Genomic DNA, 57,671 nt, shown 5'->3' on the forward strand with positions numbered 1-57,671 from the left:
GGGCCGGGGCATGGCGGCCGGAGCCGGGGGACGAACCGTGGCTGCCGGAGCCATGGGCGGGCCGCCGCCATAGCGCAGGCCGCCCGGGGGAGGCGCGCCGAAACGCGGGCCGCCGCCGCCGCCCGGAGGAGGAGCGCCGAAGCGCGGCGCGCCGCCCCCGCCGCCATGTGGAGCGCCACCGCCGAAACCGCCCCCGCCGCCACGTGGCCCACCGCCGCCACGGGCCTCGGCCTCGGGCGCAAACACCCGCGTGAGGGCGAGTATCCCGGGCGCGTCAAAAACCAGGGTGAAGGCCGCCAAAAGGACCAGGACCAGGGACATCTTCTGTTGCCGTTTGTCGTGTCGCATGGTCATTGCCTCACTTGCCTTCCTGGCCGGCGATCATGGGGGCGAATTCAATACGGCGCAGATCCTTGCCGGGCTTGAAGACGAACAGGTCGGCCGGCAGGTGCGGGGAAGTGTCCCATTTACTGAATGTCGCTGCGTATTGCGGCCAGCCCATGCCATTTTTGTCCGTGATGACGACTTTTCGCGGCAGGGGCGACTTGCCCTTGTCCACCCACAGCTGCCAGTCGGCGTTTTTCTGGGTGAAGGCCAGATGGTCGCAGGCCACTCCGCCGGCTGTGTGCACACCCACGCAGTCGCCGGTGCGCACATTGGCCAGCAGTTCCTTGCACGGGTCGGCGTAGAGCAGATCGGACAGCGGCGCGACCAGACCATACTTCTCAGACAACATATCAATGGTAGCGTCGATGGTCGGGGGCGCATCAACCACGGCATAGACGCCCCGGTCGTAGTCGGCCACGGTGACGGTCTTGCCGTCATAGACGAACACCCGGTCGCGCTCGTCGCCGGTAATACGGGAATAGAGCTTGTCGGGCCGCTTGAGGGCCACGTCGATAAAGCGCGTCAACTGGACGGTCTGGCCGTTGGGGTAGACCTGCTCTTCGCTGACCTCGCCGGAAAAGGCCAGGGCTTTGCTGGAGGCCAGGGCCTGACACATGGCCGCCACCGGCGAAGCCGCCTCGGGAGTGATGTCCGGGGTCTGAGTCGGGGCTTTGGCCGGCTCTGGAGCGGCCGTCTGGCTCTGGGCCTGTCCGGCGGCCGGGATGGCCAGACCGGCAAGCAGGACCATGATCCTCAGGATGCGATGCATGGAAACCTCCTCAGGTACCGGCCCGGCCGGGAGTCCCGGACGAACCGTTTTCGCATGCTAGCAACCCTAGAAGGGCACTGGTCAAGTGTCAAGGAGCCGGAAGCCCCAAGCGCCGGGACCTCTGGGCCGCAAGGCCCCGGCGCGCTCTTGCAGGATGGCGGGGGCTGGTTTACTGCACTCTCTGGAGGCGTTATGCTGCGGGAACTCTTCACTTTGTGGCGTAACCGGGGGGCGCGGCTGGCCAGATGTCTTGGCCAGGACCGCGAAGCCGTGTCCATCAACGCCCGCCACCGGCGCTGTGCCGCGGCCTGGGAGCCGCATCTGGCCGCCACCCGGACGCTCATTCTCGACGCCGCTCAGGCCGCCGTCGGACGCGAGACCGCGGTGGTGCTCGGTTCCGGAGCCTGCCTGGACGTGCCGGTGGCCGAACTGGCCGGACTCTTTCGCCAGGTGGTGCTCCTCGACGCCCACCATCCCCGCCCGGCAGGCGTCCTGGCGGCCCGTTTCCCCAACGTGCGGCTGGTCACGGCCGATGCCACGGGCATGGTCCAGGCCGCCCGCACTGCGGCCAAGTCGCGCAGCCCCCTGCCCTGTCCGGTCCCCCGGCCCGATCCCCTGGCCGGGCTTGCTCCGGATTTCACCGCCTCGGTCAACCTCGCCTCCCAGCTCCCCATCCCCTTTTACCGGCTCCTTGGCCGGCGCGCGACCGGGACCGAGGCCGAGGCCTTCTGCCGCGGTCTGGTAACGGCTCATTTCGACTGGCTGGCCAGCCTGCCCGGCACGGCCTGCCTGTGTTGCGACACGGCCTGGGAGCGCGTTGACGGCCCGAAGGTGCTGGAACGCCTCGACGCCCTGGAAGGCGTGGCCCTGCCCGCGCCGGACCGGACCTGGATCTGGTCCATTGCCCCGCGCCCCGAGGAATCCCTGGCCTATGACCGGCAAAACCACGTGGCTGGGTTTCTTGATTTCGCCGCAGCCTGGGGTGCAAAGGGGCTGGATTAATCCACTCTGTTGTGGCATATGGGAAACGCGGCAGCGGGCATGGGCCGCACACCACAACCAACAGCAGAAACGCGCATGAGCGAATCAACCATCGACGGCTACATTCTTATTGCCCCACAAGAATCCACGTTCACCTATCTTATCGACCGCAGCGGTGCGGTCGTTCATACCTGGAAAAGCGACTATAACGCAGGCTTGACGGCCGTATTGACGGAAGATGGCCACTTGGTGCGGGCCGGAAAAGTCGCCAATGATTATTATATCCATGGTTCTGGCGGCGTCATCGAAGAATACGATTGGGACGGCCGCCTCGTCTGGCAATACGTCTATTCCGATACAGACGAATTCCAGCACCATGACTTCATGGTGCTGCCAAACGGCGACATTCTCTTTATTGTCGCCGAGGTCATCACAGCCGAGGAGGCCCTGGCCCTGGGACGCGACCCGACCAAACTCCGCGACGGCTACCTGACGGCCGACAAACTGGTGGAAGTGCGCCCCGAAGGTTTTTCCGGCGGCGAAATCGTCTGGCAGTGGCGGGCCATCGACCACATCGTCCAGGACGTCGCCCCAACCGCCTCCACCTACGGCGTCGTGGCCGACCACCCGGAGCTGATCGATTTCAACTACGAAGGCCGGCCCGCCTTCCCCGACGGCTGGACCCACATCAACAGCGTGGACTACGACGAGGCCACCGATCGCATCCTTATAAGCGCCCGCAACTACAACGAGATATGGATTATCGACCATTCCGCCACCACGGCCGAGGCAGCCGGGCACACCGGCGGCGCATCCGGTTCCGGCGGCGATCTCCTCTATCGCTGGGGCAATCCCGAGGCCTATGACGCCGGGACCAGGGCCGACCGGCAGCTCCACGGCCAACATGACGCCAAATGGATCGACGCGGGGCTGCCCGGGGACGGCGACATTCTCGTCTTTGACAACGGGGCCGACCGCCTGGGCTGTGACTATTCCCGGGTGCTGGAAATCACCGTGCCGACCACGGCCAACGGCGGCTATGCCCTGTCGACCGACGGCAGTTACGGCCCGGCCGCCCCCACCTGGACCTATGTCTCGCCGGGACTGACTGATTTTTATTCCGCCCGCATGAGCGGGGCCCAGCGGCTGCCAAACGGCAACACCCTGGCGACGCTTGGCGACTCCGGAACGCTGCGGGAAGTGACTGCCGAAGGGGCCACTGTCTGGACCTGGGATGCCGAACTGTCCCTGCTGGAGGGCGGCGCTCCGGGCACGGAAACCTCGGTGTTCTATGCCACCTGGTACCCCGAGGACTACGCCGGGTTTGCCGGCAAGGGACTGGTCGCCGAAGACCCGTTCCTGGGAGCCCTGGCCCGCTACGCCACAGTGACCCTGGGGGAAACTCTGGGCCAATCCCGGGCGATCATGACCGCCTCGCCCGCATCCCTGGCCTTCAGCCCGGCCTGACCGGGGCGGCGACGTTGCCCCCAGGCGGTCTTTCCTGCAACGATAGCCGCCAATGGCCGACAGAAAACGCGGCCGCGCCGCCCAGCCCCACAGCCGCAAAAAAGCCCTCTTTGGTGCAAGCACGCACCGAAGAGGGCCTTTGGGGCCGGAGAATTCGCACGCCTATTTGTTTTTGTACTCGCGGCGCTTGACCTCGTAGAGTTCGTCAAGATAATCGGCCTCCACCTTGAGCTTTTCAGCCTTGCGCAGCAGCCGGGCCAACTCGTCGTCGGCCTCCTTGAGGGCAGCATCCGCCGCTCCGGCCGCCTTGCGGGCCAGACGCTCGTTCTCCGCCGCCCGGACCTCTTCCATCACCTTGTGGTACGCAGTTTCGGCCTTGCGCAACTCCTTGGAGAGTTGGTCCGGCATCATGGAGTCGAAATCATCCGCCGCCGCCGCACCCCGGGGGCAGGTCAGCGACAGGACAATCCAAAAACCCAGCACCAAAACAAAACCGGCCACGCGCACCGCGCGTCCCGCCAACGTGTCAATCCGGCCCATGGCATCCCTCGTGTCGTGGTAGTGTGGTAAAAGCCCCCGCCAGACGACGCAGCGGGCGCAACATGGCCGTTGTAGGCCCGACGCTTTAAAAATACAACCGTTTGAAGCCCTCTTCCCACCCTGGACACGCCATTGACCGGCTTGCCGGAAGCGGGGTACACCCCCGACCGAAATTTCGCGTCGCTCCCGAGCCCGGGACGGCCGCCTCAAGGAGCGCTTTCATGGCCAGGTACGAAACGGTCATCGGCGTCGAAGTGCACGCCCAGCTGAAAACCGCCAGCAAGATTTTCTGCGGCTGCTCCACCCGCTTCGGCGTCGATCCCAACGAAAACGTCTGCCCGGTCTGCTCGGGCATGCCCGGCGTCCTGCCGGTCTTAAACGCCACGGTCGTCGAATACGCCGCCAAGATGGGACTGGCCACCGGCTGCACGGTCAACCCGGTGTCGGTCTTTGCCCGCAAGAACTACTTTTATCCCGATCTGCCCAAGGGCTACCAGACCTCCCAGTTCGAGCAGCCCATCTGCGAGCACGGCCACATCGACATCACCGTCGACGGCGCGGCCAAACGCATCGGCATCACCCGCATCCACATGGAAGAGGACGCCGGCAAGAACATCCACTCTGCCGCCGACAACGCCAGTTACGTGGATCTCAACCGGGCCTGCGTGCCGCTTATCGAGATCGTCTCCGAACCGGACATGCGCGGTCCCGAAGAAGTGGTGGCCTATTTAAAGGCCCTGCGCGCCATCCTGGTCTATCTCGACATCTGCGACGGCAACATGGAGGAAGGCTCGTTTCGCTGCGACGCCAACGTGAGCCTGCGTCCGGTCGGTCAGGCCGCCTTCGGCACCCGGGCCGAAATCAAAAACATCAACAGCTTCCGCCATGTCTTGAAAGCCATCGAATACGAAGTGGAACGGCAAGCCGACCGCCTGGACGACGGCCTGCCCGTCATCCAGGAGACGCGCCTCTACGACGCGACCAGAAACATCACCGCCTCCATGCGCGGCAAGGAAGAAGCCCACGACTACCGCTACTTCCCGGACCCAGATCTGGTGCCGGTCGGCTTGGACGCGGCCACGCTGGCCCGCTGGAAAGCCGAGCTGCCCGAGCTGCCCGAGGCCCGGCGCGCCCGGTTTGTCGCCCAATACGGCCTGTCCGACTACGACGCCGAGGTGCTGACCAGCGAGCGCGACCTGGCCGAATACTTCGAGGCTGTCGTCGCCGCCGGGGCCGACTCCAAACAGGCCGCCAACTGGATGCAGGGCGAACTGATGCGCGAGCTCAACCAGGCCGCCATCCCGGCCGCCCGGTCCAAGCTCACGGCCGCCAACCTGGCCGCACTGATCAACCTCATCGACGCCGGAGAAATTTCCGGCAAGATCGCCAAGCAGATTTTTCCGGATCTCTTTGCCGAGGGCCTTGACCCGGCCGCATACGTCCGCCAAAAAGGGCTGTCGCAGATTTCCGACTCCAATGCCCTGGAATCTGCCGTCGACGCGGTCCTGGCCGCCAACCCGGCCGAGGTGGAAGCCTTCAAGGGCGGCAAGACCAAGCTCATGGGTTTTTTTGTGGGCCAGATCATGAAGGCCACCAAAGGACAAGCCAACCCGGGACTGGTCAACGAGTTGTTGCGCCAAAAACTCGGCTAGCGCTGCCTTCTCAAAAAACAGTTCTGTTTTTTGAGGATAAAAAAAGATTACGGTCCATTGTCGCGCCCAAAAGCAACGAGCTGGTTCCCGGGTGTGACGCAAGGACCGCCATAGCCCCGCAATCGTGATGCAAGGACGCCCTGCAAGGGGCCTGCCCCGCCGGCCCGCAACCGGTGCGGGCCGTGTTTTGGACCCCCACCCTGGACTGGAATGACGCCATGAACGACCATATCGCCTTCTCGGCCGACAAGCAGGCTCTGCTGCTCCTCGACCAGCGTTTCCTGCCCGACCGCGAAGAGTGTTTCGTCTGCCGCAACACCGCCGACACGGTCTACGCCCTGCAGACCATGGTGGTGCGCGGCGCACCGGCCATCGGCGTCACCGCTGCCTATGGCTGCTACCTGGCCGCCCGGGAATCGTCCGAAGCCGGCCCGGCCTGGAAAGACCGCCTGCAAACCCTGCTCACCGAACTGGAGCAGGCCCGCCCCACCGCTGTCAACCTGCGCTGGGCGGTTGAGCGGATGCGGGCCAAGTGGGCCGATATGGCCGCCGCCTCCCTGGACGAACTCCTCTCGACCTGGCTTGGGCTGGCCCAGGACATGCACAGCGAGGACATCGAGATATGCAAAGCCATCGGCCGCCACGGCGCGGCTCTGATCGCCGACGGCGACACCGTCCTCACCCACTGCAACGCCGGCGCCCTGGCCACGGCCGGCTACGGCACGGCCCTTGGCGTCATCCGGGCGGCCTTTGAACAGGGCAAGCGCATCCAGGTCATTGCCGACGAGACCCGCCCCTTTCTCCAGGGTGCGCGTCTGACCGCCTACGAACTGGCCAAAGAGGGCATTCCGGTCACTGTCGCCTGCGACAATGCCGTCGGCCACCTCATGAAGCGCGGCATGGTCCAGAAGGTCGTGGTCGGTGCGGATCGCATCGCGGCCAACGGCGACGCGGCCAACAAGATCGGCACCTATACCGTGGCCCTGGCCGCCAAGGCCCATGGCGTGCCGTTTTACGTTGCCGCCCCGGCGTCCACCTTTGACCTGCGCATCGCCACGGGCGACGAGATCCCCATCGAGGACCGCACCCCGCGCGAAGTCACCCACATCGGCGAACACCGCGTCACCCCGGAAAACGTGCCGGTCTACAACTACGCCTTTGACGTGACCCCGGCCGAACTCATCGCCGGCATCGTCACCGAACGCGGCGTGCTGACCGCACCCTATGTCGAATCCATTCGCGCCATTATCGGCGGGAAGTAGTACCAACGTCTCGCAGCCAAGGGGTTCCGATTCATGTCTTTGGATGAACGCATCATCACCCAGGCCATTCTGGAAGAGTATTTCGAGAAGTTCAAATCCAGCCTTGATCTCGACGTGGCCATCATCGGCGGCGGCCCTTCGGGCCTGACTGCGGCCCGGCTGCTGGCCGCCGACGGCCTAAACGTCGCCCTGTTTGAACGCAAGCTGTCCCTTGGCGGCGGCATGTGGGGCGGCGGCATGACCTGGAACGTCATCGTGGTCCAGGAAGAAAGCGTCCACCTGCTCACCGACGTCGGCGTGCCGGTCAAACGCTACAAGGACAACTACTTCACCGCCGACGCCGTGACCGCCACCACCACCCTGGCCTCTGCCGCCTGTCTGGCCGGGGCCAAGGTGTTTAACTGCATGAGCGTCGAGGACGTGGTCCTGCGCGAAGAGGGCGGGGTCAAACGGGTGACGGGCATCGTCATCAACTCCTCCCCGGTGGAGATGGCCGGCCTGCACGTGGACCCGGTGGTGCTCGCCTCGAAATACCTGATCGAAGCCACCGGCCACGCCGTGGAAGTGCTGCACACGCTCGTGCGCAAAAACGACGTGCGCTTAAACACCCCCTCCGGCGGCATCGAGGGCGAACAGTCCATGTGGGCCGAAGTGGCTGAGACCAATACCGTCAAAAACACCCAGGAAATCTTCCCGGGCCTGTACGTAGCCGGCATGGCCGCCAACGCCAGCTACGGCTCCTACCGCATGGGACCGATCTTCGGCGGCATGCTGCTGTCCGGCGAGAAAGTCGCCGCCGACATCGCCGCCAAGCTGCGTGGGTAACGACAAGAGAAGAAAAGAAAAGAATGCCTCCGGCGGCCGGGGGGATGATCCCCCCGGACCCCTGCAAAGGGAGACGTTTTTAAACGGGGCTCTGCTCCTGTTTGATCTCCGGTCAGTTGGGAACCGTGGCCGCCGAGGGTTGCGTTTGACAGGGTTTACCAGTGCTCCAGGGTCCGGGGGGGATCACCCCCGCCCCCCCCCTGGAAGGGGGGTATGAACGCTCTGAACCCAGCGATCTTGTGTCTGCTTTCTTGACCTTTTGCGGGGTCCATTCCATATTAGCAATTGACATGTCCGGCTGGACATGATGAAGGGACAGGTTCGCGTCGGCACGGGCCGTCGCAACCGCCGCGCCCTGGCTCACGCCGGTTGGCGGGCCGGTCGTTGTTTCCCGGTTTCGGGACCGTCGCCGCCCCCAGCCCCGGCGACGCTTTTCCCACCCCGCAAGGAGTCCCCATGCCCCCCATCGTGGCCATCGTCGGCCGGCCAAACGTCGGCAAATCCACGCTTTTCAATCGGTTGGCCAGAGACCACCGGGCCATTACCCATGACCGTCCCGGCATCACCCGCGACCGTCTGGAGGCCACCGCCGATATTGGCGGCCGGTTCGTCACCCTGATCGACACCGGCGGCATGGACTATGAGTCTGAAGAAGAAATCGCCCGCCAGATCGTGGTCCAGGCCGAAGTGGCCCTGAACATGGCCGACGTGGTTCTTTTTATGGTCGACGGCAAGGTCGGGCGCACCGGCCTTGACGACGACATGGCCGAACGCCTGCGCCGCACCGGCAAGTCCGTGGTGGTGGCCGTCAACAAGGTCGACGGCCAGGAACGCTCCGGCGTCATGACCGGCGACTTTCATGCCTGGGGTTTCCCGCTGTTCCCGGTGTCCGCCGCCCACGGCCATGGCGTGGGCGAGGTCCTTGAGGCCCTGGCCGAGCGGCTGCCCGAAGTGGACCCGGAGACCGAGACGTCGCAGCTTCAGACCGTGCTGCGCCTGGCCGTGCTCGGCCGGCCCAATGCCGGCAAGTCGTCGCTTCTAAACGCCCTGCTCGGCGAATCCCGCCTGATCGTCAGCGACATTGCCGGCACCACCCGCGACGCCGTGGACGTGGCCGTCATTCGCGGCGCCAAGCGCTACCAATTCGTGGATACGGCCGGCGTGCGCAAGCGCACCCGCATCACCGACGGCGTGGAACAGTACAGCGTGGGCAAAGCCCTCTCCAGCGCCAAGCGGGCCGACGTGGCCATCGTGGTCATCGACGCCACCGGCGGCATCGGGGTGCAGGACAAACGGCTTATTTCCTTCCTGGACGGCGAGCGCAAGGCCTTCATGATCGCGGTCAACAAGACCGACCTCGTGCCCCAAAAGGACATGCAGGAGCTGCGCAAGGACATTGCAGCGGAACTGCGCATGTGCTCCCACGTGCCGGTGCTTTACATGTCGGCGGCCATGAACAAGGGCGTCGGCAAGGTGCTCCCCCAGGCCGAGGCCCTCTGGGCCGAATGCCAGGTCCGGGTCGGCACGGGCGAACTCAACCGGGCCATGCGAACGGTCATGGACAAGCACCAGCCGCCCCTGGTCAACGGTCGCCGGGCCAAGTTCTACTACCTGACCCAGGCCGCCGAAGCGCCGCCAACCTTCGTCTTTTTCGTCAGCGACCCAGAACGGGTCCGCGACTCCTACGTCAAATACCTGGAAAACAGCCTGCGAAAACTGTTTGGCATCGCTGTCGCCCCGGTCAAGGTCGTGTGCCGGGCCAGCCACAAGCCCAAGGAATAGCCAGCGCATCGAAAAGCCCCCTGCCGCGTCGCGCCAGGGGGCTTTTTCTTGGACTGGACCTAGCCGCAGTCGATGCCGGCGTCGCAGAACCGGCCCACGCCGTATTCCCGGCGGCGGAAGAACTTTTCCGGGTCCGGACCGATGATCTGCATCTCGCGGTGGCGCTGCTGCATGGAAAGCGCGATGCGCATCTCCTTGGTGCAGCCCGTGGAGAAGGTCGCGTCCTTGCCGGCCCAGACCGGCGGCACCTTGCGGCCCAAGAGCTCGAAGCTCTTTTCGATGTCGAAGTGGGTCTGGAACCGCCATACGTCGATCAGGCCGCTGCGCTGCACCTTTTCCCACATAAACATGAGATCGTCGGCATCCATGCCCTCTTCGAAATGCTCGGCCGGGTTAATAATCGAGATGCCGGCCAACTTCTGGCGCAGATGGGCGACAAAGGCCGTGACCAGCTCAATGGCCACCTTGGTCTGGCCGGGGATGGAGCCGATGACCGCGCTGTAAAACATCACCGTGCGTCCGGCGGCCCGGGCCTGACGCATTCCCATGATGATTTCCTCGGCCTTGGCCGTGATGTCGTCCTCGGTAAAGGATCTGGCTCCGGGAGCGCGGGCCTTGAAATCGAAACACAGTCCGCCCTCCGGCAGACGATGGAAGGCGGCTACGTTCCGGGTGAACTGGTGGCTGGTCAGTATGAGCCGGCGGTGGTTGTATTCGCCCTTGGCCACGACCAGATCGGCCTCTTTCCAGGCCCGGGCAAAGGTCACCGAGACGCGGTAAAGGTTGAGGCGCTCCCGGGTGCCGTCGGAAATAACGGTGAGCGGATTCTCCCGAATGGCCTGAAGCAGATCGTTTTTGGACACGCGCGGATCGGTCAGGAAATGCGCCCCGGCCAGGGCTGTTTCCAGGATCGGATCGCCGTCCACGTCCCAGATGGTCGGCACATCGAAATAAAAGCCTTCCTTGAAAACCAGGATCACCCGATGGCCCATGCGCAACAGCGTGCGGATGGCCAGCAGGTCGAACATGATCCCGCCGGCGCTGTCGGCCAAATAGAGAATTTTGAGCTTGCTGCCCCGACGGGGATCAAACAGGGCCTCAAGTTTTTCAAAATCCTTGGGAAAGTTGGCCAGCGCCGTTTCCAGGGCGTCCCCGCCCGGACAGGTCCCGTCGCCCTCCCAGACCTCGGGCATGGCCGACATGGCGAAAAGGCGCTTGAGCTCAAGCACGTCCAGGACATGGCGCAGCTCCGGGATGGACCGGCAGCCCGGCAGGTCCGAGGGACAGGCATGGAGCATGGTCCGGAAGGTTTCGCTCTGGATGAAGGCAAAGGCCCGGCGGTTGGCGGCCCGGCGGCGTTCGCGGTAGGGGTCGTCGAGGCCCGATTGGGTGAGGAAAATGGTATTGAGGCGCTTGCCCAGGCGCGACGGAATAAGCGTCGGCTTGACCAGGGCCTGCCGGTACTTGAGTTCGCACAGGGTGCGAATTTTTCGCCGGGTGTACTCCTCGGCCACAAAGGCGTCGATCAGCCCGTCGATGCGGGCCAGCCGGGCCTTGTACTCGGCCACCACCTCGGGATCGGCCCGCTCGGTCAGCAGATGGCCGAACATGGCGTCGGTGCAGGGAATGTAAATCTGCTCCGGAGTCAGGGACACCATAAAGCGCAGCTGTTCGGGCGAGGCGTTTTTTTCCGGGTCAATGGAATGTTCCAGATTGTTCTCGGTCATGAAGTGCAACAGCCAAGCGTCGAGCACCGGATCGGCGCCGTAACGCGGAGCCTGTCCTGGGACCGGCAACACGGCGGGTATGTCTCGGGTCATGGGCGGTTGATAAATCCCTTCAGTCGCAGGCGTTCAAAATAGCTCTCCCCAGGACGCCGGGCCAGACGCAGGCAACGCTCGGATTTGGTCACCAGCACCACGTCGAGGTCGTCCAGCGGGAAAAGCTCCTGGCCGTCGCAGGTCAGGTACATATTCGTTTCCGGGGCGGACAGGGCCAGTCGCACCGGGGACTCGGCCGGCACCACCACCGGTTTGAAATCGCTGAGAAAGGGGCAGATTGGCACCACGCACAGGACATCGAGGCCAGGGTAAATGAGTGGTCCTCCGGCCGAGACGCAGTAGGCGGTGGAGCCGGTCGGGGTCGAGATCACCACGCCGTCGGCCCGAAGCGTGCAGACGTCGCCGTCGCCCAGGGTCACGTCAAAGGCGGCCAGCCGGGCCATGGCCCCCCGGCTGATGACGGCGTCGTTGACGGAGATGGTGGAAAAGACCGTCTCCTCGCCCCGGATGACGGTCACCTCGATCATAATCCGCCGGGCCTCGGCAAAGCCGTTGGCCAGGATGTCGGCTAAGACGTCCTGCCAGTCGTCGAGGCCGGCCGAGGTCATAAATCCCACCCGGCCAAGATTGACGCCCAGAAGCGGCACCCCGTCCACCAGACGCTTGCGGGCGGCCGAGAGCATGGTGCCGTCGCCGCCAAGGACCAGGGCCAGATCCGGCGGGGCCGTGACCATGGCTCCGGGCGGGATGACGACGTGCGGGGCATCGGGCAGGTTTTCCCGAACCAGGCAGGTGACGCCGCGTTCGGCCAGCCAGTCGGCCACGGTCCAGGCCATGCCTCTGGCCTTGTCGTGATCTGCCTTGTAAATGACAAGAACGGTCTTAATGGTGCGTTGCATACCATGGGTCCGGTTGCACGTTGCCCCGGTCGGGCCGGGGAAGCGTCTTATAAGGCAAAGGCGGTGACGATACAAGGAAGGGCAAAACGGGTACCCTGACGATTAGCCATGGATTTTTTTCGCGCCGCCCTCTAAAGCTCGGACGCAAGCGTCCGATAAGACCCGTGAGAAGGAGCTAAACGCCTTGACCGCGATCCCCTACCAGGTCAGCGCCATGCTGCGCACCTACGGACGGCAGGTGACCACGGCCCGGCGGCTAGCCCGGTACCGCCGGTCCTTGCGCGCCGCCGGCGCCGAAGACGAAGTCCGCATCTCCCGGGAGGCCAAGCGACGGGAGCTGGTCGGACGGGTGGCAGCCGAGATTGTGGAGAACTGCATTGTTGCCGGCTCGGATACCCCGATCGTGGATGAGATCAAGGCCGAGTTGGCCGAGGAGCTCGGGTTCCCCCTCATCTTTGCCTATCCTCCGGAAGATCAGGAGATGCAAATTTTCAGGCATGAGCCGGGGTTTGATCCGCAGCCCATTGACGGCGAGGAGAAGGTTGCCATTATGCGGCGACTGTGGGAATTGGCCCTGGAGAAAGTCGACGAAACCATGCTCTAATCATCGGTCCCCCCGCTGCCGATAAGTACAAAGCGGAATATGCGGGAGGGGGGTCCCCATGGACATCAAAAACGTTTTCGGAATCAATCAGGGCTATGGCCAAAACCGCATCGGGCGCAAAGACTCCGGTGACTCCTCCAGCCTTTCGCGGGGGAAAAGTGCCGATACAAGCAGTTCGTCCGGGTCTTCGGACCGGGTGACGCTCTCGGACGACGCCCGGCTTGTCTCCGTGGCCACGCGCACGGCCCAGGAATCCCCTGAGAGCCGCGCCGACAAGGTGGCCGCCTTAAAGGCCCAGGTCGATGCCGGCACCTACCAGCCTGACTCCAAAAAAATAGCCGAAAAGCTCCTGACTATGGACGCAGAGCTGTTCGGCTAGGCGACAAAACATCGCATAGGACGGCTGACGCCTTCCCGGACCGGATCCGGGGAGGCGTCAGCTTTTTTTGAGGATGGCCATACCCGGCGTATAGTGAGCCGGATAACGCGAATCGGTCTGGGGGATCTGCAGCCCGATACGGGCCTGGGTGTTGATGACGATGGGTCCGCTGAGGTTAAGGGTGGTCCGCTCGGGCATCCCTTGCGGAATGGTCACCGTGACCAGGAGACTGGTCTGCTCCCGGGTCTCGATGCAAAGCAGCTTGCGATCCGCTTCGCCAATGACCACCTCGTACTCCGTCATAAACGAGTACGGGTCGGCCACGAGAAGACCCAGCGAGGGATCGTCGAGGCTTTGCAACACCAGGAAGGGAGAATCCTCCCGGACCTGGATCAAAGTGAATTCCCGATGCCCCATGAAGCCGATAAGCCCCCGGGGAAACTGCAATACCCGATCTTCGGGCAAGACCATGCGCCCAAGGCGCGTGTCCACTACTCGTTCGTCTTTTTTGGCCATAACTTCGCCGCCGCCAGGACATCGGAATCCGTGGCGCATAGAGCTTGCCGATTCTGCTCCAGCACCCGCAGGTAGACCTCTTCCCGATACACCTGCATATCATCAGGCACTTCCAGCCCGATTTTGATCTGCTTGCCCTGGACGCCCAGGACGGTGATCTTGATGTGGTCGCCGAGATGCAGGCTTTCGCCCGGCCTTCGGGTCAAGATGAGCATGAACGCCCACGCCCCCAATTGTGGTTCTGGACACGAAAAATTCCGTCTTCGCGCCCGGTTATGAAACCTTGTAGCCGCGCATCCAGCCTCTTGTCAACGGCTGTTGCGCGCCGGGCTAAATATAGCTGAGCAAAGACAGGTTCATGACCGTGCTCGAGGATTTGAGCACCGCCTGATAGGCCAGTTCCTGCTGGGCCAGTTTGGTGATGAGGGCGCTTAGGTCCGCGTCCTCCACTTTGCTGAGCGTCGAGTTGGAGTTCTCCGCCAGGGTATCCACCATGGTCCCGGCAGCGGTCACCCGGTTTTCCCGGGCGCCCACCGACGCCGCCATCGTCAGGACGTGCTCCTGGGAGGCCGTCAGCTGATCCAAAGCCTCCTGACACCCTTTCTGGTTGTTGGTCTCCAGGTAACCCACGAGTTTGCCCACGGACTCAAACAGGTTGGCCTGGTCCGAACCTTCGAAGGTCGCCACCTGCCCATTGGAGACGCCGCCGAAGATGTCCTTGCCAACGCCGTTGACCACCACGGAATCGGTCGGGGAAATGGCCATCGAGATGTCGGCGGTGCTGGGCTGGATGAAAAACTGATTCCCGGCCGTAAGCGGGGCGCCATTGGAGACGAGGGTCAGGGACCCCCCTGGCACCGGCAGGCTGACCTGAGCGTCCACGGTATCCACGATCCCGGAGGTGTTGCCCGTCACCCAGGACCGGCCGCCATCCGTGCTGTAGGAAAAGGCAAAGGCCGTCGCGGAGGAAAAGTCGCAGTTCTCATCGATGCGCACATTGACGTTGCCGGTAAAATTCCCGGTCGCCGTGCCGGTCACGGCCGTCGCCGGGGACGTGGTGTTGGTCACGGCGATGTCGTCGTTGGTATTGCCGTTATAGACCGCTGTGGGTCGAATCCACATCCAGGTGCCGGCGGTGTCGTTATGGTCGGCGCAGGCGGTCACCGCATCCAGGGCGTTGTTGTCCAGGGTCATGGTCACGCCGCCCAGATTGAGCTGCTGGGTGGTGGCCGAAGGCGCGGGATTGTAACTGCCGGCGGTCCAGGTGGTCCCGCCGTCGGTGGAATAGTCGAAGCCCGGCTGGTGGCCGACAGTGTCCACGCTCGTATACTGCACAAGCACCGTGGTGGCCGAGTCGCCGGAAAGGGTGAACCCGTTGTTGGCGGCAACGGCCGTGTCAAAGGCCGTATCGTTGGAATTCATCCACAAGGACTGGGTGAACGCCTCGGTATCGGTCTTTTGGCCGGCAAAAATCGAATTCTGGTTATAGGTGGTGTTGGACAGGGAGATAAGCTGCTGGAAATACTGGCGCACGGCCGAGGCGATTTCATCGCGGTTTTCCTCGGTGACCGACCCGGTGGCCCCCTGCTCGGCATACCCCTTGATGGTGGAGATGAGCGAACTGACCGAAGACAACGCACTGTCGGACTGGGTCAGCCAGCCGGTGGCGCTGGTGATGTTCCGCTTGTACTGGGTCAGCTGGCTGATGTCGCAGCGCGTCTGCAGCACGCTGACCGCGCCATTGGGATCGTCGGAGGGCGCGTTGATGCGCTTTTGGGTCGACGACTGGAGATTGGTCTCCATGAGATTGCTCAGGGAGGCGTTGTTTTGCCGTATCACCGACCCGTAAATGCTTTGCTGGGTAACGCGCAGGACCATGGGGACCTCCAAAAACTAGTTTTTAAGCCCCAATACCGTTTCAAACAGGGAATCAGCCGTGCTGATGAGTTTGGCGGCGGCCTGATAGGAATGCTGAAATTTGATGAGGTTGGTCAGTTCCTCGTCGAGATTGACGCCCGATACGGCCAACTGCTGCTCGTTGAGCTGGGCGGCCAGGGTGGTCTGGTAGCTGGCCTGATACGAGGCGGTGGCGGTGTCTGAGCCGACCTTGCCGACCAGGGCGGCGTAGTAGTCGCCAAGGGTCTGGGAGGTGGCGGCATTACCGGTGACAAAGAACCCCACCTTGGTGTCTTCCAATGCGGTCATGGCTTTGGCTGTCGTGTTGTCGCCCTTGGCCACCAGCCCGTTTGTGCCCACATGGCCGGCGCAGACTCGGTTGACGTCGTTGCCCACCACGCCGTTGACGGCCAGGTCCGAGGCTGTCGAGCCGGTCAGCAGGGTGTTGACGCCAAGGGCGGCCCACAACCCGGAGGAATCGCTGCCGAACTGAAAGGTGTTGCCGTTTTGGCCGATGATGGACAACTGGTTGTTAACCACCGAGGCGCTGAGCACGCCGGGAAAACCGGCATTGATCTGGGCCACAATGTCATCAAGGCTGTCGCCCGGCGTAAAGGTGACGGCGTTGCTGGCCGTGCATACGCCGGTGCTGTCGTAGGCATACACCATGGATGCGCCGGATTGGAGCCTGTTGCCGTAGGCCAGTCCCGAGGACGGATCAACCAGGCTGTAACTGCTGTCGGCGACGGAATTGGTGCCCTGGACCGCAGCAAAATTGGTCAGGCCCGCACCCTGGGAATGAATCCGGTTGACCTCCCAGACCATGGATTTCGCCATGGCGTCGAGGCTGGCCTGATAGCCGCCGAGTTCCTCGTCGCGGAACTCGAACGCACCGGCCAGGGAGCCGCCGGTCAAACGCCGGGTATTGTCGGTGCCGTCGGCATACTGTTGGGGCGTGATGTTTTCCGCCGTGCCGGCCGTGGTATACCAGTACAGGGCCTTTTTGGGGACCAGGGTGAAGGTGTCGCCGACATTGAGGTTGTCGACCACGGTGGCCTTGGAGTCGGTCGTCGTGCCGAACCAGATGTCGAGATCCCCCACCGCCACTTTGCCGTTTCCGGCTGCGGTGTCGGCGTTGTAGACCGTCGGGGTGCCGTCGTCGTTGGTCAGCCAGGACTTGCCGCCGTCCAGGGACACCTGAAAAGCGGCGCCGCCGTCCACTGCGCCGCCGGTCACCACCTTGAGCGTATATTCCTTGGTATCGGAACCTTCGTAGTAGGCCTGGGCGTCACAGGCGGCGGTCATGGAGGCCGACGACAGCTGGCGCACGGTCTTGCCCTGCTCGAACTTGAACTCGTAGGGCACCACCCCGTCCACGACGGTCTGGCCGGACTGGGTGTTGATGGTGATATCGCCCTTGCCGTTGTCAATGACGTTGACGTCGATCAGGGAGGCCAGTTCGCGCACCTTGCTGTCACGCTGGTCGTAGAGTCCGTTGGGAATGCTTTGCCCATCAATCTGGGTCATGTTGATCTGCCGATTGAGTTCGGCAATATCATTGGCCAGATTGTTTACGGAATCCACGCCGGCAGCGATGCTCTGGTTGGCCTGATCCTCAAGCTGGGTCATGGAATCGGCCGTGGACCGGATGAGACTCAGCATGGTTTCGGTGTCGTCGATCATGGTCTGGCGGACGGCTGCGCTGTCGGGGCTGGTGGTCAGGTCGCCCCAGTCGTCAAAAAACTTGCTCATGGCCTTGCTGGTGCCGCTGGTATTGGATTCGTTGACCAGATTCTGGACGCTGGTAAGGCCATTGTACAGGGTCTGGAAACGGTCGCGGGCCGACAGCTTGCCCAGATACTGGGCCTCGATAAAGGCGTCGTGGGAGCGCACCACTTCCTGGGCCACCACGCCGGAACCGATCTGGCCCGGAACCGTGGTGACATACTGCCCGTCCTTGAGCACAACCGACTGGCGGCTGTACCCTTGGGTATCGACATTGGCGATGTTGTTGCTGGTGACCTGCAAGCTGGCCTGACTGGCCCGCAACGCCGAATTGCCGATATTGAGCATGGAGGAGATGCCGGCCATTTAGAGCCTCCCGTTAATGAGGCCCGGAGCCGGCATGGCCGAGGCGATGCGGCCTCGGGAGCCGTACACGGCCTTTTTGGGGATGAGCAGCTTTTGCAAATTGTCCAGGCTCGACTTGGTCAGGTCGTAGAGTCCAAGGGCCATGGAATAGTTGCGCGCGGCCTGCTTGGCCCCCCGCTGCTCCACCTTGTCGATGGCGGCAACAAAGGCCTGGGCCTGCTCCCGGGACTGCGGGTCAAAATCGTCGACAACGTCGGCCAGCCGCTTGGCCTTGGGGTTGACGGCGGCATACAGGGCGTGGAGGCTCCGCCGCTCGACAGCCAACTGGCGCAGCAATTCCTGAATGGAAAATTCCACCGTGGCCACCGCGCCGGGGTTTCGGGCCGAAAGATGGGAAAATTCTTCCGCCAGGAGGCTCTCCAGCAAGGTGACGGCCCCGTATTGCCGTCGCAGGTTTGACAGTATGCACCCGATCATGACCAGCCTCGATTTATTGCACAATTACATCGTGTTACAGAGATTCCTGAAGGACTCCGGCCTGGGCCAGCAGACTGTGGGGGTCCACGGTCTGGCTGCCCCGACGCATCTCGAAGTGCAGATGCGGCCCGGTGGAACGCCCGGTACTGCCTACCTCTGCAATTTTTCCGCCAGCCGTCACGGTCTCGCCCACCGCGACGTCGTAATTGCGCAAATGCCCGTACACGCTCTTCCAGCCGCCGGCATGTTCGATCTCCACCACATTGCCGTAGCCGCCCTTGGCGCCGGCATAGGTCACGGTGCCGTCCCAGCAGGCGGCCACGGAATCGCCCTCGGCGGCGGCGATGTCCATGCCGGCGTGCCAGGCCTGTTTGCCCTTGAAGGGGTCGGTGCGCCAGCCGTACTCCGAAGTGATGCTGCCGGTGGTCGGCGCGGCCATGGGTTCGGCGGCCTGGATCTCAGCGGTGATGTCGTCAGTATTTTGGCTGCTGCCCGCGGCCGGCTGGTGGGAGGGAGCCAGCAGGCCCGTTCCGGGACGGGCCAGGGCGGCGGTCACGGCCGGGGACAGATTCTGGGGCGGCACCGAATGCGGTCCAGACGGCATGCCCGTTGCCGGCATGGGCACACGATCGGAGGCCACGCCGCTGCCGTTTCTGCCCACCGGCCGGTTGGCCGGTAGCACGTCGCCGGTTCCGGCCGTCTCCCCGCTGCCGGTCACCCGGCTTTTGAGCTGGCGGTACATCATGTCGGCCAGGCCGATGCCGCCGGACTCGGCCATCTTGTCGCACATGGCCTTGTCGAACATGGAATAGTACTGGTCCTCGTACTGCCCGTGGAGAATCCCGTCTTTGGGCACGGTGGCCCGCATCTGGGCAAAGAGCTTGGAAATAAACACCGATTCGAAGCCCTGGCAGGCCTTACGCAGCTTGGCCTCTTTGGCGTCGCCGCCGCCAGCGAGACTTTTTTGCAGGGCGTCGATCTGCAGCTTTTGGGCTACATCGCTCTGCAACGCGCTGTTCGCGGTCAGGTCGGCCATGCCTTCGGGCGCGCTCACGGCTAGTTGACCTCCAGGTCGGCAGACAGGGCCCCGGAGGCTTCCAGGGTGCGCAGGATGCTGATCAGGTCGCGGGGAGTGGCGCCCAGGGCATTTAAGCCTTCGACCAGTTCCTGGAGGGTCGCTCCTTCGATCATCTTGAGTTTGCGGTTCTCCTCGTTGATGGCAATGTTGGTCTGGGGCGTGACCACGGTCTGGCCGTTGGAGAAAGGCAGCGGCTGGGACACGTCGGCCGATTCCTGGACCTGGATCTGGAGATTGCCGTGGGTGACGGCCACCGGGGAAATCTGGACGTTCTGGCCAAGGACGACGGTGCCGGTCTTTTCGTCCACCACCACCCGGGCGCGGTGGTCCGGGGTGACCTCGATGTTCTCGATGGAGGCCATGAGCATGGTCAGGTTGCCCTGGTTCTCAGGCGGCACGGCCAGACGCACGGTGCCGGCGTCGACGGCCGTGGCCATGGCCGAACCCATGGCCTCGTTGACGCGCTTGGCCATGCGGGCGGCCGTGGAAAAGTCAGGCGTGCGCAGCGACAAGGTCAGGTCGGGCTGTTCATTAAAGGAGAACGGCACGGCCCGCTCGATATTGCCGCCGCCGGGCACGATGCCGACGGTGGTGATGTTCTTGGAGACCGACGACCCGGCCCCTGAGGCCGACACGCCGCCGACCAGGAGCGACCCCTGGGCGATGGAATAGATGTTGCCGTCAATGCCCTTCAAGGGCGTGACCAGCAGCACGCCGCCAAGCAGGCTCGTGGAGTCGCCGATGGACGACACGGTGACGTCGATGCGGCTGCCGGGCTTGGCCGAAACCGGCATCTGGGCCGTGACCATGACGGCGGCCACGTTCTTGGGCTTGAGCGTGGCCTTGTCCACCCGGACACCCATCTTGTCGAGCATGTTGTAGATGGACTGGACCGTGAAATCCGAGCCGCGCTGATCGCCCGTGCCCGAAAGGCCGACCACGAGGCCATAGCCCACGAGCTGGTTCTTGCGCATGCCGGAAACCGTGGCAATATCCTTGATGCGGGCGCTGTGGGCGGTGTGGACCAGACCAAGCACCAGGGCCATGAGGACCAGGGCGGCCAGCAGCGGCGCGGCCGGCTTGGGCCGGGCCAGGGCGCAGGCCCGCGTTGCCAACCTAGCGAAGTTGGGGTGCATATCCTTACGCTCCCTGTAAGCGAGGCTTAAAACGGCCACACGTTGTCGAGGATGCGGGTCAGCCAACCGCTCTTTTGCCGGTCGGCCAGATCGCCCTCGCCGTAGTATTCGATCTGGCAATCCGCCAGCTGGGTGGAAGGCACGGTGTTGGCCGGACCGATGTCGATGGGCCGCACCAACCCCCGGACCACGATGATCTGGTTTTCGTTGTTGACCCGGGTCTGGCGCGCCCCTTCGACCTGCATCACCCCGCCGGGCAGGATATTGACGATGCGGCAGCCGATGGCGGCGGTGACGGCGGATTCGCGCTTGGTCTCGCCCTTGCTCTGGAACTTCTCGGCAATAGAGGCCTGGACCATGGGATCAGAGCCGATCAGGCCCTTCATGCCGAAAGCCGGGCCGCCGAGCTGGCCGGAGAGGTTGCCGGCGATTTCCTTGCCGCCGAAATAATTCTGCACCCCGAGGTTGGTGCTGGAGGTCTTGTCGTTTTTGGTCTCGGCCTTGAGGTCGGACTTGGAGGTATCCACGATGTTGACCGTCACGATGTCGCCGATGCGCCTGGCCCTGGTGTCGTCAAACAGAAAGGTGGGCTGGCTCTGGCTGTAGATGGAGCCGGGGTTGTCGGCCGGCGGCGGAGCCTTGGCCACAGGCGGCGTGACCTGCGGGGCCGGGGCGGCCTGCTTGGAGGCCGGGGCGCAGGCGGCCAGGGCGACCGTGGCCAGAGCCAGGGGAAGAAGTTGTTTGCGTATCATGGCACTCAATCCTTTGCGTCACTATCCGTGTGCGCGCCTCGGGCAGACTCGTTTACTGGATCACAACCGTCGTGTTGTCGCGGACAACACCAGTAATTTCCTTGGAATTCTTTGAATTCTTGACGGTTATCTTGCCGCCGGGCGCACCGTCGGTGACGGCCTCGGCCAGCATGGTCAACCGCACTTTCCGACCCTCGTAGATCAACTTGACCTGATCGCCCCGCAAGATCAGCGGCATCTGTTCCATGTCGTCGGCCATGATGATCTGGCCCGGCCCCACGCCCCGGCGCGCCCGCCACTGGCCGTTTGCCGGATCGAACACCCGGCCCTTGATGCCGGCCATGTTGCGGCGCTCGTACACGAAGGCGATCTGTTCCACGGCGGCTCCATCCTTGGGAAGAATGCTCTTGATGGCCACAGGGACCCGGGCGACATGCTCGACCACGGCCTCTGCCGGCACCTGTTGCAAAATCCTTGCCCCGGGTCCGGTCACCACGTAGCGAAAGGCTGTCTTGCCCGGCGTGATCTCGGAAACGTCAATGCCGACGGTGGCCTGGTCATCCACAAAGAGGTGGTCCGGAGCCGTCACCGACACCAGCCGGGCCTCGTCGCCAAGGGCGCTCACCTTGGGCGTCAATGTTTCGACGGCCATGGTCCGAAGGGCTGGAGCCGCCACCACCCGGCCTCCCCGGCCCAGGGTCAGCTGGGTGGGCAGGGAAAATTCCACCGGGGCGTCGCGCAGATAATAGCGCAGGCCTTCCAAGACCTTGGCCGAGGGAATAACCGCCTGCCGCCCCACGGTCTCCGGGGCGTACCACAGCGGCGTGGCCCCGAGTGTGGCCCAGGCATCGGCCGGAAAATCCCCCTGGGGTTCGGCGATTTCGGACAACAGCACCCGTTCGCCGGCAGCCGTGGCCACATCCCTGACCGCCAGCCGCCACAGCCCGGCCCCGGCCGGCAAAGCAGCCAGGACAACGGCGGCGGCAAGGCCCAGACCAGCCAGGATACGAAGCAATGAACGTCCCATAAGCCCTCCTCAGTTCGCCCTGCCGTCTACCGCTTCACGTTGACCGCAGTCTGCAACATGGCGTCAGCGGTGGTGATGGCTTTGGAGTTGGCCTCGTAGGCGCGCTGGCCAACGATCAGGCCGACCATTTCGTCAACAAGCTCCACGTTGGACATTTCCAGAAATCCCTGGGCCAGCGTGCCGGCGTTCTGGTTGCCGGGGGTGACCTCATTGGCCGCGCCCGAGGCCTGGCTTGGCGAATAGAGGTTTCTGCCCTCGGCGGTCATGCCGGCGTTATTGATGAAGGTGTAGAGCGGGATGTCGGTTGCGGCCAGCTCGGCGCTGCTGGAATCCAGACAGGAGAGATGGCCGTTTTCCGTGATGGTGATGGTCTTGGTTTCGGTCGGCACGGAAAAGGTCGGCTGGAGCGGATACCCGTTGGCGGTCACGATGGTGCCGTCCTGGTTGAGCTTGAACGAACCGGCCCGGGTGTAGAGTTCCCGGCCGTTGACGTCGACCTTGAAGAACCCTTCGCCCTGGATGGCCAGATCGAGCTGGTTGCCGGTGTTTTGCATGTCGCCCTGGGTAAAGAACTTGTGCACCGTCGTCGGTTTGACGCCAAGGCCCACCTGCAGGCCGGTGGGCAGGCGGTTGCCGCCCACGGTTTCCGTACCGGCCACTTGCAGGGTCTGGTACATGAGGTCCTCGAACTCGGCCCGGCTCTTTTTGAAGCCCACGGTGTTCACGTTGGCCAGGTTGTTGGACATGGTGTCGATTTGCATCTGCATGGCCACCATGCCGGTGGAAGCCGTCCAAAGGGAGCGCATCATAACGAATTTCCTCCGGGAATTGGGCCTTAGGTCCTGTCGGTGCCGACGCGGATGGCCTTGGTGTCGAGTTCGTTGGAACTGGTCATGACCTTCTGGTAGGCCTCGAAGGTCCGTTGGGTTTCAATCATGCTGACCATCTCCTCCACGACCTCGACGTTGGGTTTTTCCAGAAACCCCTGGGCCACTTCGGTGCGCCCGGCCACGGCCGCGCCTTCCTGGATGGTGGCCCCGGCCTGGGGGGTGTAGAGGTTGGCGCCAAGCTTTTGCAGGGCGTCGGGATTTTGGACGGTGACCACGTCCACCTGCCCCACCTGCGCCCCATCAACATAGACCGAGCCGGAGCCGTCCACCGAGACGCGGCCTTCGGGCAGTTGGATGGGACCGCCGTTGCCAAGCACCGGCTTGTCCTGGTCATTGACCAGCATCCCCTCGGCTGAACGGTGAAACGCCCCGTTTCTGGTGTAGGCCGTGCCTGACGCATCAGCAACCTTGAAAAAGCCCGGCCCCTGGATGGCCATGTCCAGGGGATTGCCCGTGGCAACCAGCCCTCCCTGGCTGAAGTCGGTCTGCTGCATGGCCAGCCGGGGCTTGGCAATGAGGTCGGCCCGGGGAAGCAGCTCTTTTTGCCGGATATCGCCGCGGGGATCGACGTGGTAATCGTGGGCGTAGCGGAAAAACGTGTCCTCGAAGGAGACACGGTCGCGCTTGAAGCCGGTGGTGTTGATGTTCGCCAAATTATTGGCGGAGATATTGAGGCGCGTTTCGGTGGAAAGTGCCCCGAAGACAGCGCTGTACATACTCATTTCCATGGCGGCGATCCTCCTCGGCCAGCCTTGTTGCAACATGCGGGCCACAGGTTGGGAAGGTCGCCGGGCCAAAGACCGGGCCTGGTCGGGCGGGCGGGTTGAGGGGCCGTGTTTTTTTCGGCGCACCGGCCATGCAGCTTGACAAATACGGGTGAAGTGGTATTTCCTTCCATTCGAGCGGGCGTAGCTCAGTTGGTAGAGTACAAGCTTCCCAAGCTTGGTGTCGCGAGTTCGAATCTCGTCGCCCGCTCCAAACCTGAGTCTCCCAACCGAACGGTTGTCGTGACAAGGTGGGCCTGACGATCGGTCCACTTTTTTTTTGCTGACCAAGGAAACCATGCAGCGTACAAGTGTCGTTTCGGAAAAAATCCGGGAGCTTATCACTCCCTTTCTCGCCACCCTGGGCCTGACTGTCTGGGGGGTCGAGCTGGCTGCAGCCGGACACCGGCAGTTGGTGCGCGTGTACCTCGACCTTGCGGCCGAGCCCCCGCGCACACCCGATCGCCAGGGCGTGACCATCGCCGAATGCGCCCGGGTCAGCCGCCACCTCGGCTCGTTGCTTGAGGTCGAGGAATATTTCCACGGCGCCTATGTGCTGGAAGTGTCGTCACCGGGCCTGTCCCGGCGCTTTTTCGAGCCGCAGCAGCTGGCCGCCTACATCGGCCGGGAGATCGAGGCCAAGCTGGCCGTCCCCCAAAACGGGCGCAAGCGTTTCCGGGGCATTCTCACCGCCCAGACCGGGCAGGCCGTGTCCATGACCGCCGATCCGGGTCCCAAATCTTTCCCGATTTCCTTTGATTTTGCCGAGGCGGACAAGGTCCGTCTCATCCACGCATTTGACGCCACACCCGAAGGAGAGGCCGACGGCGACGACTCTCCCTACGGCAGCCCGGAGGCAACCTCATGACTGAACTGAAAAAAGCCATCGATCAAATCAGCAAGGACCGCGGCATCGACCGCGATCTGCTGGTCGATACCCTGGAAGAAGCCGTACGGTCGTCGGTCATCCGCAAATACGGCGAGAACCTCGACGTCGAGGTCAGCTACAACGACGAGCAGGGTGAGATCGAAGTCTACCAGTTCAAGGTTGTGGTGGAAGACGACGACGTGGCCGATCCGGCCGCCGAAATCTGCCTGTCCGACGCCAAGGCCATCGACCCCAACGTCGTCCTCGAAGACGAAATGGGCTTCAAGCTGGCCGTGGAAGACCTCGGCCGCATTGCCGCCCAGTCCGCCAAACAGGTGATTATCCAGCGGATGCGCGACGCCGAGCAGGAAATCATCTACGAGGAATACAAGGACCGCAAGGGCGAGATCATTTCCGGCATCATCCAGCGCCGCGACCGGGCCGGCTGGATCATCAACCTCGGCCGTACCGAGGCCCTGTTGCCCAAGGAAGAACAGATCCCCCGCGAGCGCTACAAGCGCGGCGACCGGGTCCAGGCCTTTATTATCGAAGTCCTGCCGTCCGGACGCGGACCCCAGATCATTGTCTCGCGCACCCACGGCGAGTACATGAAAGCCCTTTTCGCCCGCGAAGTGCCGGAAGTTTCCGACGGCACCGTCAAGATCGTCGGCGTCTCGCGCGATCCCGGCTCCCGGGCCAAGGTGGCCGTGGTGTCCAAGGACCGCGACGTCGATCCGGTGGGCGCCTGCGTCGGCATCCGCGGCTCGCGCATCCAGAACATCGTTCAGGAACTGCGCGGCGAGCGCATCGACATCGTGGTCTGGAACCCGGAAATCGCCACCTACGCCGCCAACGCCCTGTCCCCGGCCCGGGTCACCCGGATCTCCGTGGACGAGGACGAAAAGTCCCTGGAAGTGGTGGTCACCGACGACCAGCTCAATCTGGCCATCGGCCGCAAAGGCCAGAACGTCAAGCTGGCCGCCAAGCTCCTGGGCTGGAAGATCGACATCTTTACCGAATCCCGGTTCCACGAAGTCAATGCCTCCAAGAAATTCCTGGAGCAGCTGGCCAGCGTGGCCGAGATCCATGTGGACAACATCATCTCCGCCGGTTTCGGCAGCATGGAACAGCTGGCCGAAGCTGACGACGCAGCCATCGACGCCATTGCCGGCATGACGCCGGCCAAGCGCGACGACCTGCGCGCGGCGCTCAAACTTATGGGCGCGTTTGCCAAACCCGAGGAGACGACCTCCGATGAGGAGGCCGACACCGGTGCGGCCGACGCCGAGGTCCAGGAGGCGTCTGAAACGGCGCCAACCGATACGGACAGCGCGCCAACCGAGGATGCGCAGAAACCGGACGAGGCCTGATGACACGCGGCAAGTCTGATCGGCCGGATTGGCCGGTGCGCATGTGCGTGATCTGCCGCAGCCGCTTTCCCAAAAGCGAGCTTGGGCGACACGTCGCGGCCGCGGGCGGGGGGACGGGCTTCGTGCCCGATCCCCAGGCCGCCATGCCCGGACGCGGGCACTATCTCTGCGCCAACCCCGAATGCGCCGAGAAATTTTTGAAATACTCCGGTCGGCCCAGGCGACGGAGGGGGGGTCAAGGTGAATAAGATTAGAATCAAGGACATCGCCAAGGATCTGAGCCTGTCCAACAAGGACATGCTGCAAATCCTGCGCGAGCTCGGCATCCAGGTCAAAAGCCAACTAGGCACATTGACCGATGAGGAAGCCGCCCAGCTGCGCGCCCGCGTGAGCCAGGGCTCGCCCAGTCGTACCCAGGTCATCGACACAGAGGTGTCGCCCGGCGTCATCGTCCGCCGCCGCAAGGCCGCCCCCACCCCCCCGGCCGCCGACGCCACGGACGTACCCCGGGAAGTCATTCCCGAGATCCCGACCCCGGACGAAGCACCGGTCGTGGCCGCGCCCAAAGCCCCGGTCGCAAGCGACCTCGACGACAGCGAGGACGCCGATTACCGGCCCCAGGCCGAGGATTTCGAGGCCTTTGCCGCGCCTGCGGACGAAGCGCCGGCCGCCGAGCCGCAGCGCGTAGCGCCCCAGCCCGGCAACGCCCGCATCGTCCGACCGGCCGCTGCGGCCCGGATCATCGAGCGCCCTGAGGCGGAGAAGGTCGAGAAAGCAGCCCCGGTCGAACCCGAACCGGTGGTGACCGAGACGGCTGCAGCGGCCGAACCGGAAATCCCGGCGATGCAAGCGCCCGAGGACACCCCGCCCGTGGCCGAAGCCCAGGTTCCGGACCAGAGGCCGGTCGCGGACGACGTCCCGCCCGCTGCCGCTGCCGCTGCCGGCGAGTCCGAGGAAGATAAACGCGCCAAACGGCCCCGTCGCCCTGAACCGGCTCCGGCTCCCAAGGTGCGCATCATTTCCATGCCCGATCCCAAGCGGACTCCGGCTCCTGAAACCCGTCGCCCGGCGGCTGGCGAAGGCCAGCGTCCCGGTGGTCCCGGCCGCCCCGGCGGCCCTGGCCGTCCCGGCGCTCCCGGCTATACCCCGGGCGGTCCCCGTCCGGCCGGTCGTCCGGTGCCTGGCATGCCGCCGGCACCCGGCACGGGCGACGACAAGAAGCGCAAGAAAGACCGCCGCGTCGTGGAATTCGGCGGCCAGACCACCGAAGAGGAACGCCGCAAGAATGCCGCCGCCGGCAAGGGCGGCAAGCGCAAGGCCGGCGAGGTCCAGGATCGCACCGGCGGTCGCGGCGGGAAGTTCAAGCGCAAGAAAAACCGTGACGATTTCCTGGGATCCAAGTCCGATGCCGGCGCTCAGCCGATGAAGGCCGCCAAGCGCAAGATCCGGATGGAAGAAACCATCCGCGTCTCCGATCTGGCCAAGCAGATGGGTTCCAAGGCCCAGGATCTGATCAAGGTGCTGCTCGGTCTTGGCGCGCTAGTGACCATCAACCAGTCGCTGGACATCGAGACCGCCACCCTGGCCGCTGCCGAGTTCGGTTTTGAAATTGAAAAGTCGGGCTTCTCGGAAGACGACTACATCATCAATGCCGAGATCGACAAACCCGAGGACAAGAAGCCGCGGCCGCCGGTCGTGACCATCATGGGCCACGTCGACCACGGCAAAACGTCGCTGCTCGACGCCATCCGGCTGTCCAACGTGGTTTCCGGCGAGGCTGGCGGCATCACCCAGCACATCGGCGCCTACCACGTCACCACCAACCGCGGCGACATCGTCTTCCTCGACACCCCGGGCCACGAGGCGTTCACCGCCATGCGCGCCCGCGGCGCCCAGGTCACCGACATCGTGGTCCTGGTCGTGGCCGCCGACGACGGCGTCATGGATCAGACCCGCGAAGCGGTCAACCACTCCCGGGCGGCCGGCGTGCCCATCGTGGTCGCGGTCAACAAGATCGACAAACCCGACGCCAACCCCGACCGGGTCAAGCGCGAACTGGGCGAACTCGGCCTTGTGCCCGAAGAATGGGGCGGCGAGACCATCTTCGCCAATGTCTCGGCCAAACAGAAGATCGGCCTGGACGAACTGCTTGAAATGATTCTCCTGCAGGCCGAAGTGCTGCAGCTCTCGGCCAATCCGGACAAGCGCGCCCGGGGCCATATTGTCGAAGCCCGCCTGGACAAGGGCCGCGGCCCCGTGGCCACGGTGCTCATCCAGGAAGGCACCCTGCACCAGGGCGACGCCTTTGTCTGCGGCGTGTTCTCTGGCCGGGTGCGGGCCTGTTTCGACGACCAGGGTCGCAAGATCAAGGAAGCCGGACCGGCCATGCCCATCGAGGTCCAGGGCTTTGAGGGCGTGCCCGAGGCCGGCGACGAGTTCGTCGGTGTCGAGGACGAAAAGGTCGCCCGCCGCATCGCCGAGACCCGGGCCACCAAGCAGCGCGAACGCGAATTGGGCAAGGCCTCCAAGGTCACCCTCGAAACCTTCCTGGCCAGCCGGCCCGAAGCCGAAGCCCAGACGCTCAATCTGGTGCTCAAGGCCGACGTGCAGGGTTCCCTTGAAGCCATCGCCGATGCGCTCAAAAAGCTGTCCACCGACAAGGTCAAGGTCAACATCATCCACGCCGGGGCCGGGGCCATCACCGAGTCCGACGTGCTCCTGGCCTCCGCCTCCTCGGCCATCATCATCGGGTTCAATGTGCGTCCGACGATCAAGGTCAAGGAAATGGCCGAGCGCGAAAGTGTTGACGTGCGCTTCTACGACATCATCTACAAGGTCGTCAGCGAAATCAAAGACGCCATGTCCGGCATGCTCGCTCCGGTCATCCGCGAGCAGTACCTGGGCCAGGCCGAGGTGCGCGACACCTTCACCGTGCCCAAGGTCGGCACCGTGGCCGGTTGCGCCGTCATGGACGGCAAGCTGACCCGCAACGCCGGAGTGCGGCTCCTGCGCGACGGCGTGGTGGTCTACACCGGCAAGCTCGCTTCGCTTCGCCGCTTCAAGGACGACGTCAAGGAAGTCACCAAGGGCTACGAGTGTGGCGTGGGTCTCGAAAACTTCAACGACGTCAAGGTTGCCGACGTGATCGAAGCCTTCGAGTCGGTCGAAGAACGGGCCACTCTGTAAACGAATGCCGGGGGCGGCTGCCCGCCCCGTTTCGGAACATGGCCGTATGCCGCGAGGCTGCGGCCATGTCCCATACTGACCGATTTTCCAACCGTCCCCCGTTGACCGGGGAAGACAGCGCATGGTCGTAGGCGTCCTCACACTCCAATTCGCCCTCCACGGCAACGATTCCCTCAAGGGCAAACGCCGCGTGGCCCAGAGCCTCAAACACAAACTGCGCAACAAATTCAACGTGGCCGCCGCCGAAGTGGCCATGCAGGAATCCTGGGACACCCTGGTGCTGGCTGCCGTCACCGTCTCCAACGATGCCACCCATGCCCGGGGGCTTTTGCAAAAGGCCGTGAACATGGTGGAAGCCGCCGCCCTGGCCGAACTTGTCTACGAAGACATTGAAATTTTAACGCTCTGATTGATCGGAACCCTTCATGAAACGTACCGCATCGCGGCGCTCGCACCGCCTCGCCGACCAGATTGCCCGGGAAATGGCCATGGCCCTTCTCGAAGATGTCCGGGACCCCCGGCTCGAACTTGTCACCATAAGCGGCGTGACGCTCAACGCCGATCTCTCCATCGCCCAGGTTTTTTATACGCTCAGCGGCGATGCAACCCGTCTGGCCGGCGCAGCCAAGGCCCTGGACCAGGCCCGGGGATTTCTGCGCACCCAGCTCGGCAAACGCCTGTCCATGAAGTTCGTGCCCGACCTGCGCTTTTCCCGCGACACCTATCTGGAGGACATGGTCTATGCCAAACCCGAGGCTTGAGATCGTCCGCCGCATCCGGGCCGGCCAGAACTTTCTGGTGGCCGCCCATGCCGCTCCGGACGGCGACGCCCTGGGTTCGACAGCAGCCATGGGCTTTATCCTGGAAGCCCTGGGCAAGAATTTTTCCCTGGTCAATGATTCGCCCGTCCCCCCCCAGTACGGCTGGATGGAGCTGCCCGCCCCGCTGATCGAGCGCCCTCTCGATGACGCGTATGACCTGGCGATCGTCCTTGATTGCGGCGATGGACCGCGCCTGGGGGACCTGGAAACGAGTCTTGATCCGACCCGGGTGGCCGTCATCGACCACCATCTGGGCAATCCCGGCTTCGGGGCGGTCAACTGGATCGATCCCACCCGCAGCGCCACCGGCGAGATGGTGGCTCTGATCGCCAAGGACCTGGGCGTTCCCCTGGCCGGCTCTCTGGCCGAGGCGCTCTACACGGCCATGGCCACGGACACCGGCTTTTTCAGTTTCAGCGGCACCACCGCCACCTGCCTGGAGCTTATCGCCGAAATGATCCGGGGCGGCCTGGATATCGGAACTGTCGGGGCGCGCATCAAAAACCAGTGGAGCATGAACCGGGTGCGTTTGTGGTCCGAAGTGCTCGGCAGCCTGGCGGTTTGCTGCCATGGACAGGTCGGCACGATCAGGGTATCGCAAGAAATGTTTGTCCGCACCCAGACGACCCCGGAAGACTGCGAGGGGCTGATTAACAACGCGCTGCGCATCAAGGGCGTCCAGGCGGCCTTGCTGGTCCGTGAGCTGCCCGAGGGCGGCGTAAAATTTTCCCTGCGCTCGGTCGGCGCGGTCAACATCCAGACCGTGGCCGCCTCGTTTGGCGGCGGCGGCCATAAAAACGCCTCGGGCGGCAAGTTGGCCATGCCCCTGCTTGAAGCCGAAACCACCCTGGCCACGGCCCTGTGCCAGGTCGTGGAGCCGCTTCGTGGCTGAGAAGTATCCCCTGCCCCAGCTGCACGGCGTCCTGGTCCTTGATAAGCCCACCGGGCCGACCTCGACCCGCTGCCTGACGGCCATCAAGCGGCTGGGCCAGAAGAAGATCGGCCATGCCGGCACCCTCGACCCGCTGGCCGCCGGCGTGCTGGTGGTGCTTCTCGGCGAGGCCACCAAAATCGCCCCCTACGTCATGGAAGGCGAAAAGACCTATTTCGGCGCATTGACGCTCGGGCAGACCACGGATACCTACGACAGCCAGGGGACCGTGACCGCTGAGGCGTCTTTTGCCCACGTCACCCCCGAGGCGCTCACGGACGCCATCGAGTCCTGGCGCGAACTGACCAGCCAGGAAGTGCCGCCCTACTCCGCGGCCAAGCATCAGGGGCGGCCCCTGTACGAACTGGCCCGCAAGGGCCTGGCCGCTCCGGTCAAGGTGAAAGAGATTTCTGTTTTCGACGCGCGGGCCGTATCGGTCGACCCGCCGTCGGCAACCTTCCGAGTCCGGGTATCCGCCGGCGTCTACATACGCTCCCTGGTCCACAGCCTGGGGACGCGAATGCAGTGCGGCGCGATCATGACAGCCCTGACCCGGGAGGCGAGCCGTCCCTTTGAGCTGGCCCAGGCGCACAGCCTGGACGACATCCTGGCCGACCCGCAGTCGCTGCCCGGGCGGATTATTCCGCTCGATGCCGCCCTGCCCCACTGGCCAACTGTCGTCCTGGACGATCCGGCAGCCGAACAGGTCCGGCGGGGTATCCGTATCCCGGCCGGCAACGGTTTCCCGGACGGGACGTACGCCCTGCTCGTCAGTCAAACGCGCCTGCCCCTGGCTTTGGCCAGGGTCGAGGCGAAGGACGGCCTGTTGAGGTGGGCCATTGTACGCGGTCTCTTCGGCGACCCCCAACCGGCCCGGCGCGACGGCACTGACGCCCCCGCGCGCCAAAGTACCCCTTAAACAGGAGGATATCGCTGTGGTTATGACTGCCGACAGCAAGGCTCAAGTCATCAACGGACACCAGAAGCACGAAGGCGACACCGGCTCCCCCGAGGTCCAGGTCGCTCTGCTGACGGCGCGTATCGTGTATCTGACCGAACATTTCAAAAGCCACCCCAAGGACTTCCACTCCCGCACGGGCCTTTTGAAAATGGTCGGACAGCGTCGCAAACTTCTTAACTACCTGAAGAAGAAGGACGTCCAGCGCTATCGCGATCTGATCGCGAAGCTTGGCATCCGCAAGTAGTTCGCAAGTAGTCCGCACAAACGGGGTCCGGTTCGCCGGACCCCGCCTTCCCGCGCATGCATTATGCGCGCCCGCTCTCGGGACGCTGGTCCCGGCAGTTGTCGCGCCTGCTGCATGGCGGGAGGGCAGACCGCTTTTTACTGCCGCTCCCTTCATCTCAAGAGGTGCCTATGACAATGACCTTTGATCCCATCCGCCTCCAAGCCACCATCGGCGATAAGCCCGTCATCATCGAAACCGGGCGTCTGGCCAATCAGGCCGACGGCGCGGTCTGGATCCAGTCCGGCGGCACGGTTGTGCTGGTGACGGTCTGCACCCAGGCTCTGGCCGAAGAAAAAGGCTTTTTCCCCCTGGTGGTCGACTACCAGGAAATGGCCTATGCCGCCGGGCGTATCCCGGGCTCCTATTTCCGCCGCGAGATCGGCCGCCCGTCCGAGCGCGAAGTGCTTGTGTGCCGGCTGATCGACCGCCCCTGCCGGCCGCTTTTTCCCAAGGGCTTCCGCGACGAAGTGCAGATCATTGCCACGGTGCTCTCGGCCGACGGCACGGTCGAGCCTGACGTCCTGGCTCTGACCGGCGCGTCCACGGCCCTGCACATGTCCAAGATTCCCTTCCACGGCCCCATCGCCGGCGGCCGGGTGGGCTACATCGACGGCCAATTTGTGCTGAACCCGACCGTGTCCCAGATCAACGCCGACTCCATGCTGAACCTGGTCTTCGCTGCTTCCCGCGACGCCGTGGTCATGGTCGAAGGCGGCGGACGCTTTGTGTCCGAAGATCTGCTGGCCGACGCCCTGGAGTTTGGCCACACCTCCGTGCTGCCGCTCCTCGACCTCCAGGAAGAGATGCGCGAAAAGGCCGGCAAGCCCAAAATCGCCTTCACCCCGCCGGCAACCGTGACCGAGCTGGAAGACGTGGTGCGCGAAGCCGGCGAAGCCAAGCTCAAGGAAGCCTTCACCATCAAGGAAAAGATGGCCCGACGCGATGCGCGTCGCGCCGTCAAGGCCGCCGTCGTCGAGGCCGTGGTCGCCGCCTTCCCGGAGACCCCGGCCTACAAGATGAAGGCCGGCGAAATCCTGGAAACCATGGAAAAGAAACTGCTGCGGGCCCTGATCAAGGACACCGGCATCCGCCTCGACGGCCGCAACGTCACCACGGTGCGTCCCATCGGCATCGAAGTGGGCGTGCTGCCGCGCACCCATGGTTCCGCGCTGTTCGCCCGGGGCGAGACCAAGGCCCTGTGCGTGGCCACCCTGGGTTCCACCGGCGACGAGCAGAAGATCGAGACGCTTAACGGCGAGACGCACAAGCGTTTCATGCTCCACTACAACTTCCCGCCCTACTGCGTGGGCGAAGTCAAAATGCTGCGCGGCCCGTCGCGTCGGGACATCGGTCATGGCGCTCTGGCCGAACGGTCCGTCCTGCCTGTCCTGCCCGGCCCTGAAGACTTCCCCTTCACCATGCGCGTCGTGTCCCAGATCCTGGAATCCAACGGTTCCTCGTCCATGGCCTCGGTGGCCGGCGCTTCGCTGGCCCTTATGGACGCCGGCGTGCCCATCAAGGCTCCGGTGGCCGGCATCGCCATGGGCCTTATCAAGGAAGGCGACGACTTCCTGATCCTGACGGACATCCTCGGCGACGAGGACGCCATGGGCGATATGGACTTCAAGGTGGCCGGCACCGCCGACGGCGTCACCGGCATCCAGATGGACATCAAGATCACCGGCATTCCCCAGGCCGTCATGCGCCAGGCGCTCAATCAGGCCAAGGAAGCCCGCCTGCACATCCTGAGTCGCATGGCCGACATCCTGCCCGCGCCGCGCCCCGAGCTGTCCGCTCTGGCTCCGCAGCTGGCCGTGGTGCATATCAACCCGGAAAAGATCCGTGAAGTGATCGGACCCGGCGGCAAGAACATCAAATCCATCACGGCCGACACCGGCGCGTCCATCGACATCGAGGATACCGGCAAGATTTCCATCTTCGCCCCGACCCTCGAATCCCTGGAAATGGCCAAGGCCCGGGTGGAATACTACGACCAGCACGCCGATGTGGGCGCCAACTACAAGGGCAAGGTCATCAAGGTCATCGAGTGCGGCGTCATCGTCGAGATCCTGCCGGGTCTCGAAGGTCTGGTGCACGTCTCCCAGCTCGATGTGGAACGGGTGTCCAGCCCGGCCGATGTGGTCAAGATGGGTCAGGAGCTTGAGGTCAAGGTGCTTGACGTCGAGCCGACCGGCCGCTTGCGCCTGTCGCGCAAGGCCGTCATCAACGAAGAACGCGGCATCGCCTACGATCCGGCCGACTACGCCAAGACCGGCGGCGGCGGCGGCTTCCGCGGCCGTTCCGGCGGCGATCGCGACCGTGGCGGACGCCGCTAGTCCGGGACGCCTTCATTCGTCTGTACAGGGGATCTCCGCAGGGAGGTCCCCTTTTTTACGGGGTCGCCCTTGCATGGCGTTACTGTATGGAAGCGGGCTGGTCCAGGCTCACGGTGCAGCATGGATGGGCAGAAGCGTGCTATTTGCTTTTGGCGCTGGCGAAAACCATATTCCTGAGCACGAGAAAACCTGTTTCCATGTACCAGAGCAGCTCAGACACGGACCGCATTTTGGAAAGTTGCACAAGTTGCTTCCAAGGCGTGTAAAAATGCTTGTACGCCGCTTTGTATCGGCGCAGAATGTCCTCTTTTGTAAAGCCTGGATACTCAAAGAATACCGCGCCGGAATAGAAACCTTGATTAAGATCGCGTCGCGTATCAACCAAAAACTTTCCATTGCGCTCGACTTGCCGATACAATTCTGTTCCAACAAAAGGAACAGCCAAACAGAAATTCGCTATGTCAAGTTTGACATCCTTTGCAAATCGCATCGTCCGCCGAAAGGCCTCTTCCGTTTCCCCAGGAAGCCCGATGATAAAAAAGCCGTACACAATGAATCCCATCCTTCGCGCCATGGCGATGGCCCGGGAAAGTACCGCAATATTAAGCTTTTTATTACACAATTCCAGGACGCCCGGATCTGCTGATTCGATTCCGAAGGCAACTTTGAAAACACCTGCTTTTTTCATTTTCTGAAAAATATTTTCGTCCAATCCTTCGGATCGAATTCCGACATTCAGATTGATAGCAAGATTGTAGCCGCGCTCGATAATACCGTCGAGAATTGCTTCCATTCTCTTGCGATCCATGGCGAAATTGTCGTCAAGAATATCGAGCTGCCGCACCCCAAACTCTTTGATGAGCCAGTCTATCTGACTGAGAACAGAGTGCGGGGAATGAAAGGTCACCTTGCGTTGAAAGATATCCTTACTGCAAAAGCTGCACCCATGGGCACAGCCGCGACTGGTCACCAATGGGGCAATCGGCCGCTTTCGGCTCCGACTCTTATACCGGGAAAGTGGTGGCAGGAGATGATAGGCCGGGAACGGCAAGGCATCCAGGTCGGTTATCCGCTTGACCGGATTGGCGCACAATGTGCCGGTAGCCTGATCTTTCCAGGCGGCCCCGGAGACACCTTCAAAAAGCGGACGTCGCGCTACGATGTTGCGGACCAGGTGCAGCAGGGATTCTTCGCCTTCTCCCCGAACGACGCCATTGCAGGCAAAATTGTCCAAAACCAATTCCGGCGCGACGCTGGGCAATGGCCCTCCAAGAACAACCACGGTTCCTGGACGTTTCGTCCAGAACAGTTCGCATAGCTTGCGCACGGAATCATAGGCAAATGAGTTGAGAGAGACTCCAATCAGCAGCGCATCCTTTGGCGTCCGTTCCAGCACCTCGTCAACGGACATTCGCTCCAGATTGTTGTCAATCAGGCAGGTCGCATAGCCTTGCGCTACCAGGACAGCGGCAATGCTGGCCAAGCCAACCGGTGGCCAAACACTGGATTCATTCAAACCCGTGGCCTGTGCATTTGGCGAAGGATTAATCAGGATGATATTCGGCATGGCCCCTTCTTTACGCCAAGTGCCAGAGGCGAAACACGCTCACGAGTATGCGTCGGCGCGGCCATACCGCGCCGGCGCATGGGCAGGCCTACCAGACCGGATTGCTGATGGGCACGATGTAGGTCTGGGCCAAATTGTTGTAGCGCACCACCACCCGCAGGGAGTGGATGCCCAGGTTGGCCGGGAAATAGAGGTAGCCCGGCATGAGGCCCATGGGGGCGATGGGGGCGGCTCTCCAGGCATAGGTGGCGATGTCCTGGTAGAGCGTGGCCCGGTACTGCTCCATGCTTGGCTGCTGGGACAGGGCCGCGCCGCCCAGGATGCCGACGCCGGCGCCAATAAGCGCCCCGGGACCGGCTCCCCAGCCGCCGTTAAAGCCCGAACCAATGAGCGCCCCAAGGCCGGCGCCCACTGCGCCGCCGGTCAGTCCACCGACCACCGCCGCCTCGGCGCTCTTCTTGTAGGCTGTGGAGTTGAACACCACGTCAGCCGCCGCTGCCACGGGATACGGCGGATATTCCACGCCGCCGGGGCCTATGCCGCGACACTCTTCGGCGTAGACCATGGGGGAGTAGCCTGATTTGTTGCGCACGAGCAGCAACGCCGGAAACAGGCCCGCCTCGTAATAGTTGATGCCTTTCCCGGACCAGGCGTAGCGCACCGCCCCAATGTCCCATTCCGCCGTCCGAACGGCGGTCGGCAGCATGGCCGGATCCACAACCCCGTTGATCTGCGGATTGGGGGGCGTATAGGTGGCGCAGGACGCCAGGGCCAGACACAAAACCAGCACAGCCAGAACCTTGATCGGGCCGGTCGGACAGGACAGTCGTTTCATAAGACCTCTTGCATAACGCAGGACATGGTTTGGCGACGGGCCGGACACCCCGCCGCTGGCATCTTTTACCGGCACAACCCGATAGAGTCCATGCTGTGGCGCAACCCGGATCGCGCCGGCGGACACTCCAGGCCGCATCCCCTTCGCATCGGGCGACAGGCCGCCCTACTCCACCAAGACGCCGGCGTATCCCACCACCTGCCCATAATCGCCGCTGGCCTCGGCCGAGGTGGCGTAGGCAGCCAGCCGGGCCGACGTCGCACCCAGGGCCAAAGCGGTCAACAGCCCAAGGACCATGGGCAAAACCCCGCACATGGTGATGCCCACCTCGCGCACCACCTGATACAATCCCGACGGATCAAGGGCCAAAATCCGGGCCAGAGCCAGGGTATCGAGCTTTTTGGCGGTATCGTGGGGCACGTAATGGCTCATATCCGAACTGACGACCACCGAAACAGACTGCCCCCAACCGGCCAACACCCCGGCCATGGCGGCAGCGGTTTGGGCCAGGACGGCCAAGTCCGGCTCGGCCACGGCCACCGGCACGATGCGGCAGGCTGGACGGACCTGGGCCAGAAACGGCAACAGCACTTCCAAAGAATGTTCGCCCAGATGAGCCTGGCGGTCGGAAACCAGAGCCGGCGCGGCCGCCAGCAGCGCCGCCGCCAGACCGTCGTCCACCGGCACGTCGTGGCCCGGAATGCGCCACGCCCCGGACGGCCACACCGCCAGACGCGCGCCCTGGCCGGTATGGTTTGGTCCCAAAAGAAGCAGAGTCTCGGCCAAGTTGGCCGCGCCCAGGGTGCGCCCGGCCACGGGACCGCTGTAGACGGCGCCGGCATGGGGGGCCATGGCCAGCAGGGTTGGCCGCTTTGACGGGGCTTCGGCCAAGGCCAGATAGCCGGCGGTTTCCCGGGCCAGGCCAGCGGCATCGCCGGGATAAAAGCGGCCCGCCACCACAGGCTGGCGCAGGTTGCCGTCTCGGGTTTTGGTCTGGGGCATGGCCGACTCCTTGTCTGCCGGCCGCGAGGGTCGGGACAGTAGGGGCAATCTAGCCCGGAGCGGCCCTCTTTGACAAGGGCAGGGCAAAGTTACTGGCTTTGGGTCAAGGCGTCGAGACGGTTTTGCAGGCCGCTGGCGGCCAGATCGGAGGCGGCCATGCGGCCGTAGAGGGAGTCCGGCGAGGCATCGCGCATGGCGGTGAGCGTGGCCCGCCAGCCCTCCACATCGCCCATGGCTCGCTGGATGGCGGCCATGCGCATCCGGTTGCCGGCCCAATCGTCGTCGCCTTCCTTGCACAGCGCGGCATATGCCGCGGCGTGCTTGAGAGCCTTGGCATACTCGCCCTGGGCCCGGGTGGATTCCACCAAAATGTTGACGGCAGCCTTGCGCTTGTCGCCGTCGCGGCCCGTCTCCTTGAACATGAAATCCGCCTCGCCGGCGTAGAGCTGGGCCTTTTCGTATTCCTTTTTGGCCATGGCGTCCTTGGCCACGAAATACAGGGCATAGCAGCGCTTCTCGGCCTCAAGCTCCTGATCGCCGGCCATCTTGGCCCACAGCTTGAGCGCCCGGTCGGATTCGCCGAGATTCTCCAGGGCCTCGGCCGCCAGATATTCCAGCCCCCGGCGCTGGCTGGGGGAAAACCGCCAGCCCTGGACCTGACGGGCCAGATCCACGATGTCGCGCCAGGCGCGTTCGTTCTGGTAGACCGACATGGCCATGGTCAGGGCCCAATTGCCGTTGTCGGTTTCCTTGGGTCCGACGTAGGGCAGGGCCTCACGGAGGGCCTCGCGGGTCTTGCCGGTCCGCAGGTAAGCCAGGGCCAAGCCCAGGCGGGTGGTGTCGGAGAGCATCCCCCGGTTGGCGTTGATGAGCCGGTGGGCCTCGTAGGCGGCGATGAGCCGGTCGTAATCCTTGTGGGCCAGCAGGTCGGCAGCCATCTTTTCAAAGGCGGTGATGGCCGTTTCCTCGGCTTTGGGGGCCAGGTCGCTCTTTGGATAGCGTTCCAGGTAGGCGGCGGCCTCCTTGAGACTGCCGGGGTAGTTCTGCTGGTGGAGCAGCCACATGGCGAGCTTGAGCTGGGCCAGGGGCGCCAGCGGGCTTTGGGGGTGGTCGCGGATGATGCCGGCGTAGATTTCCTCGGGGCTGCCGTACTCGGGCTTGTCAAAAAGCGAAAACATCTCGGAGATGGTGGGCTGATCATGCACGCCCTGCTCGGCCAGCCGCATTTTGGCCACGAGTCCGCCTTCGCTGTCGGGATAATCCTTGATGGCCAGATTGTAGAAATCCACGGCCCCGGGCTTGTTGCCCAGTCTGGCGTAGATGTCGCCGAGCTTGGCCAGGACCAGATCGGCATCCTTGACCTTGGGGTCCATGTTGTAAAAGAGCATGTAGGCGTCACGGGCTTTTTTATAGTCGCCATTTCTGTAGGCGATATCACCCGTTATCCGAAGAATTTGCGGGAATTCCACATAGTAACGCGGCCAGCGTTTGTCTATGTAGTCGGCGATCTGGGCCGCTTCCTTGTAGCGGCCAAGGCGCACCAGGGTCTTGGCCAAGCCCATGGCTCCCTCGCGCACGAACTTGCTCTCCGGGAATTTTTCAACCAGATTCTTGTATTCTTCTTCGGCCTTTTTGTATTCGCCCCGGTCAAAGTAGTACTCGCCCCAGGCGAAATTGACCATGGGCACGTTGGCGTCGGTGGGATACTTGCGCGTGAGCACGTTGAAATAGCCCTTGGCCTCGGGGATATTGCCCACGCGCAAATTGAGCATCCCCAGCTGCAACAACGCCTCCGGCACCCGATAGGAGTTGGGATTGACGTTTATGGCTTCGTTTAAAGCCTTTTGAATGGCATCGTAGTGACCAGCCGGGTCGTCCTTGTACGTATCCACCAGCACCCCGGCCAGGGAATGGACGGCCTCTTCGCGCACCTCGGGTTTGAGACCGGGTCTGGCAAGCAAATCGCGCATCATGTTCTGCGCCCCAAACAAATTGCCGCCCAACCGCTCGGCCTGGGCCGCCACCAAGGTGTTGGCGTCGTGGTCCTCTTCTTTGGCCGGCGGCGGTTCAACGGCAGGAGCGGCGGGAGCGTCCGGTGAGGTCGGCGGGGTGGCCGCAGCCATGGCCTTGGGCGTTGCAGGAGTGGGCTGTGGTCCGCTCCCGGGCGGCGTCACCGGACTGCGGGTCTGGCCGGCGGCGGCGACCTCCGGCGGAATCGGCGGTAATTTGACAGGCTGGCGCAGTTCGCCGCTGCCGCTGGTCCGGCCGGCAACGGTTTGCTGGTCCTGCCCGGCCGGTCTGTCGGTCAGGGCCGGAGAGGGGACCGTCTCCAGGCCGGCCGGGCGCAGGACCGGGGATTTTTCCGGCCCCACGCGAAGCGCCGTGGCCCGCATGGACGACGGCACGGCATAAAAGGGTTCCTTGGCCGCCTCGGCCGCTTTGGCTGCTCCCGGCGGCGGCAAGGCCGGGGCCAGAGACGGCGGCAAGGGCGGCAGGTCAAGGGGACCTGGCTTGTTGTTGGGCGGCGTGACTGGCAGCGTCAGGGAGGAAGACGGCTTGGGGGCGGCCTCGACCGGCGGCCAGGTGGTATTGGCTGCAGCAGACGGCGCCCCAGGCGTCCAGTTGGCCCCGGTCGGGTCACGGTAGACTTGGAGTTTGAGTCCCTGCTCGCCTTCTGGCCAGCCAACGAACCCGAAGGCATCGGATTTGAGACGCACCAAAACTGTGTCACCCGCCACCCGGACGCCTTCAAGCAGCCGGGAGGAATGGAAATCCGTCTGTGCCGGAGGTGGTTCGCCAGCCAGGGAACCAGGGGGAAAGGTCAGGCTTATTTCGACCGGACCGGTGCGGGCAATGGTGGGATAGGCCCCGCGCCGGGAAAATTGCAGGATCAGCGAATCCGTATCCGGCCGGGTGACCGTGGAGACAGATAAAGCGGCCGCCGGGCCGACGGACAGCAGGACCAATATGGCCGCAAAGAGGAACCGTCGCAGGACGGCGCGGGAGAAAAAGCTCACGCCGGGCTTCCTTGCAAGGAACATGCTACGGGCATGGGCGCGCAACTGGGCACCCCGGGCCTACTCCCCGGCCATATTGCGTTTTTTAAGCTTCTCGATGAGCGTCGTGCGTTTGATGCCAAGCAGCTCTGCGGCCTGGTTCTTGACGCCGGAGGCCCGCTCCAGGGCCTCAATGAGCAGCGTCTCCTCCATGGCGTCGAGAAATTCCTTGAGCCCCATGGATTTCTCGGCCAGATCGGCCAGGGTCGGCCAGCGAAAGCCCCCGGCAACAGCCTCGGCCATCGGCGGCGGCAGGGCCACGCCGGCGTTGTCGAGAATCTTTCGCGGCAGATCGTGCGGCGCGATCACATCCTGGTCGCACAGGATGGAGAGGCGCTCCATGAAGTTTTCCAGTTCCCGGACGTTGCCGGGCCAGGGATAACGGAGGATGAGATCGCGGGCTTCAGGGGAAAAGGTCTGGGTGCAGCGGTTTTTCTGACGGCAAAACCGGCCGAGAAAATGTGCGGCCAACAGCAGGACATCGTCGCCCCGTTCCCGCAAGGGCGGCAGGTGGAGCGGTATGACGTTTAAGCGGTAATAGAGGTCTTCGCGAAACCGACCGGTCTCCACTTCGACTTCCAGGTCGCGGTTGGTGGCGGCTACGATGCGCACGTCGGCCTTGAGGGTCTTGTCGCCGCCGACGCGCTCGAATTCCTTTTCCTGCAGCGCCCGCAGAATCTTCACTTGCAGGCTTAGATCCATCTCGCCGATTTCATCGAGAAAGATGGTCCCGCCCTCAGCCAGTTCAAACCGGCCCTGCCGGGTGCGCACGGCCGAGGTGAAGGCCCCTTTTTCGTGACCAAAAAGTTCCGATTCGAGCAGCTCGCGGGGGATGGCCCCGCAGTTGACCGGGACAAAGGGCTTTGTGGCCCGGTGGCTGTTGGCGTGCAGGGCGCGGACCAGCAATTCCTTGCCCGTGCCGGATTCGCCTGTGACCAGCACCGTCGAGTCGGTGGGAGCCACTTTGCCAAGCACCCGCAGCACCTCAGCCAAGCAGGCGCTTTGGCCAACCATGCCGGAAAGGTTCAGTTCCATCTGGCCTCCGGAAAAAAGGACCGCCCGATCCTGGCGGCTTGTCATGGTCTATAGCTTCGTTCCGGGGCTGTCAATTTCCTGACGGGAATTCCCGGCCTGCGCGCCATGACCGGGCGTGCCCTGGCGCGGCGCGGTCCGCACTGTCGCAGCCGGGTGGTTCCTGCGGATGGGACTAGACGCGGGTATCCAGGAGGGTGCCGAGCATGTCGTCCTGGGTGCGGATCACGGCGGCATTGGCCTCAAAGGCCCGGCTGGTCTCGACCATATCAACCGTCTGGCGGGCCAGATCCACGTTGCTGGTCTCCACCATCGCCGCAGTCGGCTCATACACGCCGGCCTCGTTTTGGGCGCTGACCGCGGCCGGACGGTAACCGCCGGCCGAATCATCCGTGACCACGTCGCCCACCCGTACGCCCTGACCGTTCGGCCCGGTGGTCAGACGCACGTCTTTGGACTTGTAACCGTCGGTATTGACGTTGGCCACGTTGTTGGCCGCAACCGCCATGGAGGTGCCCATGGCGCTGAGGGCCGACTGGGCAGAGGAGATGGCGTCAGTCATGATCTACGCCTCCTGGCCTGGAAAGAAATACGCTTCCTTTCTATAATGCAGTCCGGACCGACGGGCAAGGCGTGTCGGACGCTCTTTGCTTGAAGGGAGACTCCGGCCATGCTAGAGCCGGCCATGCGCCGCTTCCTCCCATTTCTTCCGGCCGCCGCCTTACTTCTGACGGTCGCCGGCTGCTACGAACCGCCGGAAACGGTGGACCGCTACGTCAACGCGCCCTATCTTTTCAGTTTCATCCCGCCCAAGGGCTGGACGGTGCGCGAAGAGAAAACAGCCGCCTGCCAGGCCTCGGTGGAAACCAGGCGCGGGGACTGCCGCTTTTATATCTGCGTCAGCGAACGTCCCGAAGACTTTCTGCCGACCACGTCGGACTTTGCCAACTGCGAACTGGTCAAAAATTATGTGACGGACACGCTCAAGGGCTACAACGTGAGCTGCCGCCCGTCCACGACCCATGGCCGACGCAGCTACGACGCCATCTACCTGCGAAACGTGGCCGACGAGGCCGGAACCGTGCGCCTGCAACTCGTTCGCCAGACCTTTCTCGCCCGGGGGAAAATGCTCTATACGCTGACCACCTACGCCTTCGGCCGCACCGAGGAAGAACTCAAATCAGCCACCTTGCCGTGCGAAGCGGAGATCGCCCGGGCCCAGGACACGTTTTTTCTGCATCAACCGGGCTCCTTGCGCCAGGAAGCGAAGCTGAGCGAGGGAGGAGAAAACAAAAGAGGCCTCCGGCGGCCGGGGGGATGATCCCCCCGGACCCCTGCAAAGGGAGAAGTTTTTCAAGGGGTTTTGGGCGTTGACGGGCAATCCGGTCGGCTGTGGAGCGGGACAAGCAGTCGTTAGCGTTTGACGGGGACCACCGTTGCAGGGGTCCGGGGGGTCATCCCGCCGGCCCCCCGGCAACTGGAAATGTTGTCTGAAGGGTTCAGGGCGCTGCCCCCCCCAAAAAAAGGCCGCTCCAGTCATGGAGCGGCCTACCTGCGTTCTGCCGGCTGCCCGGGAGGGGCTATTTGGGGATGAGGTCGCTTATGTGCTTGTCTGTGGCGATTTCGATGACCGAAACGCCCTTGAAGGCCAGGGCCTTGGCAAAGGCCGCACGAATCTCGATCGGGGCGGCTGCCTTGGCCGTGGCTGCGCCGTAGCCCTTCCCCAGAGACACGATGTCGAGCCCCGGCAGGTCCAGGCCCGGCACGCCCGGCGTTTCCTCCAGCCGGGCAAAGGCCTTGAGAATGCCGTATTGCTCGTTTCGAAGCACCACGAACACCACATGCGCCCCGTGTTGCACGCCCGTCCAGATGGACTGAAGCGAATACTGGAACGAGCCGTCGCCAATGACCGCCACCACCGGCCGGTTGCGTCCGGTGCGCGCCTCGGCCATGGCCAGTCCCACGGCTGCGGGCATCCCCCAGCCCAGCCCCCCCGAAGCCATGACATAGGAACTGTGGGGCCGGGTCACCACGCCCAGGGAGGTCCCGGCCAGATCGCGCATGTTGGAGGGCGACTCGTTGACCACGATCACGTCCGCCGGGGCGCTCTCGGACAGGACGGCAAAGATCTGGCCCGGGGTCAGGGGCAGCGGCGCATCGTCCGGCACGGCCGCCACCGGAGCGTTCTGCCTGACCGGCCCCCGCACCGGCCGGCTGCCCACCAGGGGGAGAAGGGCCTCCAGGGCGAGCAGGCTGTCGGCCACGAGGCTGTCGCCGGCGACGGACTTGGCTGCCTCGTAGGGGTCGTCGATGATCTGCAACAGTTTCGTGCCGGCCGGCAGGATCTCCCCGGCCACCCAGGGATAGTAGCGAAAGACCGGCGCGCCAACGACCACGACCAGATCATGGCCGCTAAGCGCCTGGCCAAGCGGCCCCACGGCCGGCGGCAGCACGCCGGCATAAAGCGGATGGTTGCCGGGAAACGGCACGCACTCGGTAAAGGGTCCGAGCCACACCGGGGCTTGCAAGGCCTCGGCAAAAGCGATGCCGGCCTCCCAGGCCTGGCTGCGTGAGAGATCGCCGCCGTAGACCAGGACGGGATTGTGGCTGGCCCGGATGCGGGCGGCGAAATCCTCAAGGCGCGCCGGGTCCGGGGCGTGGCGGGTGGAGACGCTGCGCAAGACGTCGCGAGCGTCCATCTCCTTGTCCCAGTCATCAAGCGGCAAAGAGAGAAAAACCGGTCCCGTGGGCTGCTGCACGGCCATGGCATAGGCGCGCATGAAGGCTCCGGGCACATCCTGGGGTCGTTTGGGCTCATAGCTCCATTTGACCCAGGGCTTTGGCAGCACGGTTTCCTCGGTGTTGGTCAGAAACGGTTCGCCAAGGAGCATCTCGCGGGTCTGCTGCCCGGCGGTGATAATCAGCGGCGTCTTGTTGAGGTAGGCGGTCAGGATGCAGCCCATGGCGTTGCCCATGCCGGCCCCGGTATGGACGTTGACGAGAACAGGCTTTTTGAGCCCCTGGGCCAAGCCGTCGGCAATGCCGATGACGCTTGATTCCTGCAGGGCCAGAACATAGGTGAAATCTGCTGGAAAATCTTTGAGAAACGTCTCTTCCGTGGAGCCGGGGTTGCCGACAACGACCGTCAGATCGAGACGACGCAAGAGTTCAAACGTCACATCGCGCACAGAAGGCATAGTATTCTCCCAAGGTACGACCTTTGGATGGCGGGTCCAGGCTGACGCCGCAGAGGCAGCGCCAGGACGTCGGGTCAACGCGCCTGCACAGGCAGGAAGGACCGACGATGGTCAGCATTGCCACCAGGCAGGGGGAGAGGTCAAGACGGAAAGGCCGGAGCAACGGGAAACTGCGCCGCGAACGCACCCCTAGGTCGGGCTTGAAACGTCCTTGAGATTGGCTTCCAGCACCTCGGCCAGCTGTTCGATGGAGTGCGGCTTGGCCAGATAGTCGTTCATGCCCAGGCGCAAAAACCGCTCCCGGTCCTTCTCGCTGGCATAGGCCGTCAGGGCCACCACCGGGATGCGCTTGGACAGGCCCGGCACTTCGCCGTTACGGATGTGATGGGTGCACTCGATGCCGTCCATGACCGGCATCTGGATGTCCATGAGCACCGCGTCCACCTGCTCCCTGGAAAGCATGGCCAGCGCTTCCTGGCCGTTTATGGCCTCGAGCACGTTGTAGCCAAGGCGCGCCAGGGTGCGCCCGGTGGTCAGGCGGTTGATGCGCTCGTCCTCAACCAGGAGCACCGTATAGTCTTCGGGCGAAAAAACCGGATCCTCGCTGGCATAGACCACGGCCGCATCCCGGCATTCATAGTCCGGCAAGGCAAAGGGCACGGTGAAGTAAAACGTGCTGCCGTGGCCGGGCGTGCTCCGAACCCAGATACGTCCGCCGAGCATCTCCACCAGATGCCGGGCAATGGACAGCCCGATCCCGGCTCCGCTGAGCCGTTTGGTCAGGTAATGTTCGGCCAGCTCAAAATCCTCGAAAATTTTCCCTTGCAAGGCCTTGGCAATGCCGATGCCTGTATCGCGCACCATAAAAAGCAGGGTGCAGTACTGCGGGGCAAAGGCGGCCCGGGCCGAGGATATCCGCTTGGCCCGGACCTCGATGGCGCCGGTTGTGGTGCATTTGAGGGCATTATCCACCAGATTGGACAGAATCTGGCGCAGGCGGAAGACGTCGCCCACCAGCCGCTCCGGGATACGGGGGTCAAGGCGTGTGACAAAGCCGATGTTTTTGACTTTGGCCCGCACGCCGTAGCCGCGGACAAGCGAGGCCAGCAGATCGCGCACGCTGCACGACGACAGGACCGGCTCAATGGCTGCGGCATCAATGTCGGCCAACTCCAGCACATTGTTGACAATGGACAACAGCCGCTTGCCCGAGTCCTCGACGATCTGCCAAAGCTCTTCCTGGTCCTCGCCCTGACCACCCGACAAGGCCAGCTGGGTGGCCCCGATGATGCCGTTTAAGGGCGTTCGCAACTCGTGGGTGATGTTGCCCAGAAACTGGGATTTGGCCTGGCTGGCGGAAAAGGCCAGTTCCTTTTCCCGACGCAACTGGTTTTCGGTTTCCTTAAGCCGCGTAATGTCACGGGAATAGCTGGCCACGGAGACGACATGCCCGGCTTCGTCGGCAATGGGGCACAGGCTGACCTGATACACATGGTCCGCATGGCGCTCTTCATACCAGACAATGGTGTTGCTGGCGGCAGCCTCGCGGAGGTGTTCCCGCCGCATCTCGGCCAGCTCCGGGGACATGGAGTCATACAGGCTGGCCCCGACCAGACTGCCGACGGTCTGGCCGCGTCGCCTCGCAGCCTCTTCGTTGAGCACCAGGATGTAGCCGTCAATGTCGGATAAAATGATGGAGTCATGGGTGGCGTCGAGCAACCCCTTGAAAATGGCTTGGTTTTCCGCCAACAGATGCTGGGACAGGACGAGTCTGGTCACGTCTTCACGGATGATGATGCCGCCCTTGACCACGCCGTCCTCAAGGACCGGGATGCCGCGGATATTCTGGTAGGCCGATTGTCCGCCGCTGCACTCGTCGGTATACAGCGCTTCCAGATGGACGGTCTTTCCGGCCAGAATGCGCTTTATTTCGGTTTCAATGCCGGCGGAAAGGATGCCGGGCAGCTCCTGGAGCTTTTTACCGATATAATAGTCCCGGTCGCGCTTGCCCCGGGCGAAATTAGCCAGATGCCAGTCGTTGACGAAGGTGATGACGCCCTCGGCGTCGATGCTCATGATCGACACCGGGGCCAATTGAATGATCTGCTCGCATTTGGCCGCGAGCACGTCTTGGGCACACATGTGTTTTCCCATACCCGTACAGGGAATTACGAACAAGGGATATTGCGCGTACTGCTGCCCGGCCTTGATCCAAAAGCAACCAACAGCTTGTCATTCAAGGACAAAACAGTCGGCCTTCAAACCAAGCAAACGGTGGTCTCCCCTGCGACGCCCCCCGGGGCACCCCCCGGACAGGGCCGCCTCCGGCCGCTGCGACGTCTTCCCGATTCCGGACGGCGTAGTGTCCGGCTTTTCCGGTAGACCTTGCCAGGCCTCAAGGCTGTGAACGCAGCTTCTTCACCGTTCGCCGGCCTGAGGCCGCTCGTTTCGTCCTTCGATGTCGGCAAAGGCGCTGTGGTTGTGGATGGACTCGAAGCTCTCCACCTCCACCCGAAACCACGTCACCTTGGGGTGCTCCCGCAGGGCCCGGGCCACCTGCCGGGCCACATCCTCGACAAAGGTGGGGTTGGCAAAGGCCTGCTCGGTCACAAATTTTTCGTCCTCGCGCTTAAGGAGCGCATAGACCGGCGAAGACCCGGCCGCTTCGGCCATTTCGATCAGCTCCTCCAGCCACACAAAGCCTGTGAAGCGGCAGCGGATGGACACGACCGCCCGCTGGCTGTGCGCCCCCTGGTCGGAAATAGCCAGGGAGCACGGACACACCGTCATGACCGGCACGTCCACGCCAAGGGTCTGGCGGAATTTTTCGCCTTCAAACTCTCCGGACACGTGACAGCTGTAGTCCATAAGGGCCGAAGCGCCGGTGGCCGGCGAGAGCTTGGACAAGAAATAGGGAAACCGCAGGGTCAGGTGGGCGTTTTGGGCCTCCAGCCGCTCGCGCACATCGGCAAGAAGCGCCCGAAACGACACCAGATCGAGTTCGCCGGTAAAGCCAGACAGGGCCTCGACGAACCGACTCATGTGGGTGCCTTTGAAGCGGGCCGGCAGATCGACGGACAACTCCACATCGGCCACCGTATGCTGGCGGCCGCGGACCCGGTCGCGGACGGTGAGCGGCAAACGAAAATTCTTGATGCCGACCCGGTCCAGATCGATGGGGACCTCGGGGGGTCCGCTTTGCACGTCTTGCATGGCCATTCAGTGAGTCTCCAACGACAGCCGGGTCTGTCCCGGCCCGCCCCGATGGGGGAAATTGCTCCCCCGGCCCCATTCGGGGCCGGGGACTGCGGGGAGGCGGTTAGTACGCCGCTAGGGCGGGACTGTAAAGCTCCCCGCCTGCGGACGCTGCACGCACCGTTGCCGCGCCCCCGCCGTCGTGAATGTGGCGTCTGGCAAAACGAACCCGGGGCCGGCTCAGGGAGAACGGACGCGGTTTCGCGTCGCGTTCCCAATAAAGCACTTCAGTTTTTCTGTGAATAAAATCTATAAGTTCACGTGCTGTTGTCTGCCAAACACTTGGAAAAAAAACCGAACGCGACGCTAGACGATTTCCTGGCCGGTGGTGGCCAAGGCAAGTTTGCCGTATTTGACGCCGCGGGTGGAAATGAGCTTTTGCGACAGCCGCTGCACCGCCTCGCCCGGCCCCTTGAGCACCAGGGCTTCCAGACAGTTGTGATGGTCGAGGTGCACGTGCATGGTGGATAAGATGACGCCGTGCTGCTCATGCTGGGTTTCAATCAGCCGCTGGGCCAGATCAGAGGTGTGGTGGTCGTAGACCAGGGTCAACACCCCGGCCACCTCCTTGTCGGACTGCTCCCATTCCTTTTGCACCAAAACACCCCGGATAAGATCCCGGATGGCTTCGGAACGGGTCTGATAGCTTTTTTCGTCGCACAGGGCGTCGAATTTTTCCAGCAATTCGGAATTAAGCGAAACACCGAAACGGATGGTCTGTCCCATGCGTCTTCCTCCCTATGGTCTGATCTCGTAGAGGCTGATGGTGCTGCGGCACGAGGCCACGGACACGGATTCCTCATGCAGCCGGGTCACGGCAAATCCGTCGGCGGCCAGCCGGTCCCAGACCGGGCGCGACACTTCCCGCCAGGGTTCGGACAGGACAATGCTGCCGCCCGGGGTCAACAGTGAACGGAAAAGCTGGGTCAGCGGTTCGTAAAACCGCGTTTCGTATAAAATGTCGCTGCCCCAGATGCGCTCGAACACCCCGGGCCGGCAGGCCGGACGGCGCCAGTCCATGACGGCAAACCTGGCGTCCAGGCCGTTTTCCCGGGCATTGGCCAGACCGTGGGCCACGGCCGCCGGCTCGTAGTCCACCCCTAGCACCTTCCCGCCGGCCGCCGCTCCGGCCATGGTCGAAAGCCCCATGCCGCAGCCGAGATCGAGACACTGTCGGCCAGCCACATCCCAGGCCCCGGACCCGAGCCAGGCGGCCATGAGCACGCTGGCCGGCCACAACTCGGCCCAATATGGCATATGTTCGTCCGCTCCGAAATCATCCCGGCCAAGCCCGGCCCACAGCGATTCCATGTCGGCCCGACGGCACAGCGTGAATTCCCGGCCGGCCAAGGCCAGCCGCATCCGCCCGTCCTGCCATTGCGGGACATCACGGGAGTGTGGGACAATCGGGGTCGGAACATATTTCTGGCTCACCCAAGGCTCCTCAAGGGACCAAAAGCGCATCACGGCGCATCATCCGTGTTACCGTGAAACCCTCAAATGCGCAACAGGGAGCACGGCCGACGATTCTTCGGCCTGCTGTCGGAACAATTCGCGGGCACAGCTTGCCCCAGGCCAATCAAAGCGGTATTTGACGGCCAGCCCGTCACGACCCCAGGCGGGCTGCCAAACCGACCGATCATCACGCCAGGGAGAAGCGCCATGCAAAAGGATCTGCTCTATTCCAAAACCCACGAGTGGGTACGCATCGAGGACGAAATCGCCATGGTCGGCATTACCGACTTTGCCCAGGAACAACTCGGCGACATTACCTATGTGGAGCTGCCCGCCGTCGGCGACACCGTGGAAGCCGGACGGGAAATGGGCTCTGTCGAGTCCGTCAAGGCGGCCAGCGAACTCTACAGCCCGGTCAGCGGCGAAGTCATTGAGGTCAACGACGAGCTGGAAGGCGCGCCGGAGAAGGTCAACACCGACCCCTACGGCGAAGGCTGGCTCATCCGGGTACGTCTGAGTGACGAACCCACCGGCCTGCTGTCGCCCGAAGAATACGAGGAACTGGCCAAGGCCGAGCATTAAACCGGAGCGTCACATGCCCTATATCCCCCATACCCCGGAGGAAATCCGGGAAATGCTCGACGTTGTCGGCCTGCCCGACATAGACGCCCTTTTTGCCGAAATCCCGGCCTCGCTGCGGCCCAAAAGCTTTGACCTGCCCAAAGGGGCCACGGAAATGGCCGTGCGCATCGCCATGGAGCGGCTGGCGGCCAAAAACCGGATCGACATGGTCAGTTTTTTAGGCGGCGGCTATTACGACCATTACGTCCCGGCCGCCTCGGACATGCTGTTGTCGCGCGGCGAGTTCTACACCGCCTACACGCCCTACCAGCCGGAAGCCTCCCAGGGCACGTTGCAGGCCATCTTTGAATACCAGACCGCCGTCACCCGGCTGCTGGACATGGAATGCTCCAACGCCGGGGTCTATGACGGCGGCACGGCGCTTTACGAGGCGCTCATGATGGCCGTGCGCCACACCCGGCGCAAAAAAGCCGTGGTCAGCGAGACCGTCAGCCCCATCTACCGCATCGTCCTGGCCACCTACACCAAAAACCTCCATCTCGATCTGGTGGTGGTGCCGCATAAAAACGGCCTGGACGACTTCGAGGCCCTGTCTGCGGCCATCGACGCCGAAACGGCGGCGGTTGTGGTGCAAAATCCCAATTTCTTCGGCAACGTCCAGGACTTCACCGAACTTTTCGCCACGGCCAAGGCCAAGGGCGCGGTTTCCATCATGTCCTGCTATCCGGTGCTCCAGACCGTCCTGAAGACCCCCGGGGCCATGGGAGCCGACATTGCCACGGCCGAGGGCCAGAGCCTCGGCCTGCCGCTGTCCTTTGGCGGACCGTATCTGGGCATCATGACCTGCCAAAAGCCCATGATCCGCCAGATGCCCGGCCGCATCGCCGGGCGCACCAAGGACGGCCAGGGACGCACCGGCTACGTGCTGACCCTGCAAGCCCGGGAGCAGCACATCCGTCGCCAGAAGGCCACCTCCAACATCTGCTCCAACCAGGCCTTGTGCGCCCTGCGCGCCCTCATAAACCTCTGCCTGACCGGCAACGAGGGACTCACCCGGCAAGCCGCCCGGTCCATTGAAAACGCCAATTACGCCGCCTGGAAATTGTGCTCCATTCCCGGGGTGTCGCTCCTCAATGAAGCCCCGTTTGGCAACGAGTTCGCGGCCGTCTTTCCGGTCAATGCCAAGCAGGTGGCCAGAACGCTCATGGACGACGGCATCGTGCCGGGCTTTCCGCTGGGCCGCTACTACCAGGGCCTGGAAAACGCGCTCCTTATCTGCTGCACCGAAAAGCACGACCGCGCCGACATCGATCGTCTGGCCCGGCGGCTGGAGAAAGCCTTATGAGCACTGTTTTTTCCAAATCCGTGCCCGGCCGCGAAGGGGTCTGGCCCGACGCCCCCAAGACCGCGCCCATCGATTTCATCCCGCCGGGCCTGTTGCGCGACGGCGACGTCGGCCTGCCGTCGCTGTCCGAACTTGACGTGGTGCGCCATTTTACGGCCCTGTCGCGCAAGAACTACGGCATCGACTCCAACTTCTATCCGCTGGGGTCGTGCACCATGAAGTACAACCCCAAGTTCACCGAGGAAGTGGCCGCCCTGGCCGGCTTCTCCAGGCTCCATCCGCTCACCCCCCAGCTGCCCGGCGGCGGCGACATGTCGGCCGGGTCGCTCGAAGTCATGTATGAGATGGAACAGTGCCTGTGCGAAATCACGGGCATGGCCGCCTTTACCCTGCACCCCATGGCCGGAGCCCACGGCGAATTGACCGGCGCGCTCATGATCGCCGCCTATCATGCGGATAAAGGCCATAAAAAGACCAAGATCATCTGCCCGGATTCGGCCCATGGCACCAACCCGGCCTCGGCCGCCATCGCCGGTTTCGAGGTCGTGACCATCGAATCCAAGGACGGCATGATCGACCCGGCCGCCCTGGCCGCCGTCATCGACGACGAGACCGCCGGTGTCATGATGACCGTACCCAACACCCTTGGCCTGTTCGAGCGCCATCTGCCCGAGATCGTGGCCCTTTGCCGCAAATTCGACGCGCTCCTCTACTACGACGGGGCCAACCTCAACGCCATTTTGGGCAAGCTGCGGGTGGGCGACGCCGGTTTTGACGTGGTGCACCTCAACCTGCACAAGACCTTTGCCACGCCCCACGGCGGCGGCGGACCGGGGTCCGGTCCGGTTGGCGTGTCCGAGCGGCTCATCCCCTATCTGCCCATCTCCCGGGTGCAAAAGGACGACGCCGGCCGGTTCTCCCTCAGCTACGACCATCCCAAATCCATCGGCTATGTGGCCCCGTTTTACGGCAACTTCGGGGTGGTGCTCAAAGCCTACGCCTACATCCTGCGCCTGGGCCGCGAGGGACTGACCCGGGTGTCGGAGTCGGCCGTGCTCTCGGCCAATTATATGCGCAAGCGGTTGGCCGACGCCATTGAGGTGCCGTACAACCGGGTGTGCATGCACGAGTTCGTGGCTTCCGCCGCCAAGCTCGCAGCCGAGAAGAACGTCCGGGCGCTCGATATTGCCAAGGCGCTCCTGGATCGCGGCTACCACGCCCCGACCATCTACTTCCCGTTGATCGTCAAGGAAGCGCTCATGTTCGAGCCGACCGAGACCGAGAGCAAGGACACGCTTGACGTCTTTGTGGCCGATCTGCTGGACATCCTGGCCCTGGCCGAGACCGATCCCGAGGCCGTGCGCGCCTGCCCCACCACCCTGCCGGTCGGCCGCCTGGACGAGACCCATGCTGCCCGGGCCATGGAGATCACCGATGACCTCTAATCCGGCCAAACGGCTGGTGGTGGTCGGAGCCGGTCCCGGCGGCTACGAGGCGGCGCTGACCGGCGCGACGGCGGGCCTGGCCGTCACCCTGGTCGAGCGCGGCAAACTGGGCGGCACCTGCCTCAATTGGGGCTGCATTCCCACCAAGCACCTGCTGGCCACCACCCTGGCTGTGGAAGCCCTGGCCGCCCAGGCCAAACAGAAGCTGGCCAGCGGTACGGTGACCCCGGATCTGGCCGCCATCCAGGCCAAAAAGAAAAAACTCATTGCCGCCACCCACTCGGCCATGGCCGCCACGCTCCAAAAAGCCGGCGTCCGACACGTCACGGCCAACCTGACCGGGGTCGCCCCGGGCCTGGCCCAGGTGGCCGGCGGCGGCGAAACCGAAGACCTGCCCTTTGACGCCCTGATCCTGGCCCTGGGCTCGCGGGCTGCCAGCTTCCCCGGGGTCAAGCCCGACGGACAGGCGGTGCTCGGCGTTGCCCCGGTGCTGGATTTCACCGAAGCGCCCGAGAGTCTTGTCATTGTCGGGGCCGGGGCCATCGGCCTGGAGATTGCCGCCGTCTACCATCGCCTGGGGACCAAGGTGACCCTGGTCGACGCCGCCCCCCGCCTCGCCCCGGCCGAAGACCCGGACGTGGCCAAGGTCGTGGCCCAGGTCATGCGCCGCCAAGGCATCGACGCCCGCCCCGGGGTCACGGTGGAAAGCCTTGTCACCGAGGACGGCCGGGCCAAACTCACCCTGGCCGGCGGCGAAACCATCCTCGCCGACAAGGCGCTCGTGGCCATCGGCCGCTTTGCCGCCACCGTCGTCCCGGGCCTTGCCGACTGCGGCGTGGCCTTTGCCGACCCCTCGCCCAACCGCTCCTGGATCAAGACCGGCGACACCCTGGAGGCCGCGCCCGGCATCTATGCCGTGGGCGACTGCAACGGCCGGGTGCTCCTGGCCCACGCCGCATCCAGCCAGGGCGTCTATGCCGCCCGCCACGCCGCCGGGATGGAAACCGGGCCGTATGCCCCGGGTCCCATCCCGGGCTGCTACTACGGCTCGCCGGAGATCATGCGCGTCGGGGCCATCGCCGCCCCGGGCGATCTGGTGTCCGAAGCGGCCTTCGTGGCCAACCCCATTGCCCAGGCCCATGCCGATACGCCCGGCTTTGCCCGGGTGGCCTGGAAGAACGACAAAGTGACCGGCATCACCGCCGTCGGCCACGGCGCATCGACCATGGCCACGCTGGCCACGGTCATCGTGTCCCAGGCCTGGACCCGTAACCAAGCCGAGGAACTCATCTTCCCGCATCCGGGACTGGACGAGACGCTCAAGGCTGCACTGTTGGGCGAGAAAAAGGTGAAGGCGTAAGGGGAAAAGTTATCGGGGGAAGCTGTGTGAAAGCAGTTTCCCCCGTACCCCCTAAGCACTTTTCAAGGGGTTGACGGCATAGCGGCCTCACTCGAAACATCTTCGGTCATTGACCACTGCCAAACAGGAACCAGGACCATGCTGCACCATTGCATCACTGCGCAGGCTCGGGAATCGACCGGCGTCAGCCGCCGTTTCATCCTCCAGGCCGGCGTCACCGGCCTTTGCGCCTGCTTCTTTCCCTGGCCGGCGGTCGCCGCATCGAAGGCCGCCAAGGCGTCCGGACTGGCCGCCGCTCCCCCTGCCCCGAGCGCGCCGGTCGGTTTTTACATGGAAAACAAGGCCAAGTTCCTGGCCGATTTCAAGGGCATATGCGCCGGGGCCGAGAAATGGATGGCCGCGCGCGTCTCCGAACCCGTCGCCAAAGCCACGGCCGATGACGCGGTGCGCCGCTTCGAGTCCCTGCTCCCGGGCCTGCCCGATCTGGGCGGCCTGGCCAACCGCAACCAGCCCTTTATCACCATGGCCGGCTGGCTGACCGCACTCTATCAGGCCATGCGCGAAAAAGGCCTGGCCGCCAAAGATGCCGGGCGACTTCTCTACGACCTCTACGCCGCCGACTGGGCTTCGATCCCGCCCCAAAAGGCCCACGCCATGGGCGCGGCGCTCTTTTCCCCGGCCGCCCAGGCCAGTCTCAAGGAATGGGCCGAAACCAGCCAGCAGAAGCTGCTCCCCGGCGACTGGGTGGGCAAATTCATCCCCGGCGACGGCAAAGCCTTTGACCTCGGTTACGACTATACCGAGTGCGGCGCGGTCAAGTATTTCAAAGCCCAGGGCGTGGCCGAAGTGGCCCCGTATTATTGCCTAAACGACTTCCTGGCCTCGCGCGCCCAGGGCACGGGCCTCGCCCGCCAGCACACCATCGCCCAGGGCGATGCCCTGTGCGACTTCCGCTACAAGCAGGGCCGGGCCGTAACCCAGGACTGGAACACCGAGACGCCGCGCTTCGAAGGCAAAAAACCGGCGTAGACGTGAGGGAAAATTAGAAAAGAAAAGAGGAAGATGCCTCCGGCGGCCGGGGGGATGATCCCCCCGGACCCCTGCAAGGGGAAATAAGTTTAACTGGGCGGTTTGCCAGCGGAATCCGGTCGGCCGGGGACTGGGCCAGAGACGGGCCAGATACCGTTTGGATCTGCTGGAAAACACCATTGCTCCGACGGCCCCGAGAAGGCCAACCCTGCCGGTCCCTCCCGTAAGCAGCAAAGGGGCCGGGGCGGCACTTCCCACGCATCGGCCTTCCTCACTTCCAGGTACGCCCCCGTAAGCGCCCCATGACGCCTCGCGCCGACCATCATTTCCGTACGGACAATTGGTAGCCGGACACCTGCCTCCGGGCGGACGGAGGTTCCTTTTGTCTCCGGGCGTTCCTTGATTGTTCGTAAAAATATAAAAGTATTGCAGGATGCTATGACCGTTACGCACACGAATCTCATTCTGGCCTCGGCCTCGCCCCGCCGCCGCGAACTGCTCGGGCTGGCCGGCATCGCCTTCGATATTGTGGTCAGCCCCGTTGAGGAACCAGCCCCGGACACGGGCGAACACCCGGCCGCCTATGCCGCCCGCATGGCCAGGCGCAAGGCCGCGGCCGTGGCCAGGCAGCACCCCGAGGCCGTGGTCCTCGGCGCGGATTCGGTCGTGGCGGTTGGGGAAACGATTCTGGGCAAACCAAAAGATGCTGGCGACGCCCTGCGGATGTTGACGCTGCTGTCGGGCCGCACGCATCAGGTGGTGACCGGCTGCGCCCTCTTCGCCCCAGGCCGTGAGCCGGCAATCTTCACCGTCTCGACGGATGTAACGATGCTGGAGATTTCCCAGGCGCGATTGGCTGCCTACGTCGCCACCGGCGAACCCATGGACAAGGCCGGCGCCTATGCCATCCAGGGCGGCGCGGCGGCGTTTGTCGCGACAATTTGCGGGTCCTATACCAACGTCGTCGGCTTGCCGTTGGCTGAGGCTGTAGAAATATTGAGAACTTACGGGGCTATCACTCCAGCAAATCACTAAATAATCCCCACAGCGTGGGATTTTCCAAAGCAATTTCCCACAGGGTTCCCACTTGTCGACCGGGGTTGAGGGAAAGCCAAGGCCCCTATTTTTTTGCCAAATTCAAATTGGCACGGTTATGCTTAAGTAGTATGGTCATGAAAACGCTGGCTCGGAGTAACCCGTGAATATTCCTCCGTACTCTGAAATGATGCTACCTACTATCCAAGTTATTGACGAACTTGGTGGATCTGGGACAATCCAGGAAATTGCTGATGGAGTTATCCAACTTTTGAAGCTCCCAGAATCCGTAACATCCCAATTGCACAACCCTGACAAATCAAGTCAAACTGAAGTTGAATACCGCCTTGCTTGGTGCAGAACATATTTAAAAATATTTGGACTACTACAAAACTCTGAGCGTGGCATATGGTCTTTCACAGACAAGTATCAGCGAGGAATGAAACTTACTTCAGAAGAAATAATACAAAATGTGCGTAAAACAAATAAAAATTCAAAGAAGAAAGTAACAAATGAAAGTCCAGAAGCGATTCCAGAGCCAATCGACTGGAGAGAAACAATTCATCAGAAAATTCTATCCCTAAAGCCCGATGCCTTTGAGCGTCTTACGAAACGTTTATTGAGAGAAGCTGGATTCGTTCAAGTTGAAGTCACAGGTCAATCAGGAGATGGAGGCATAGACGGTAAGGGCATAGTGAAAATACAGGATGTTCTGAGTTATCATGTTGTATTTCAATGCAAGCGCTATAAAGGATCAGTTGG

The 57,671-nt window shown here is 63.5% G+C and carries 53 protein-coding genes and 1 tRNA gene (1 of these 54 running past the window's edge); 27 read left to right on the forward strand and 27 right to left on the reverse strand.

Annotation, left to right across the window (positions count from 1 at the left end):
• On the reverse strand, positions 1-348 hold a 348-nt coding region (locus NY78_RS10945), incomplete at its 3' end, for a hypothetical protein (RefSeq protein ID WP_197084233.1).
• 10 nt (positions 349-358) lie between these two features.
• Complete coding sequence (locus NY78_RS10950; RefSeq protein WP_043635615.1) at positions 359-1,156, reverse strand: DUF2092 domain-containing protein; 798 nt, start codon at positions 1,154-1,156, stop codon at positions 359-361.
• Positions 1,157-1,348: 192 nt separating this feature from the next.
• On the opposite strand from NY78_RS10950, the gene NY78_RS10955 reads away from it, so the two are divergent.
• Together NY78_RS10955 and NY78_RS10960 are read left to right on the forward strand one after the other, a co-directional pair.
• Positions 1,349-2,158 carry a hypothetical protein gene (locus NY78_RS10955; RefSeq protein ID WP_043635618.1) on the forward strand — a complete coding sequence of 270 codons (810 nt, stop codon included), beginning with the start codon at positions 1,349-1,351 and terminating at the stop codon, positions 2,156-2,158.
• A gap of 75 nt (positions 2,159-2,233) precedes the next feature.
• Positions 2,234-3,604, forward strand: coding sequence for an aryl-sulfate sulfotransferase (locus NY78_RS10960; RefSeq protein ID WP_043635621.1), 1,371 nt, complete (start codon positions 2,234-2,236; stop codon positions 3,602-3,604).
• A gap of 162 nt (positions 3,605-3,766) precedes the next feature.
• On the opposite strand, the gene NY78_RS10965 is transcribed toward NY78_RS10960, so the two are convergent.
• Positions 3,767-4,144 (reverse strand): hypothetical protein, encoded by a 378-nt coding sequence (locus NY78_RS10965; protein ID WP_043635625.1) that lies wholly within the window; start codon positions 4,142-4,144, stop codon positions 3,767-3,769.
• A 221-nt stretch (positions 4,145-4,365) separates the two neighbouring features.
• Between NY78_RS10965 and gatB the strand changes: the two genes are divergently transcribed.
• From gatB to der, 4 genes are all read left to right on the forward strand, one after another.
• Entirely contained in the window at positions 4,366-5,796 is a 1,431-nt protein-coding gene (gatB, locus tag NY78_RS10970) for an Asp-tRNA(Asn)/Glu-tRNA(Gln) amidotransferase subunit GatB (RefSeq protein ID WP_043635626.1), read from the forward strand.
• Between the two features lie 218 nt (positions 5,797-6,014).
• Entirely contained in the window at positions 6,015-7,058 is a 1,044-nt protein-coding gene (gene mtnA, locus NY78_RS10975) for an S-methyl-5-thioribose-1-phosphate isomerase (RefSeq protein ID WP_043635968.1), read from the forward strand.
• A 33-nt stretch (positions 7,059-7,091) separates the two neighbouring features.
• Entirely contained in the window at positions 7,092-7,883 is a 792-nt protein-coding gene (locus tag NY78_RS10980; RefSeq protein WP_043635629.1) for a sulfide-dependent adenosine diphosphate thiazole synthase, read from the forward strand.
• 456 nt (positions 7,884-8,339) lie between these two features.
• Complete coding sequence (der, locus tag NY78_RS10985; RefSeq protein WP_043635632.1) at positions 8,340-9,665, forward strand: ribosome biogenesis GTPase Der; 1,326 nt, start codon at positions 8,340-8,342, stop codon at positions 9,663-9,665.
• 59 nt (positions 9,666-9,724) lie between these two features.
• On the opposite strand, the gene NY78_RS10990 is transcribed toward der, so the two are convergent.
• Both NY78_RS10990 and NY78_RS10995 read right to left on the reverse strand, forming a co-directional pair.
• Positions 9,725-11,485 (reverse strand): ARMT1-like domain-containing protein, encoded by a 1,761-nt coding sequence (locus NY78_RS10990; protein WP_043635636.1) that lies wholly within the window; start codon positions 11,483-11,485, stop codon positions 9,725-9,727.
• On the reverse strand, positions 11,482-12,345 hold the full coding sequence (locus tag NY78_RS10995; protein ID WP_043635637.1) for an NAD(+)/NADH kinase: 864 nt from the start codon (positions 12,343-12,345) through the stop codon (positions 11,482-11,484). Before NY78_RS10995 ends, NY78_RS10990 begins: the two co-directional genes overlap by 4 nt.
• A 184-nt stretch (positions 12,346-12,529) precedes the next feature.
• Between NY78_RS10995 and NY78_RS11000 the strand changes: the two genes are divergently transcribed.
• Both NY78_RS11000 and flgM read left to right on the forward strand, forming a co-directional pair.
• Positions 12,530-12,949 carry a DVU0524 family FlgM-associated protein gene (locus NY78_RS11000; RefSeq protein WP_043635640.1) on the forward strand — a complete coding sequence of 140 codons (420 nt, stop codon included), beginning with the start codon at positions 12,530-12,532 and terminating at the stop codon, positions 12,947-12,949.
• A gap of 58 nt (positions 12,950-13,007) precedes the next feature.
• Entirely contained in the window at positions 13,008-13,328 is a 321-nt protein-coding gene (gene flgM, locus NY78_RS11005) for a flagellar biosynthesis anti-sigma factor FlgM (protein ID WP_043635642.1), read from the forward strand.
• 57 nt (positions 13,329-13,385) lie between these two features.
• Here flgM and fliW read toward each other — a convergent pair whose 3' ends face one another.
• The 11 genes from fliW to flgF form a co-directional block, all read right to left on the reverse strand.
• On the reverse strand, positions 13,386-13,844 hold the full coding sequence (gene fliW, locus NY78_RS11010) for a flagellar assembly protein FliW (RefSeq protein WP_043635645.1): 459 nt from the start codon (positions 13,842-13,844) through the stop codon (positions 13,386-13,388).
• Complete coding sequence (csrA, locus tag NY78_RS11015; RefSeq protein WP_043635971.1) at positions 13,820-14,059, reverse strand: carbon storage regulator CsrA; 240 nt, start codon at positions 14,057-14,059, stop codon at positions 13,820-13,822. Before csrA ends, fliW begins: the two co-directional genes overlap by 25 nt.
• A 115-nt stretch (positions 14,060-14,174) precedes the next feature.
• Positions 14,175-15,722, reverse strand: a complete 1,548-nt coding sequence (flgL, locus tag NY78_RS11020) for a flagellar hook-associated protein FlgL (RefSeq protein ID WP_043635649.1) — start codon at positions 15,720-15,722, stop codon at positions 14,175-14,177.
• A gap of 15 nt (positions 15,723-15,737) precedes the next feature.
• The gene (gene flgK / locus NY78_RS11025; protein WP_043635652.1) at positions 15,738-17,831 is read right to left on the reverse strand and encodes a flagellar hook-associated protein FlgK; all 2,094 of its coding nucleotides are present in this window, start codon (positions 17,829-17,831) and stop codon (positions 15,738-15,740) included.
• A complete protein-coding gene (gene flgN, locus NY78_RS11030; protein WP_043635655.1) occupies positions 17,832-18,308 on the reverse strand; it encodes a flagellar export chaperone FlgN in 477 nt (158 codons plus the stop codon).
• A 34-nt stretch (positions 18,309-18,342) separates the two neighbouring features.
• Complete coding sequence (locus NY78_RS11035) at positions 18,343-19,362, reverse strand: peptidoglycan DD-metalloendopeptidase family protein (protein ID WP_043635658.1); 1,020 nt, start codon at positions 19,360-19,362, stop codon at positions 18,343-18,345.
• A gap of 2 nt (positions 19,363-19,364) precedes the next feature.
• The gene (locus NY78_RS11040) at positions 19,365-20,522 is read right to left on the reverse strand and encodes a flagellar basal body P-ring protein FlgI (RefSeq protein ID WP_043635660.1); all 1,158 of its coding nucleotides are present in this window, start codon (positions 20,520-20,522) and stop codon (positions 19,365-19,367) included.
• Positions 20,523-20,548: 26 nt separating this feature from the next.
• Positions 20,549-21,271: a flagellar basal body L-ring protein FlgH gene (locus tag NY78_RS11045; protein ID WP_197084240.1), complete on the reverse strand. Its 723-nt coding sequence runs from the start codon at positions 21,269-21,271 to the stop codon at positions 20,549-20,551.
• A 55-nt stretch (positions 21,272-21,326) separates the two neighbouring features.
• Complete coding sequence (gene flgA / locus NY78_RS11050) at positions 21,327-22,301, reverse strand: flagellar basal body P-ring formation chaperone FlgA (protein WP_043635666.1); 975 nt, start codon at positions 22,299-22,301, stop codon at positions 21,327-21,329.
• A gap of 26 nt (positions 22,302-22,327) precedes the next feature.
• Positions 22,328-23,110 (reverse strand): flagellar basal-body rod protein FlgG, encoded by a 783-nt coding sequence (gene flgG / locus NY78_RS11055; protein WP_043635668.1) that lies wholly within the window; start codon positions 23,108-23,110, stop codon positions 22,328-22,330.
• Between the two features lie 26 nt (positions 23,111-23,136).
• The gene (flgF, locus tag NY78_RS11060; RefSeq protein ID WP_043635671.1) at positions 23,137-23,919 is read right to left on the reverse strand and encodes a flagellar basal-body rod protein FlgF; all 783 of its coding nucleotides are present in this window, start codon (positions 23,917-23,919) and stop codon (positions 23,137-23,139) included.
• Positions 23,920-24,093: 174 nt separating this feature from the next.
• On the opposite strand from flgF, the gene NY78_RS11065 reads away from it, so the two are divergent.
• The 11 genes from NY78_RS11065 to pnp all read left to right on the forward strand — a co-directional run bounded on the left by NY78_RS11065 (position 24,094) and on the right by pnp (position 34,714).
• Positions 24,094-24,169 (forward strand) — tRNA-Gly (locus NY78_RS11065).
• Between the two features lie 84 nt (positions 24,170-24,253).
• The gene (gene rimP, locus NY78_RS11070; protein ID WP_043635675.1) at positions 24,254-24,823 is read left to right on the forward strand and encodes a ribosome maturation factor RimP; all 570 of its coding nucleotides are present in this window, start codon (positions 24,254-24,256) and stop codon (positions 24,821-24,823) included.
• Positions 24,820-26,193 carry a transcription termination factor NusA gene (gene nusA / locus NY78_RS11075; protein ID WP_043635677.1) on the forward strand — a complete coding sequence of 458 codons (1,374 nt, stop codon included), beginning with the start codon at positions 24,820-24,822 and terminating at the stop codon, positions 26,191-26,193. The genes rimP and nusA overlap by 4 nt, the downstream gene beginning before the upstream one ends.
• Before the next feature lie 41 nt (positions 26,194-26,234).
• Positions 26,235-26,441: a YlxR family protein gene (locus tag NY78_RS23710; RefSeq protein WP_331428925.1), complete on the forward strand. Its 207-nt coding sequence runs from the start codon at positions 26,235-26,237 to the stop codon at positions 26,439-26,441.
• On the forward strand, positions 26,434-29,379 hold the full coding sequence (gene infB / locus NY78_RS11080) for a translation initiation factor IF-2 (protein ID WP_043635680.1): 2,946 nt from the start codon (positions 26,434-26,436) through the stop codon (positions 29,377-29,379). Before NY78_RS23710 ends, infB begins: the two co-directional genes overlap by 8 nt.
• Positions 29,380-29,500: 121 nt before the next feature.
• Positions 29,501-29,788 carry a DUF503 domain-containing protein gene (locus NY78_RS11085; RefSeq protein WP_043635684.1) on the forward strand — a complete coding sequence of 96 codons (288 nt, stop codon included), beginning with the start codon at positions 29,501-29,503 and terminating at the stop codon, positions 29,786-29,788.
• Positions 29,789-29,804: 16 nt separating this feature from the next.
• Positions 29,805-30,140: a 30S ribosome-binding factor RbfA gene (rbfA, locus tag NY78_RS11090; RefSeq protein WP_043635687.1), complete on the forward strand. Its 336-nt coding sequence runs from the start codon at positions 29,805-29,807 to the stop codon at positions 30,138-30,140.
• Positions 30,121-31,092, forward strand: coding sequence for a DHH family phosphoesterase (locus NY78_RS11095; RefSeq protein ID WP_043635688.1), 972 nt, complete (start codon positions 30,121-30,123; stop codon positions 31,090-31,092). The genes rbfA and NY78_RS11095 overlap by 20 nt, the downstream gene beginning before the upstream one ends.
• Positions 31,085-32,050 (forward strand): tRNA pseudouridine(55) synthase TruB, encoded by a 966-nt coding sequence (gene truB / locus NY78_RS11100; protein ID WP_043635690.1) that lies wholly within the window; start codon positions 31,085-31,087, stop codon positions 32,048-32,050. The genes NY78_RS11095 and truB overlap by 8 nt, the downstream gene beginning before the upstream one ends.
• Positions 32,051-32,066: 16 nt before the next feature.
• Positions 32,067-32,336, forward strand: coding sequence for a 30S ribosomal protein S15 (gene rpsO, locus NY78_RS11105; protein ID WP_024825350.1), 270 nt, complete (start codon positions 32,067-32,069; stop codon positions 32,334-32,336).
• Positions 32,337-32,506: 170 nt separating this feature from the next.
• Complete coding sequence (pnp, locus tag NY78_RS11110) at positions 32,507-34,714, forward strand: polyribonucleotide nucleotidyltransferase (RefSeq protein ID WP_043635693.1); 2,208 nt, start codon at positions 32,507-32,509, stop codon at positions 34,712-34,714.
• Positions 34,715-34,853: 139 nt separating this feature from the next.
• Here pnp and NY78_RS11115 read toward each other — a convergent pair whose 3' ends face one another.
• From NY78_RS11115 to NY78_RS11140, 6 genes are all read right to left on the reverse strand, one after another.
• Entirely contained in the window at positions 34,854-36,281 is a 1,428-nt protein-coding gene (locus NY78_RS11115) for a B12-binding domain-containing radical SAM protein (RefSeq protein ID WP_043635695.1), read from the reverse strand.
• Between the two features lie 88 nt (positions 36,282-36,369).
• On the reverse strand, positions 36,370-37,116 hold the full coding sequence (locus NY78_RS11120) for a hypothetical protein (RefSeq protein ID WP_043635697.1): 747 nt from the start codon (positions 37,114-37,116) through the stop codon (positions 36,370-36,372).
• A gap of 165 nt (positions 37,117-37,281) precedes the next feature.
• A complete protein-coding gene (gene amrB / locus NY78_RS11125) occupies positions 37,282-38,118 on the reverse strand; it encodes an AmmeMemoRadiSam system protein B (protein ID WP_043635700.1) in 837 nt (278 codons plus the stop codon).
• A gap of 89 nt (positions 38,119-38,207) precedes the next feature.
• On the reverse strand, positions 38,208-41,159 hold the full coding sequence (locus tag NY78_RS11130; RefSeq protein WP_043635703.1) for a tetratricopeptide repeat protein: 2,952 nt from the start codon (positions 41,157-41,159) through the stop codon (positions 38,208-38,210).
• Between the two features lie 36 nt (positions 41,160-41,195).
• Entirely contained in the window at positions 41,196-42,209 is a 1,014-nt protein-coding gene (locus NY78_RS11135) for a sigma-54 interaction domain-containing protein (protein WP_043635973.1), read from the reverse strand.
• A gap of 172 nt (positions 42,210-42,381) precedes the next feature.
• Positions 42,382-42,768, reverse strand: a complete 387-nt coding sequence (locus tag NY78_RS11140; protein ID WP_043635706.1) for a flagellar basal body rod C-terminal domain-containing protein — start codon at positions 42,766-42,768, stop codon at positions 42,382-42,384.
• A gap of 108 nt (positions 42,769-42,876) precedes the next feature.
• Here NY78_RS11140 and NY78_RS11145 point away from each other — a divergent pair, with 108 nt between their 5' ends.
• A complete protein-coding gene (locus NY78_RS11145; RefSeq protein WP_047960150.1) occupies positions 42,877-43,527 on the forward strand; it encodes a hypothetical protein in 651 nt (216 codons plus the stop codon).
• 259 nt (positions 43,528-43,786) lie between these two features.
• On the opposite strand, the gene mdlC is transcribed toward NY78_RS11145, so the two are convergent.
• From mdlC to NY78_RS11170, 5 genes are all read right to left on the reverse strand, one after another.
• Positions 43,787-45,403 (reverse strand): benzoylformate decarboxylase, encoded by a 1,617-nt coding sequence (mdlC, locus tag NY78_RS11150; RefSeq protein ID WP_043635709.1) that lies wholly within the window; start codon positions 45,401-45,403, stop codon positions 43,787-43,789.
• A 189-nt stretch (positions 45,404-45,592) separates the two neighbouring features.
• Positions 45,593-47,545, reverse strand: coding sequence for a PAS domain-containing sensor histidine kinase (locus NY78_RS11155; protein ID WP_043635712.1), 1,953 nt, complete (start codon positions 47,543-47,545; stop codon positions 45,593-45,595).
• A 276-nt stretch (positions 47,546-47,821) separates the two neighbouring features.
• Entirely contained in the window at positions 47,822-48,616 is a 795-nt protein-coding gene (gene folE2, locus NY78_RS11160) for a GTP cyclohydrolase FolE2 (protein WP_082139984.1), read from the reverse strand.
• Between the two features lie 348 nt (positions 48,617-48,964).
• Complete coding sequence (nikR, locus tag NY78_RS11165; protein WP_043635718.1) at positions 48,965-49,384, reverse strand: nickel-responsive transcriptional regulator NikR; 420 nt, start codon at positions 49,382-49,384, stop codon at positions 48,965-48,967.
• A gap of 12 nt (positions 49,385-49,396) precedes the next feature.
• Entirely contained in the window at positions 49,397-50,020 is a 624-nt protein-coding gene (locus NY78_RS11170; RefSeq protein WP_231583941.1) for a class I SAM-dependent methyltransferase, read from the reverse strand.
• Positions 50,021-50,320: 300 nt separating this feature from the next.
• Here NY78_RS11170 and gcvH point away from each other — a divergent pair, with 300 nt between their 5' ends.
• From gcvH to NY78_RS11205, 7 genes are all read left to right on the forward strand, one after another.
• Positions 50,321-50,695 (forward strand): glycine cleavage system protein GcvH, encoded by a 375-nt coding sequence (gcvH, locus tag NY78_RS11175; protein WP_043635725.1) that lies wholly within the window; start codon positions 50,321-50,323, stop codon positions 50,693-50,695.
• Between the two features lie 13 nt (positions 50,696-50,708).
• Positions 50,709-52,040, forward strand: a complete 1,332-nt coding sequence (gene gcvPA, locus NY78_RS11180; RefSeq protein WP_043635728.1) for an aminomethyl-transferring glycine dehydrogenase subunit GcvPA — start codon at positions 50,709-50,711, stop codon at positions 52,038-52,040.
• A complete protein-coding gene (gene gcvPB, locus NY78_RS11185; protein WP_043635730.1) occupies positions 52,037-53,485 on the forward strand; it encodes an aminomethyl-transferring glycine dehydrogenase subunit GcvPB in 1,449 nt (482 codons plus the stop codon). Before gcvPA ends, gcvPB begins: the two co-directional genes overlap by 4 nt.
• Entirely contained in the window at positions 53,475-54,845 is a 1,371-nt protein-coding gene (locus NY78_RS11190) for a dihydrolipoyl dehydrogenase family protein (RefSeq protein ID WP_043635732.1), read from the forward strand. The genes gcvPB and NY78_RS11190 overlap by 11 nt, the downstream gene beginning before the upstream one ends.
• 138 nt (positions 54,846-54,983) lie before the next feature.
• The gene (locus NY78_RS11195) at positions 54,984-55,874 is read left to right on the forward strand and encodes an L-2-amino-thiazoline-4-carboxylic acid hydrolase (RefSeq protein ID WP_043635735.1); all 891 of its coding nucleotides are present in this window, start codon (positions 54,984-54,986) and stop codon (positions 55,872-55,874) included.
• A gap of 438 nt (positions 55,875-56,312) precedes the next feature.
• Positions 56,313-56,909 (forward strand): Maf family protein, encoded by a 597-nt coding sequence (locus NY78_RS11200; protein ID WP_043635738.1) that lies wholly within the window; start codon positions 56,313-56,315, stop codon positions 56,907-56,909.
• 163 nt (positions 56,910-57,072) lie between these two features.
• Positions 57,073-57,671, forward strand: the 5' portion of a protein-coding gene (locus NY78_RS11205) for a restriction endonuclease (protein ID WP_043635741.1). The gene runs 241 nt beyond the window's last position; 599 of the gene's 840 nt are visible here — the first part of the coding sequence; it begins with the start codon at positions 57,073-57,075; the stop codon falls past the right edge of the window.

The organism is Desulfovibrio sp. TomC, from assembly GCF_000801335.2.
Lineage (GTDB): Bacteria > Desulfobacterota > Desulfovibrionia > Desulfovibrionales > Desulfovibrionaceae > Solidesulfovibrio.

Coding starts and splice junctions, on each gene's coding strand:
- NY78_RS10950 (WP_043635615.1), bottom strand. CDS start 1,156: ATGCATCGCATCCTGAGGATCATGGTCCTGCTTGCCGGTCTGGCCATC.
- NY78_RS10955 (WP_043635618.1), top strand. CDS start 1,349: ATGCTGCGGGAACTCTTCACTTTGTGGCGTAACCGGGGGGCGCGGCTG.
- NY78_RS10960 (WP_043635621.1), top strand. CDS start 2,234: ATGAGCGAATCAACCATCGACGGCTACATTCTTATTGCCCCACAAGAA.
- NY78_RS10965 (WP_043635625.1), bottom strand. CDS start 4,144: ATGGGCCGGATTGACACGTTGGCGGGACGCGCGGTGCGCGTGGCCGGT.
- gatB (WP_043635626.1), top strand. CDS start 4,366: ATGGCCAGGTACGAAACGGTCATCGGCGTCGAAGTGCACGCCCAGCTG.
- mtnA (WP_043635968.1), top strand. CDS start 6,015: ATGAACGACCATATCGCCTTCTCGGCCGACAAGCAGGCTCTGCTGCTC.
- NY78_RS10980 (WP_043635629.1), top strand. CDS start 7,092: ATGTCTTTGGATGAACGCATCATCACCCAGGCCATTCTGGAAGAGTAT.
- der (WP_043635632.1), top strand. CDS start 8,340: ATGCCCCCCATCGTGGCCATCGTCGGCCGGCCAAACGTCGGCAAATCC.
- NY78_RS10990 (WP_043635636.1), bottom strand. CDS start 11,485: ATGACCCGAGACATACCCGCCGTGTTGCCGGTCCCAGGACAGGCTCCG.
- NY78_RS10995 (WP_043635637.1), bottom strand. CDS start 12,345: ATGCAACGCACCATTAAGACCGTTCTTGTCATTTACAAGGCAGATCAC.
- flgM (WP_043635642.1), top strand. CDS start 13,008: ATGGACATCAAAAACGTTTTCGGAATCAATCAGGGCTATGGCCAAAAC.
- fliW (WP_043635645.1), bottom strand. CDS start 13,844: ATGGCCAAAAAAGACGAACGAGTAGTGGACACGCGCCTTGGGCGCATG.
- csrA (WP_043635971.1), bottom strand. CDS start 14,059: ATGCTCATCTTGACCCGAAGGCCGGGCGAAAGCCTGCATCTCGGCGAC.
- flgL (WP_043635649.1), bottom strand. CDS start 15,722: ATGGTCCTGCGCGTTACCCAGCAAAGCATTTACGGGTCGGTGATACGG.
- flgK (WP_043635652.1), bottom strand. CDS start 17,831: ATGGCCGGCATCTCCTCCATGCTCAATATCGGCAATTCGGCGTTGCGG.
- flgN (WP_043635655.1), bottom strand. CDS start 18,308: ATGATCGGGTGCATACTGTCAAACCTGCGACGGCAATACGGGGCCGTC.
- NY78_RS11040 (WP_043635660.1), bottom strand. CDS start 20,522: ATGCACCCCAACTTCGCTAGGTTGGCAACGCGGGCCTGCGCCCTGGCC.
- flgA (WP_043635666.1), bottom strand. CDS start 22,301: ATGGGACGTTCATTGCTTCGTATCCTGGCTGGTCTGGGCCTTGCCGCC.
- flgG (WP_043635668.1), bottom strand. CDS start 23,110: ATGATGCGCTCCCTTTGGACGGCTTCCACCGGCATGGTGGCCATGCAG.
- flgF (WP_043635671.1), bottom strand. CDS start 23,919: ATGGAAATGAGTATGTACAGCGCTGTCTTCGGGGCACTTTCCACCGAA.
- rimP (WP_043635675.1), top strand. CDS start 24,254: ATGCAGCGTACAAGTGTCGTTTCGGAAAAAATCCGGGAGCTTATCACT.
- nusA (WP_043635677.1), top strand. CDS start 24,820: ATGACTGAACTGAAAAAAGCCATCGATCAAATCAGCAAGGACCGCGGC.
- NY78_RS23710 (WP_331428925.1), top strand. CDS start 26,235: ATGTGCGTGATCTGCCGCAGCCGCTTTCCCAAAAGCGAGCTTGGGCGA.
- NY78_RS11085 (WP_043635684.1), top strand. CDS start 29,501: ATGGTCGTAGGCGTCCTCACACTCCAATTCGCCCTCCACGGCAACGAT.
- rbfA (WP_043635687.1), top strand. CDS start 29,805: ATGAAACGTACCGCATCGCGGCGCTCGCACCGCCTCGCCGACCAGATT.
- NY78_RS11095 (WP_043635688.1), top strand. CDS start 30,121: ATGCCAAACCCGAGGCTTGAGATCGTCCGCCGCATCCGGGCCGGCCAG.
- pnp (WP_043635693.1), top strand. CDS start 32,507: ATGACAATGACCTTTGATCCCATCCGCCTCCAAGCCACCATCGGCGAT.
- NY78_RS11115 (WP_043635695.1), bottom strand. CDS start 36,281: ATGCCGAATATCATCCTGATTAATCCTTCGCCAAATGCACAGGCCACG.
- NY78_RS11120 (WP_043635697.1), bottom strand. CDS start 37,116: ATGAAACGACTGTCCTGTCCGACCGGCCCGATCAAGGTTCTGGCTGTG.
- amrB (WP_043635700.1), bottom strand. CDS start 38,118: ATGCCCCAGACCAAAACCCGAGACGGCAACCTGCGCCAGCCTGTGGTG.
- NY78_RS11130 (WP_043635703.1), bottom strand. CDS start 41,159: ATGTTCCTTGCAAGGAAGCCCGGCGTGAGCTTTTTCTCCCGCGCCGTC.
- NY78_RS11135 (WP_043635973.1), bottom strand. CDS start 42,209: ATGGAACTGAACCTTTCCGGCATGGTTGGCCAAAGCGCCTGCTTGGCT.
- NY78_RS11140 (WP_043635706.1), bottom strand. CDS start 42,768: ATGACTGACGCCATCTCCTCTGCCCAGTCGGCCCTCAGCGCCATGGGC.
- NY78_RS11145 (WP_047960150.1), top strand. CDS start 42,877: ATGCTAGAGCCGGCCATGCGCCGCTTCCTCCCATTTCTTCCGGCCGCC.
- mdlC (WP_043635709.1), bottom strand. CDS start 45,403: ATGCCTTCTGTGCGCGATGTGACGTTTGAACTCTTGCGTCGTCTCGAT.
- NY78_RS11155 (WP_043635712.1), bottom strand. CDS start 47,545: ATGTGTGCCCAAGACGTGCTCGCGGCCAAATGCGAGCAGATCATTCAA.
- folE2 (WP_082139984.1), bottom strand. CDS start 48,616: ATGCAAGACGTGCAAAGCGGACCCCCCGAGGTCCCCATCGATCTGGAC.
- nikR (WP_043635718.1), bottom strand. CDS start 49,384: ATGGGACAGACCATCCGTTTCGGTGTTTCGCTTAATTCCGAATTGCTG.
- NY78_RS11170 (WP_231583941.1), bottom strand. CDS start 50,020: ATGCGGCTGGCCTTGGCCGGCCGGGAATTCACGCTGTGCCGTCGGGCC.
- gcvH (WP_043635725.1), top strand. CDS start 50,321: ATGCAAAAGGATCTGCTCTATTCCAAAACCCACGAGTGGGTACGCATC.
- gcvPA (WP_043635728.1), top strand. CDS start 50,709: ATGCCCTATATCCCCCATACCCCGGAGGAAATCCGGGAAATGCTCGAC.
- gcvPB (WP_043635730.1), top strand. CDS start 52,037: ATGAGCACTGTTTTTTCCAAATCCGTGCCCGGCCGCGAAGGGGTCTGG.
- NY78_RS11190 (WP_043635732.1), top strand. CDS start 53,475: ATGACCTCTAATCCGGCCAAACGGCTGGTGGTGGTCGGAGCCGGTCCC.
- NY78_RS11195 (WP_043635735.1), top strand. CDS start 54,984: ATGCTGCACCATTGCATCACTGCGCAGGCTCGGGAATCGACCGGCGTC.
- NY78_RS11200 (WP_043635738.1), top strand. CDS start 56,313: ATGACCGTTACGCACACGAATCTCATTCTGGCCTCGGCCTCGCCCCGC.